The sequence below is a fragment of the Brevibacillus sp. JB24b genome (assembly GCF_051713385.1).
Taxonomy (GTDB): domain Bacteria; phylum Bacillota; class Bacilli; order Brevibacillales; family Brevibacillaceae; genus Brevibacillus_B; species Brevibacillus_B laterosporus.
The window spans coordinates 4,140,515-4,198,185 of the sequence record NZ_JBNVQV010000001.1 but is presented as its reverse complement, the minus strand read 5'-3'; the positions used below and the strand labels follow the sequence as shown (position 1 = coordinate 4,198,185).

20 protein-coding genes and 1 pseudogene (1 of these 21 cut by a window edge) are annotated in these 57,671 nt (G+C 44.6%); 19 read left to right on the top strand and 2 right to left on the bottom strand.

Annotated features, from left to right (window positions below; genetic code table 11):
• Nucleotides 1-24: 24 nt before the first annotated feature.
• From ACQV1I_RS19490 to ACQV1I_RS19425, 14 genes are all read left to right on the top strand, one after another.
• Nucleotides 25-9,117: a non-ribosomal peptide synthetase gene (locus ACQV1I_RS19490; RefSeq protein WP_116334172.1), complete on the top strand. Its 9,093-nt coding sequence runs from the start codon at nucleotides 25-27 to the stop codon at nucleotides 9,115-9,117.
• A 129-nt stretch (nucleotides 9,118-9,246) separates the two neighbouring features.
• Complete coding sequence (locus tag ACQV1I_RS19485; RefSeq protein ID WP_116334171.1) at nucleotides 9,247-10,362, top strand: saccharopine dehydrogenase family protein; 1,116 nt, start codon at nucleotides 9,247-9,249, stop codon at nucleotides 10,360-10,362.
• 9 nt (nucleotides 10,363-10,371) lie between these two features.
• Nucleotides 10,372-12,687, top strand: coding sequence for a bifunctional Gfo/Idh/MocA family oxidoreductase/class I SAM-dependent methyltransferase (locus tag ACQV1I_RS19480; protein WP_116334170.1), 2,316 nt, complete (start codon nucleotides 10,372-10,374; stop codon nucleotides 12,685-12,687).
• Nucleotides 12,688-12,753: 66 nt separating this feature from the next.
• The gene (locus tag ACQV1I_RS19475) at nucleotides 12,754-18,267 is read left to right on the top strand and encodes a non-ribosomal peptide synthetase (protein ID WP_116334169.1); all 5,514 of its coding nucleotides are present in this window, start codon (nucleotides 12,754-12,756) and stop codon (nucleotides 18,265-18,267) included.
• Between the two features lie 387 nt (nucleotides 18,268-18,654).
• Nucleotides 18,655-19,257, top strand: coding sequence for a TetR/AcrR family transcriptional regulator (locus ACQV1I_RS19470; protein WP_116334168.1), 603 nt, complete (start codon nucleotides 18,655-18,657; stop codon nucleotides 19,255-19,257).
• Nucleotides 19,257-19,676, top strand: coding sequence for a DUF3995 domain-containing protein (locus tag ACQV1I_RS19465; protein WP_116334167.1), 420 nt, complete (start codon nucleotides 19,257-19,259; stop codon nucleotides 19,674-19,676). The genes ACQV1I_RS19470 and ACQV1I_RS19465 overlap by 1 nt, the downstream gene beginning before the upstream one ends.
• An 11-nt stretch (nucleotides 19,677-19,687) precedes the next feature.
• Nucleotides 19,688-20,830 carry an FAD-dependent monooxygenase gene (locus ACQV1I_RS19460; protein ID WP_116334166.1) on the top strand — a complete coding sequence of 381 codons (1,143 nt, stop codon included), beginning with the start codon at nucleotides 19,688-19,690 and terminating at the stop codon, nucleotides 20,828-20,830.
• Between the two features lie 205 nt (nucleotides 20,831-21,035).
• The gene (locus ACQV1I_RS19455) at nucleotides 21,036-21,332 is read left to right on the top strand and encodes a hypothetical protein (protein WP_018671906.1); all 297 of its coding nucleotides are present in this window, start codon (nucleotides 21,036-21,038) and stop codon (nucleotides 21,330-21,332) included.
• Between the two features lie 347 nt (nucleotides 21,333-21,679).
• Complete coding sequence (locus tag ACQV1I_RS19450) at nucleotides 21,680-22,780, top strand: ATP-binding protein (protein WP_176452428.1); 1,101 nt, start codon at nucleotides 21,680-21,682, stop codon at nucleotides 22,778-22,780.
• Nucleotides 22,741-25,122, top strand: coding sequence for a DUF5682 family protein (locus ACQV1I_RS19445; RefSeq protein WP_116334165.1), 2,382 nt, complete (start codon nucleotides 22,741-22,743; stop codon nucleotides 25,120-25,122). The genes ACQV1I_RS19450 and ACQV1I_RS19445 overlap by 40 nt, the downstream gene beginning before the upstream one ends.
• The gene (locus ACQV1I_RS19440; RefSeq protein ID WP_094701036.1) at nucleotides 25,107-26,249 is read left to right on the top strand and encodes a VWA domain-containing protein; all 1,143 of its coding nucleotides are present in this window, start codon (nucleotides 25,107-25,109) and stop codon (nucleotides 26,247-26,249) included. The genes ACQV1I_RS19445 and ACQV1I_RS19440 overlap by 16 nt, the downstream gene beginning before the upstream one ends.
• A gap of 33 nt (nucleotides 26,250-26,282) precedes the next feature.
• Nucleotides 26,283-29,834 (top strand): DUF4132 domain-containing protein, encoded by a 3,552-nt coding sequence (locus tag ACQV1I_RS19435; RefSeq protein WP_116334164.1) that lies wholly within the window; start codon nucleotides 26,283-26,285, stop codon nucleotides 29,832-29,834.
• Nucleotides 29,835-29,903: 69 nt separating this feature from the next.
• Complete coding sequence (locus ACQV1I_RS19430; protein ID WP_116334274.1) at nucleotides 29,904-31,541, top strand: hypothetical protein; 1,638 nt, start codon at nucleotides 29,904-29,906, stop codon at nucleotides 31,539-31,541.
• Nucleotides 31,542-31,552: 11 nt separating this feature from the next.
• A complete protein-coding gene (locus tag ACQV1I_RS19425) occupies nucleotides 31,553-31,849 on the top strand; it encodes a hypothetical protein (protein ID WP_094701034.1) in 297 nt (98 codons plus the stop codon).
• A 308-nt stretch (nucleotides 31,850-32,157) separates the two neighbouring features.
• Here the strand turns inward: ACQV1I_RS19425 and ACQV1I_RS19420 are convergent, their stop codons facing one another.
• The gene (locus ACQV1I_RS19420; protein ID WP_116334163.1) at nucleotides 32,158-32,661 is read right to left on the bottom strand and encodes a DinB family protein; all 504 of its coding nucleotides are present in this window, start codon (nucleotides 32,659-32,661) and stop codon (nucleotides 32,158-32,160) included.
• A 668-nt stretch (nucleotides 32,662-33,329) separates the two neighbouring features.
• Here ACQV1I_RS19420 and ACQV1I_RS19415 point away from each other — a divergent pair.
• The 3 genes from ACQV1I_RS19415 (at nucleotide 33,330) to ACQV1I_RS19405 (ending at nucleotide 36,854) form a co-directional block, all read left to right on the top strand.
• Nucleotides 33,330-33,800, top strand: coding sequence for a hypothetical protein (locus ACQV1I_RS19415; RefSeq protein WP_094701032.1), 471 nt, complete (start codon nucleotides 33,330-33,332; stop codon nucleotides 33,798-33,800).
• A 362-nt stretch (nucleotides 33,801-34,162) separates the two neighbouring features.
• A complete protein-coding gene (locus ACQV1I_RS19410; protein WP_236645796.1) occupies nucleotides 34,163-35,803 on the top strand; it encodes an ABC transporter substrate-binding protein in 1,641 nt (546 codons plus the stop codon).
• Between the two features lie 229 nt (nucleotides 35,804-36,032).
• Nucleotides 36,033-36,854 (top strand): alpha/beta hydrolase, encoded by an 822-nt coding sequence (locus tag ACQV1I_RS19405; RefSeq protein WP_116334272.1) that lies wholly within the window; start codon nucleotides 36,033-36,035, stop codon nucleotides 36,852-36,854.
• Nucleotides 36,855-36,933: 79 nt separating this feature from the next.
• On the opposite strand, the pseudogene ACQV1I_RS19400 reads toward ACQV1I_RS19405, so the two are convergent.
• Nucleotides 36,934-37,299, bottom strand: a pseudogene (locus ACQV1I_RS19400) (hypothetical protein); the annotation flags it as partial.
• 261 nt (nucleotides 37,300-37,560) lie between these two features.
• Here ACQV1I_RS19400 and ACQV1I_RS19395 point away from each other — a divergent pair.
• Both ACQV1I_RS19395 and ACQV1I_RS19390 read left to right on the top strand, forming a co-directional pair.
• Nucleotides 37,561-49,932: a non-ribosomal peptide synthetase gene (locus tag ACQV1I_RS19395; protein WP_116334161.1), complete on the top strand. Its 12,372-nt coding sequence runs from the start codon at nucleotides 37,561-37,563 to the stop codon at nucleotides 49,930-49,932.
• A 33-nt stretch (nucleotides 49,933-49,965) separates the two neighbouring features.
• On the top strand, nucleotides 49,966-57,671 hold the 5' portion of the coding sequence (locus ACQV1I_RS19390) for a non-ribosomal peptide synthetase (RefSeq protein ID WP_116334160.1). Its footprint extends 6,931 nt past the window's final position; the window shows 7,706 of its 14,637 coding nt (coding positions 1-7,706); its start codon is at nucleotides 49,966-49,968; its stop codon lies beyond the right edge, outside the window.

Sequence of the window (57,671 nt, the reverse complement as noted above, 5' to 3'; positions counted from 1 at the left end):
ATTGCCTGGGAAGGTGGTATTTTGATGAAACATCTGATTATTGACAGCCAATCCGCAAGCCCTGCCTCCTCATTGAGCTATGAGGAGGTGCGGAGGCAGATTCAGGCTGTGTTGCCTGCACCTGTCGAGTTTGCTGATGATCAGAATCTGATCGAGTTGGGATTGGATTCGTTGCAAATGATGAGGATGGTCAACAAATGGCGAAAGGAAGGCGTGAAGGTTACGTTTGCCGAGCTGATTGCTGCCCCTCGCTTGAGTGATTGGTGGGCGTTCTTGCAAAAAAACAGTCCGGCGCCCTCGTTAGTGGAGGAAAATAATATAGCAAGCCAAGCACAAGAGGACACAAATAGTCCCTTTCCGCTTACGGATGTGCAATATGCCTATTGGATTGGACGTCGAGATGATCAACCGCTGGGCGGAGTTGGATGCCATGCCTATCTGGAGATTGATGGCGAGGGAGTAGAGCATGGGCGTCTAGAAACCGCGTGGGGACAGTTACTAATGCATCATCCGATGCTTCGGGCAAGATTTCTAACTGATGGACAGCAAGAGGTGCTGAGCGTTCCTTTTACAAAAACGGTGCCCGTTCATGACTTGCGTTTCTATTCTGAGGACGAGCTGACCCAAAAGCTGGAGAGCATACGCACCCGGCTGTCACATCGTCGTCTAAAGGTGGAAGAGGGAGAGGTATCTGGTTTGGAGCTGAGCTTGTTGCCAGCTGGCCGTACCAGACTCCATTTTGATATTGATTTGCTTGTCGCTGACGTGCAAAGCTTGCACATTCTTTTACGAGATCTGGCAGCAGCTTATGCACGTGGTTGCCAGCCAACAGCACCTGTTCACTGGAGCTTTGCCAACTATCTCAAACATGAGACACAACATCGGGTCTCAGACAGACAAAAAGCCGCTCATTATTGGCAGGAAAAGTTGTCAACGCTACCAGGTGCTCCTGGCTTGCCGCTGAAGGAAAAGCCGGAAATGATTAAGGCGCCTGTTTTTACAAGAAGGAATTATTTCGTGAAAGAAGCGGATTGGATGCTTTTGCAAAAACGATCCGCAGCTCAAAGGGTCACGCCAGCGATGGTACTGTTAACGGCATATGCGGAAATTCTTGACCGATGGAGCACCCATTCGCAGTTCCTCATCAATATCCCATTGTTTGATCGCCAAACTGGGGACGCTGGCATTGAAGATGTTGTTGCTGATTTTACCAACCTGCTCTTGCTTGCCGTTGACTTGCGTAACCCTCAAACTTTTCTGGATCGTGTGCGAACGGTACAAGGACAGTTTCATCAGGATGTCGCACATGCAGCTTATTCCGGCGTACAGCTTCAACGTGATCTGGCGCGTGTCCGCCAGGGAGAGCGGGATTTTGCCCCTGTTGTTTTCGCGTGCAATTTAGGTACTCCGCTGATCAATGAGGAATGCCGTCAGACTTTAGGACAGCTCTCCTATATGATCTCGCAAACGCCTCAGGTATGGCTTGATTTTCAGTCCTATGAAATGGATGGTGGCCTGTTGCTGGCGTGGGATTCCGTCGATCAGATGTTCCCGGACGGTATGATCGACCAAATGTTTGCCGCCTTTGGCCAACTCATGGACTGGCTAGTGGCTCAGGACAATGACTGGCAAGCTACACCGGAGCTTCTTCCTACTCTGGAGCAGCAAAGACAGAACAAGGATGACGAATCGTCACTTCCACAACCGAGTCAATGCCTGCATAGCGCATTCTTTGCTTATGCTGCTACAAATCCGCAAGAAACGGCGCTGATTGATAGTCGTACACATACTTATATTTCGTATGGCGAACTATCTAGGTACGCGTTGCAGGTGGCGGCATTCCTTAAGGAACAGGGAATAAAAGAGGGTGATCCTGTGGCCGTCAGCATGCCGCGGGGGATCGAACAAATCGCCGCGGTGCTTGGCATAGTTGCACTTGGGGGCTGCTATGTCCCGATCGGCACCGGACAGCCGGGTACCCGGCGCGAGCGAATCCATAAAAAAGCGGGCATTCGTTACGTGCTTACCGATGACGAATGTGCTCAAACCTTGGATTGGCCAGACGACGCCGTTGTCTTGTCGATCGCAGATGTACAGAACATAGTTCCCTTGACTGAACCTGTATCCATTTCTTGGTATAGTCTCGCTTATATCATCTTTACTTCGGGTTCCACGGGTGAACCAAAAGGGGTTGAAATCAGCCATTCTGGAGCATGGAATACCATCGCTGACATCAACAGGCGCTATCAGGTTGGTCCAGCTGATCGGATCTTTTCGGTTTCCTCTCTCGATTTTGATCTTTCTGTTTATGACATATTCGGATTGCTGAGCGTTGGCGGCTCTCTTGTGCTGATTACGGAAGAGACACGTCGTGATGCTGTACATTGGGTAAAGCTGGTTGACCAGTATCAGGTCACACTATGGAACTCCGTGCCAGTACTGCTCGATATGCTGTTGATTGCTGCGGAAAGCGGACAGTACGACAGTTTACCGATTCGCCAGGCGATGCTTTCTGGGGATTGGATTGGCCTTGATTTGCCGTCACGTCTGAAACGTGTAGCCGCACACAGCCAGCTGGTTGCGATGGGGGGAGCCACAGAGGCTTCCATCTGGTCTAATTTCTTTGATGTTACATTACCTCTACCTTCACATTGGACATCGATTCCTTATGGACGCCCGCTAACCAATCAGGCTTATCGGGTTGTGGATGGAAAAGGAAAGGATTGCCCCGACTGGGTAGCGGGTGAACTATGGATTGGAGGAGCTGGTGTCGCACTAGGCTATCGGGGTGATCCGGCGCTTACCGCAGAACGTTTTGTCAATTGGAATGGTTCCCGTTGGTATCGAACTGGTGATTTGGGACGATATTGGCCTGATGGCACAATTGAATTTCTCGGGCGTCAGGATTTTCAGGTTAAAATCAGAGGCCACCGCATTGAGCTAGGCGAGATCGAAACGGCAATGAAGCAGCATCCGGGTGTACGTGATGCAGTCGTCACCGCTGTAGGCGATTCGCGGGAAAACAAGCATCTGATCGGCTATGTGGTTCCTGAACGTGAAAACGAATCATCCCTGTATGACAGCGTAAGCGCTGATCTGAAACATAGCGAAGTGCTCTGGGATGCCCTGATGAAGGCGGGAAGCGGACAGGAGCGACCTGATGAGATCAGTCCGGAAGATTTTCCTGTGTTTTGGGCATATATAGAGCGTCTTGGCGTTCGTTATATTTGCCGTGCGCTGAAACAAGCAGGGGTAGATTTGCAGCAAAACCAAAGCTACACGCTCGATGCCCTGATGCAGTGTTGCAGTATTCAGCCTCGTTACCGCGAGTTGATCCGACAGTGGCTTCAGATATTAGCTGACGAAGGATTTGCCAGAATAGACGCATCGGGTACATTCGTCGTCGTTCGCCCGATACCGGAAGAATTGCTTGATAAGCCGCTGGAGGGCAAGGTGCCTCCTGCATGGGAGCAACATGCACAAGCACTTTTGCGCTATTTGCAGCAAATGGACAACGTCAATGTCGCACTTTTGACAGGAGAGCTTGACCCGCTGGCCTATTTCTTTTCAGATGAGCTATGTTTGACTCCGAATGATCTGATGCAAGCACTCCCTGGCACCAAGCACAGAAACAGCATTGCACGGTCGATCATCGAAGGTCTTCAACATGGCCTGCAAGCCAAATCGGAACCGTTGCGTATTCTGGAAATCGGGTCGAGGAGCGGATCGCTAACCGAGTCGTTGCTACCTTTACTGCGCTCTGATGAGACTCTTTATACGTGCACGGACAACTCGACCTTCTTTATGAATGCGGCTAAAACCAGATTCAAAGAGTATCCGTTTGTGCACTATCAGTTGTTGGATATTGACCAGAATCCACTGGCTCAAGGCTATGATGCACACCACTATGACATTATTATCGCTTCGGATTCCCTGCATCGTGCGCGGAATGTCGGAACGGCTCTTTTACATATGCAATCCCTTCTCGCCCCTGGAGGCTTGCTGATTTTGCTGGAAATGACTCGTAATAGCCGTTTGCAGCAAGTAAGTACAGGGTTCCTTGAAGATGGATTTATCTATTTTGAAGACGAAAGACATGCAGAACAACGTCCGCTTCTATCGGTTGAAAAATGGCAACAATTATTGCAGTCGCAAACCTTCGCGCAAGTTGCTTCCTTCCCGGAGCAGGATGATCCGGCCAGTGTTTTTGGTCAGCATGTAATCGTTGCGCAGGCACCGCATCATGTTACACAATTCAATCCGGTCAAGCTATCTGGTTTTTTGAACCAAAAGTTGCCTGATTACATGGTTCCGTCTGCTTTCATCCTACTGAGCGAAATGCCACTCACTTCCAATGGCAAGGTGGATCGGCAAGCACTGCCGAATCCTGACAAGCTGATCAAGGCAAAAACGGAAAAAGCCTATACAGCTCCTAGGACGCCGATCGAAACAGCTCTTGTGGCGATCTGGTGCCAGCTTTTTGGAATGGAACGCGTAGGTATTGCTGATAACTATTTTGAATTGGGCGGAGATTCGCTCTTGGCTACCAGACTAAGTGCTTTGGTACGTAGCAAGTTCGAGGTGGAGCTGTCATTGGGCCGGATTTTTGAAAAGCCTACCATTGCAGGGATGGCTGAGCAAGTCCAGACACTTATGGATCAGAAAGGACAGCATGACGAGTCTACGGAAAGTTTGCCTCAAATCGTCCTGGTTCCACAGGAGCGAAACCAGCCTTTCCCAATGACCGATATCCAGCAAGCGTACTGGGTCGGTCGAAGCGGTCTTTATGCATTGGGCAATGTCTCCACCCATTGCTATTTTGAGATTGAAGGACAGAATTTGGATATTGAGCGGATCAACCGTGCCTGGCAGCGACTGATTGATCACCACGAAATGATGCGGGCGGTTATTATGCCGGATGGCTGGCATCAACGAATTTTGGAGAATGTTCCTGATTATCTGATCAATGTCAATGATTTGCGAGGCAAGGCTCCTGAAGAGGTCGAGTCCGAATTGAAACAGATTCGGGAAGAAATGTCACATCAGGTGCTATCTACAGACGTGTGGCCTCTGTTTGACGTACGGGCATCCCGCTTTGGAGAAGAGCGCGTTCGCCTTCATATCAGCTTTGATAACCTGATTTTTGATGGGTGGAGCATGTTCCATCTCCTGAGCGAATGGACTAGGCTCTATCATGAGCCAGATGCACCATTGGCTACACTCGACCTGTCATTCCGCGATTATGTCCTTGCCTTGGAAGAGCTTAAAGCATCTGAGCTGTATCATCGTGATCTCGACTATTGGATTGCCCGTTTGCCAGAATTGCCCCCTGCTCCACAGCTACCTTTGGCTCAAAATCCAGAGTCTCTTTCCGAACAACGATTTAGTCGTCTGGAAGCAAAGTTGTCTAAACAAACATGGCAGAAGCTTAAAAAACGGACGGCGGAGGTTGGGCTTACGCCATCGGGAATTCTGCTGACAGCTTATGCTGAAACGCTTGGTGCTTGGAGTAAGAGCACCCGCTTTACCATTAACCTGACACAATTTAACCGATTACCGCTGCACGCACAAGTCAATGATATCGTAGGGGATTTCACTACGTTGACCTTGCTGGCTGTGGAGCTTTCGGAAGGAAAGACAATGTTGGAACGGGGCCGGAATTTGCAGCAACAGCTTTGGAGCGATTTGGATCACCCTTATGTTGGGGGGGTTCAGGTGCAACGCGAACTGGCGAAACAAACTGGGGAGCACCATGGCGTGACGATGCCGGTTGTCTTTACGAGCGCACTGGGGGTCGACCAGTGGAGCGGAACCGAATCCGACGGAAAGTGGCTGGGTAAGCTCGTGTATAACATTACACAAACACCGCAAGTATGGCTGGACCATCAAGTGGTGGAGCAAGACGAGGAACTGCTCCTGATTTGGGATGCGGTCGAAGGGCTTTTCCCTGAGGGAATGCTTGCCGACATGTTTAGTTCGTATTGCCAATTGCTACAGCGACTGACCGATGATGATGCGGTATGGAAGAAAGAGATGTCTAGCCTTATAGCTGTCCCACGTCTAGAAGCAAGGGCTGAGGCCAACGCGACAGATGCACCTGTATCTTCAGAAACGCTTACCGGATTATTTGCAAAACAAGCTGTTTCGCAATCGAATCATCCAGCCATCATTTCTACTAATCGAATCTTGACCTATGAGGAGCTGTCTATCTCCGCAGATGAAATAGGCAATTTGTTGCGGGAAAAGGGAGTCAAGCCCAATACACTGGTTGCAGTCGTGATGGAGAAAGGCTGGGAACAGGTTGTGGCAACGCTTGGGATTCTGAAGTCTGGAGCGGCTTATCTGCCGATCGATCCAGCGCACCCTGAAGAGCGCCGTTCACAGCTTCTCTTTGACGGGCAAATCCGCATCGTACTTACTCAGTCTTGGCTGGAGGAGCAATTGAGCTGGCCTGAGAATGTTGAACGACTGATAGTGGATCAGATGATAGCAAGGAATGAGGCTATGAGTCTACTGCCGCTTGCAGAGCAGCAGGATGATTTGGCCTACGTCATTTACACCTCAGGGTCAACAGGTTTGCCAAAAGGGGTTATGATCGACCATCGAGGAGCTGTTAACACCATTGAAGATGTGAACCAACGTTTTTCTGTAGGACCAAAGGATCGGGTACTGGCCCTCTCCAATCTGAATTTTGATCTATCGGTGTATGACATTTTTGGCATGCTTGCAGCAGGTGGAACGATCATCATGCCGGAGGCGGATAAAGCCAAAGATCCTGCTCACTGGATTGAATGGATGAAGCAGGAGCAAGTGACGGTTTGGAACACGGTTCCGGCACTGATGCAGATGCTGATCGAGTACGCTTCTGGACGAAACCTAGAACTACCACAATCTCTGCGTTTGGTCCTGTTGAGCGGTGACTGGATTCCATTGGATTTGCCGGACAAGATCAAGGCTTATTTTCCAAATGTACAGGTGATCGGTTTGGGAGGAGCCACGGAGGCGTCGATCTGGTCGAACCTGTATCCGATCGAAGACATTGACCCAAGTTGGAAGAGCATTCCGTATGGTCGCCCGATGGTCAATCAGCGCTTCTACGTGCTTAACGAATGGATGGAAGATTGTCCCGTATGGGTGCCGGGGCAGCTTTATATCGGTGGAATTGGCCTTGCTAAAGGCTACTGGCAAGATGAAAGCAAGACCAATGACAAGTTTATCCTGCATCCTCGAACAGGTGAACGTCTCTATCATACAGGCGATTTGGGTCGTTACTTGCCGGACGGCAATCTGGAATTTCTCGGTCGAGAAGACTTTCAGGTAAAAATTCGTGGTCATCGGATTGAACTAGGAGAAGTTGAAATGGCACTGAAGCGTCATGACGGGATAAAGAACGCTGTCGTTGCAGTACCGGACGAAGTAAGCGAGGAGAAGCGCTTGGTAGGGTATGTGGTGCTTGATCAGGAAATGGGAGCTGAGCTGTTGGAAACCGAGCAGGTCGATCCGACTGTTTGCGCATCACGCTGGCAGGCAATTACTAGTGCTGGTCAGCTACAGGCCTCCCAACTTCCGGCTTCCGTCGATGCTGACGCAATCGCGAAGTTCCTCCATGAAGCAGACCGTGTAAGCTCTGCCTACATATGCCGCACGCTGAATGACATGGGGATGTTCTCAAGTGAAGGAGAGCGTTATTCCATTGAGGAATTGATCCGACGTTTTCAGATTCATCCTCGTTACAAGACCCTGCTACTTCATTGGCTAAATGTGCTTGTGGAAGAAGGGCTACTCGAAAAAACGGAGGATGGTACCTACCAAAATCTTCGTTCATTACGCGAAGAACTGCCTACATTCACACAGGATGGTAAGCTATCGGTCTCATCTGGGGGTTCGGAAGCGGTACAGGCTCTTGAAGACGGTTTTTTACGAGACTATCCACTGTTTATCAAGTTATTAACAGGCAAGCTTGATCCGCTTGAGCTTTTCTTTGCGGAAGATGCTTCTTTGACACCGGCAGGACTGAGCAGGTTTGACTTTACACGGGAGTATTACAGCAATCTTGCTAAAGAGATGTTCGGCACTTTAGTGAACAGCTATCCACCTGATAAAGAGTTGCGGGTGCTAGAGATCGGCACACGGGCCGGTAGTTTGACACAAACGCTTGTGTCCGCTTTGCCTGCGGATCGTGCCCGATACATATATGCCGACGAGTCCTCCTTTTTTACAGACAAGGCAAAGCAGACATGGGGAGAGAAGGCCCCACTTGAATACGGTCTGTTTGACATGAGCACAGCGCCGCTTTGGCAAGGCTATGAGCCGCATTATTTTGATGTGATTGTTGCGGATAATACTCTGCACCGCACCCGAAATCTGAACATGACACTTGAATACCTGAAAGGAATGCTGGCACCCGGTGGAGTTCTGTTTCTGGTAGAGTCAACTCGTAACAGCCGCCTTATGCTGACCACTGTCGGGTTTTTCGAAGATGGATTCAGTCATCTAGAGGATGAGCGGAAGGTGAATTATCTTCCTTTACTAGCGGCAGATCAATGGTGCGAGGTATTGGAAAAACAGGGCTTTTCAAACGTGCTGGCATTCCCGCAAAACGGTCAGGTCGCAGAAAAATTCGACCGGCACCTAATCGTGGCACAAGCACCTGAAACGGTTAGGGTGTTTAGACCGGAAAAATTGTCCGATGCCATGCAGAAAATGCTACCTGATTACATGGTGCCAACCGAGTATGTGCTGCTTGATAAGCTACCTCTTTCGGCCAATGGGAAAGTAGACCGTAAGGCACTTGCGAAGCTCGGAGGGAAGAGAGAGAGCTTGCCGAAAAAAGCGCATGTCGCACCTTCCACCGAGACAGAAATCAAAATAGCGAGTGTTTGGGAAGAGGTACTTCATTGTAACTCTATCGGAATACATGACGGTTTCTTTGCACGGGGCGGGGATTCGTTACGTGCCATTCAATGCATCAATCTCCTGAAAGAGCGATATCAGATTGAATTGTCTATGCAAAGTCTTTTTGAGTATTCCACGATTTGCATGCTTGCCGGGTTCGTCGACACGAGTGCTTCAGCAACAGAACAGCTTGAAGCAAATTATGACGAGGGAACCATTTGATTAACTAGAACGGAACTGCGTTGTCTTCAAGGAGAATGAACAAGGGAATCGCGACTTTATGGCAAACGTCAGCCTTGTCTTCTCTTTGGAGGCTGGCGCAGGAAACAGGCTTAGAAGGGGGAGAGAACATTGGATAAAAAAACGATTGGTATCCTGGGAGCTAGTGGAATCGTAGGCAGAGAAGCTGTTCAGACCATTCTTGCTTTTACGAACCATCATGTTGTGCTAGGGGGCAGAAATCCAGATAATCTTTGCGAATCTTTTAAAGAGATGGAAGCGAGGATCGAATGCCTCCAAGTGGATGTTTATAACGAGGAGCAGCTTCATCGCTTTTGTAGCCCATGCGACATTGTCATCAATTGTGCTGGGCCTTCCAAACAAATTGTCGATACCGTAGCTTCTGCATGCATCGAACATGCAGTCCATTATGTAGATGTTTCTGGAGATGAGCATCTTTACCGCCAATTGCTAAAGAGACAGCACGAGATCAAAGAGAAAGGACTGCTGTTTCTTATCTCTGCAGGGGTTTACCCCGGGTTATCGGAAATCTTCCCGGCTTACATCGCTGAAAACGAGTTGGAAGAGATCGATTTTCTTGAATTGTTTTTCGCAGGTCAGGGCGATTTTTCCTTAAATGCAGCCTACGATATTGTGTGTAGCATTGAGGAAGATACCGGTTTGGGAATGACCTATTGCAAGCAAGGTGAAGCAAAAAAAATAGACGGTTCGTTTCATCGGAATTATGAACTGCCACTCCCGGCAGGCAAACGTGACACTTATCCGGTCTTAACCCAGGAATTCAGCCAAATGGCAAAACAAAAGAAAATAGCATCTGCTTACTTTTACAACAGTTATCAAAACAATTCTGTTTTGAATCAATTTGTGATGATCAAGGCTTTGCAGCAATACAAAACCGAAGAAGAGAAAAAGGCGTCAGCTAAACTGCTGGTTGAGCAGTTCAGTGCAAAGAAGCAGGGTGTGGAGGATTTCACCATGTTCCATCTGATTGCCACCGGAAACCGAAACGGCAAAAAAATGCGGTTGGTATCAACTCTCCTGTATCGGGGGGACTGGAATCGGTTATCGGGCATCATTGCCGGAACGGTAGCTCGCTTGATCGCGGAGGACAGAAGTAAGGAATCAGGTTGCTTCTTTGTGTCAGAAGGCGTATCGGCGACTAGATTGATCGGTGCTTTACGTGAGCAGACGATTGACCTTACGCATTCATTAATCGAAATAAAATAGAGGTGGCATATGACAGAGAATCGTAGGTTGCGTACCGTGGTATGTGGTTCCCGATTTGGACAGTTCTACCTTGAGGCTGTAAAGGCATTGCCGGAACAGTTTGAATTGGTAGGTTTATTGGCAAAGGGCAGTGAGCGCTCCCAAAATTGCGCAGAACGTTACGGAATTCCGTTGTACACAGATGTTGAGCAACTTCCTGCCGACATTGACCTTGCTTGCGTCGTATTACGCTCTACAGTCATGGGCGGTAATGGCACCGAGATGTCGCTTAAACTGCTTGCCCGCAACATTCATGTCATTTCTGAGCAGCCGATTCATCACAAAGATCTGGCTCTTTGCCTGAAGCTGGCACGGCAACAGGGGGTACATTTCAAGACAGGTGATCTCTACGTGCATCTGCCTGCTGTGCGTCGTTTTGTTGCGTGCGCCCGCACAATGCTGGAACAACAACCAGCGCTCTACATTGATGCTGTGTGTGCCACTCAGGTTTCTTTCCCGCTCATGCATATATTGCAAGAAGCATTGCCGAGTATTCGTCCATGGAAAATCAGTCATGTCCTCAAGGATGAGGGGCCGTTTCAAGTAATAACCGGCCTACTTGGAAAAATTCCGATTACGTTGCGGGCCCATAATGAGGTCGACCCGAACGATCCAGACAACCATCTTCATTTACTGCACCGAGTGACGATTGGTGTGGCAGGCGGTAGCTTGTCACTCACAGATACGCATGGTCCTGTTGTGTGGCAGTCACGTTTGCATGTTCCAGATCTTTCGAATATTCATGGTGAGCTGGCAGAGGCACCGCCAGCACACATGCTTGAGAATAGCACGCAAATACTGGGGCCAGCAGAGCCTACCAGCTATAAGGATATTCTCATGACACAATGGCCGCGGGCAATCGGTAAGGATTTGGTAGCAATGCGAGACATGATTTTGGGACAAGTCAACAAAGCCGCTATGGATACGCAAGCGCAGCAGGAGCTTTTGTGCTCTCGTCAGTGGCAAGATTGGACCCAGGCATTGGGATATCCGGTGTTGCGCTCCAACAGCAGTCATCAACCGTTATCAATAGAGTCTTTACAAAAAGCGGCCCTGAGCATAACGGAAGATTTATGCGATCATACTGATTTGGCAACCGATCCTGAGGTGAAAAACAATGTATTTGCTTGCACAGCATATGCCGAGGGAGAACTGAGAGGGATTGATGCGGGGCTGGTGAGAATGTGCGTCGAGCGATTGGATGAAGCAGCTTTGTCTTCCATGCTGTTTGCTTTGCAATCACTAGGAGCGCTGACAACAACGGGACATGGATACAGTGAGGACGATATTTTCTCTGCTGTGAAGGTAGCGCCACGTCATCAGCCTGTCATTGGGCGCTGGCTACAGATATTGACGGAGCGAGGTTATCTAGCACAGTCCGGTAGGGAGTATCAATGTGCGATTCGGATGACAGCAGACGAGGTACAGCGTCGTTGGGATTCAGTTAAGAAAGCATGGAACGGGAAACTAGGCTCTCCGATTGTCATCGATTATCTCATGGCTAATGCAGACAAGCTTCCAGAACTGATAAATGATAGCCAGCAGGCCGCACTGCTATTATTTCCCGAGGGCCGCATGAATGTTGCTAATGCTCTGTATCGGGATACGCTTATGGCGCGGTATTTGAACAAGTCGGTAGCGGAAGCGGTGATGCGGATCGCTGCTATAAAACAAGCTACCTCCTCTTCTTTGTCAGCTACCTCGAAAGCGTCCCTCCGCATTCTGGAGGTAGGCGCAGGGACAGGAGCAACTACTGATGTGGTTGTGGAGAGACTGAAAGCATCTGTTTCCAAGCAGTTGAACCTGGAGTATCTGTATACAGATGTGTCTCACTTTTTCCTATCAACAGCTCGCGAACGCTTCAAAGATTACCCTTGGATGCGTTTCCAGACTGTCGATATTGACAAAGATCTGTTTGCGCAGGGATTGACACCCGGAAGCGTCGATATCGTGATTGCGGCAGGCATGCTTAACAATGCTCGCGACACGGATCAGGTTATGCACAATCTCATGCAAAGCCTTGCTCCGGGGGGATGGTTGGTCATCACGGAGCCTACTAGGGAATTTGTGGAAATGCTCATTTCACAGGCCTTCATGATGACTCCTCCCGAGGACGATCGAAAAAATACGCAATCCACCTTTATGTCTGTCCATCAGTGGACTGATGTAATACAGCGTGCAGGCGCCAAGGAGTTTGTAGTACTACCAAATGAAGAGCACCCGCTCGCTCCTCTTGGACAAAAACTGTTTGTTGTAAGGAAGGAAGCGGATGCTGACGTGCAGTAGCATGTGCAGTAGCGAAATCAATCCGTAACGAAATGGCCAAGCTCAAAAAAATAGGAGTGTGTACATATGCCCCAAAACATCAAGACGAATTGTGCCCGGTTGCTGACGCGTCTTCGAAATGAAGGAATTTTTCTATGGGAAGAAAATGGGAGCCTGCGCTACAGGGCACCCAAAGGAACGCTTGCAGCTGGTGATTTACAAGCGCTAAAAGAGCATAAAGTGGAAATTTTGGCTCTATTGAGTGCCGAAACCCGATCGGTGACGGTCATACCTGATCCAAAAGCCCGGTTTGAACCTTTTCCGCTGACAGATGTGCAGTCAGCTTACTTGCTGGGGCGGCATGATTTGTTTGGCTATGGAGGTGTGGCGTGCCACATCTACCTGGAATTAGACTATCCCAAGCTCGATCATAAGCGAACACAAGAGGCTTGGAACCTGCTCATAGCTCGCCATGATATGCTACGGTCTACGATTGATCAGAATGGAGAGCAGTGCGTGATGGCGAACGTGCCGCACTTGGAAGTGACTTATACAGACACAAGCGGCTTACATAAGCAGGAGGCAGAAGCCAGACTTGGGGAAATTCGTGAAAAAATGGGGCATCGTATTTACGATACAGCTCGTTGGCCCTTGTTTGATATTGGCTTGACTAAAATGAATGACCGTGCTGTGCTCCATGTATCCATGGAATTTCTTATCGCGGATTGGGCGAGTATCTGGCTACTCTTGTCTGAATTTGAGACGCTCTACAAGGAGTCAGGACAGACGTTGCCCGAACTGTCCCTTACGTTCCGCGATTATCTGCTCGCCGAACGCAGCTTAAAGGAAACTACGACGTATTTCAGAGATAAAGAGTATTGGCAACAACGAATGGATATTTTGCCTGCGGCTCCAGATCTGCCTTTAGCCAGACAGCAAGCCAAATCAGGTGAGGCACGCTTCCGTCGTCGCTTTATCCGGCTAGATAAAACCGCATGGGATTCGTTCAAGCAACGTGCCCAAAAACGGGGATTGACGCCAACAACTGCTGTAATGACTGCCTATGCCGCTGTGATTGAGCGATGGAGTCGAAGCAGGGCGTTTTGTCTAAATCTGACGTTATTGAACCGGCAGCCATTACATGAACAGGTCCATGACATTGTCGGCGATTTTACATCGGTCAATTTGCTTGCGGTAGACTGGGATGCGGAGCGTTCCTTCCAAGAACGGGCACGTACCATTCAAAAACAGTTATTTGAAGATTTGGATCATCGCTTGTTTTCTGGAGTAGAGGTTATGCGGGAGGTGGCCCGCAGACGAGGGCGTGAAGCCGCTTTGATGCCTGTAGTGTTTACCAGTGCGATCGGACTAGTTGAACCGGCGGAGGGTAGTCAGTTGACAGGTGAAATCGCCGGGTACGGCATCAGCCAGACACCACAGGTTTTCATTGATTGTCAGGCCATGGACAGTTCAGCCGGGCTACAGGTTAACTGGGATGTGCGAGAGGGCGTTTTCCCTGATCAAATGATTGACGACATGTTTGATGCCTTTGCAGAATTGCTCCATGCATTGGCTAGAACCGAGCAAGTCTGGGAGGCAGGGGATGTGATTGCTTTGCCTGCCTGGCAGATTGCAGAGCGGCACGGTATCAACGAGACAGCGGCTACCTTGCCGGATCATTGCTTGCACCAACAGGTACTGAAGCAAGCAATGGCGGCTCCAGACCGCCCTGCCGTGTTTGACAGCGAAGGGCAGGTTTCATACGGGGAGCTGGTGAAACGTGCTGTAGCTGTGGCTAACAAACTAAAAGATCTCGGCTGCGAGGATCAAGACCGCGTTGCTATCGTGATGGACAAATGCGCACATCAAGTTACAGCGGTGTTGGGTGCTTTGTTTGCTGGAGCCGTTTACGTCCCGCTTGACAAGAAGCAACCGGAATTGCGTCGTCAGGCTATGCTGGAGCAAGCGAACGTCCGCTTTGTCTTGACGGTGTCGACCATACAACTCAAATGGGCAAACAACGTAGAAATAATTGAAGTGGATAAAGTAGAGCCACATCAGGATAAGTTGATCCTGTCTGCGGGCAATCCGGACTTACCTGCTTATATCATTTACACCTCTGGTTCCACAGGGCAGCCGAAGGGGGTTGTCATCAGCCACCGCGCAGCAGCCAACACCATTGTGGACATGAATCGCCGCTTTATCGTCAACAGAGAAGACCGGGTGCTGGGGCTTGCCCAACTGAGTTTTGATCTGTCCGTCTATGATATCTTTGGTCCGCTGTTCGTTGGTGGCGCATTGGTTTATCCGAGTGCCGATCGACAAACCGACCCATCTCATTGGGCTCAGCTAATGGTTGAGCATGGGATTACCGTGTGGAATTCGGTACCGGCCTTGATGCAAATGCTGGTCACTTATTTAGATTCCGAGCCGAGTATAAATGTACCAAAATTACGTCTGTCCTTGCTTTCCGGAGATTGGATTCCTCTGACACTGCCAGACATGATGCAAAAGCGCCTGCCTTCTGTACAGGTTGTCAGTCTGGGCGGTGCCACTGAAGCCTCCATCTGGTCGATTTATCATATATACAAAGGTCTTGAGGCAGACTGGCACAGTATTCCTTACGGTCTGCCGCTCGCAAATCAGGGATTCCGTGTTCTGGATTCGCAGATGCGCGATTGCCCTGTGTGGGTAACGGGAGAGCTGTATATTACTGGACATGGCTTGGCCGAGGGCTATGTGGGGGATCAGGCACTCACTCAGGAGCGATTTTTGCTGCACCAAGCGGATGGAGAGCGGCTTTATCGCACAGGAGATTTAGGCCGTTACACCCCTGGTGGTGAAATCGAGTTTCTTGGTCGTGAAGATAACCAAGTCAAAATCAGAGGACATCGAATCGAACTAGGTGAAATCGAGTCGGCCTTGCTTAAGCATCCCGCCGTCGCCGCAGCTGGTGTTGTGCTGGATGGTACGAGCGATGAACACATCCTGTTGGGTGTTGTGGAAACCGACCGCCAAAAAGATCGGAACCCTGAAGGAGAAAAAGCGGAATTTACGATGCTGGTAAATGGGATCGGCGAGCAAGCCAGCGCTGTAGCAGATCGACTGAGTAGAGCGGAAATCGAGTCAGCAATGGCAGACCTTGATCAAGCAGTACTCCACTCCATGTTATACGCACTACAAAAGCTAGACTTCTTTACCAATAGTGAAAAATATACTATGGAAGACATACTGCAATCCGATAAAATTCTTTCCAACTATCACTGGCTGGTTCGACGTTGGGTCGCAAAGCTGACGGAAGCTGGCATGCTACATGAGCACCCTGCAAAACAGTTCAGTTGCTCGATACTACAAGACGATAAGACGGTAGACGAATATTGGGCACAGGCAGAGGCAGCGTGGACGAACATGCTTCAAACAGCGGGCTTCACCGCCTATGTGCGAAAAAATGCGGAAAAGCTACCGGAACTACTAAGTGGTCAGCAGGATGCTGTTTCCCTGTTATTCCCTGAGGGCAAGCTCGACCATGTTCGCTCCTTGTATGTTGATCATGTCATGGCCAACTATCTCAATCAGTGCATGTGCACACTTTTGCAACGCATTGCCCAGCAGCAGTCGGGCAAGACTTTGCGGATTTTGGAAGTCGGTGCGGGTACTGGTGCCACGACAGAGAACGTGTTAAAAGCGTTGGAAGGCTTTGATATTGAGTATGTATTTACAGATGTTGCAGCCTTTTTCATTCCGGGAGCTAAATCCCGTTTTGGACAATATCCGAATATCCGCTTCGGTGTTTTTGATGTAGACAAGGATTATCGGGCACAGGGATTGGCTCCTAACAGCTTTGATGTCGTACTAGCTGCCGGAGTATTGGAAAACGCACATGACATTCCGGCAAGTATGAGCAGGCTGAAAGAACTCATTTGCCCCGGCGGATGGCTTGTATTTACGGAACCGACTGTGGAGCACTTATGGATACTGGCTTCGCAGGCGTTTATGATGATGGAGCCGGGGGATCTTTTGCGAGCCGAGACTTCCTACCTGGACCGCGGGGGATGGATGCAACTGTTACAGGAAGAGGGAGAGGAACACGTTTTATCGTTACCAGAAGAAAATGACAAACTCACCTCCCTGGGCTTTCATCTATTTGCTAAGCGCTTTAAGCAGGACAGGGTGCCGATAAGAGCAGAGGAGCTGGAAACCTTCCTTTCCTTGCATCTGCCTGCCTATATGCTTCCTTCCCATCTGCAAATAGTAGATGCTCTACCGCTGACCGGAAATGGCAAGGTTGACCGGCGCGAGTTGGCAAAATGGCGCCCGGTATCGCCCGTACAGAATACCGCAGCAGAAACGGACGAGGATGGGCAGGACATGCTGGAAGAGCAGCTTGCCCAAATTTGGGCGGAAGCATTAGGAATCCCTGGAATTGGTAGATCTCAAAGCTTTTACAAACACGGGGCTGACTCACTCATTATGGCGCAAGTAGCCGGAAAGCTACGTGACAAACTGGCTGAGGACCCAACACAGGAAGGAATCCCTTTTGATGCTTTGCTTAGACAAATGCTGAACTATCCGACCGTGGCTGCACTGGCAGAATTCATACGTTCGCGCAGTCCAGAAGCCAAACACGATCAGGAAGTCTCTTGGCCCAAAATTCAAGGGGAATCAAGCAATGCTGTCATTATTCCATTTGGAGGAGAGGAGACAGGACCACTCAGAGTTGTGTTCCACGCTGTCTTAGGTACAATGGATAGTTTCCGCCCGCTTCTGGAACAACTGAAAGCACAGAATTTGGGGAGCGTAGTGGGAATTTCCATCGCGGATATGGAGCGATATTGCGCGCTTGAACCGTCCGAACTCATTGAAGCGGTTGCGGATGATTATACGGAATGCCTGCTACAAAGCGGTCACACGCAGATGCAGCTTATCGGATATTCCTTAGGTGGTTTGATTGCAATCGAAGTAGCCAGACGGCTTGTTGAACGAGGAATCCATCTTGCGGACGTAGTTTTAATTGACATTCCTCCGATTGTTACGGAATTCGATGATGATCTGCTGATTGAAACACTCTTTGTCCCCAATTTGAATATCACGCTAGAACAGGCTGGTTTTGGTGGAGTTGATCAAAATGATTTGGCCCGGGGTGTCATGCAGCTTATTGAAAGGCATGGCAATCATATTCCACAAGGCTCGGCATGCACCATTGGCGGCGATGAGGGGCTTGATAAGGTGGGTGACCTATTTAAACGACTGTCCGCACTTGACAGGAGAGAACGCTTCACGGCTTATGTTGAAGCGAGTGCCCGATCTACTGGGGAGCAAATGCCGGTTGAGATGGCGGAAGGTTTGTGCAAGGTCTTTCGTCAAAGCTTTAAGGCAGCTCGCTTTACGCCCCCACCGTACATGGGTGACATCCGTTTCTTGATGGCAAATGAGCCGTTTCTATTTTTGCCACGCACCAATGAAACGACCCTTGATTTCTGGAGAGACGTTTGTCTGGGCGAATTAGAAGTAACAGAAATCGCCGGGAACCATTTCAGTTGTATAGTAGAACCGAATGTAGGTAATCTGGCACGGTTGCTAGCAACACCACTTGACCAATAATAAACAAGCCTCGAAAACTGACTCGGGGATAAGATAGCAAAAGAGGGATGACTCAGGTGTGCCTACTAAAAAAGTGGGTTCACGAAGGGAGGAGGCATCCCTCTTCTTATGGCTTGATTCATGCGAAAAGGTGAAGGCTTAGGTACTGAAGCACGCTGATCCAAATCACCCTTGAGTATCTTATCTTCTTGATTCAGATATAACCCAACTCTGACACCTTCACTTTGTGAGGGTGTTTTTTGAACTTTTACCGAATTAGTAGCTTTTAGCTGAAAGTGCAGGTATCAATAAAATGAATATTGTAAAAAATTCCTTTTTTAGATATAATAATGACTGTAGTCAAATAATGACTGTAGTCATAATTAGGGGTGGATGGTGGTGTTTACAATGTTAAGGGATGTAAGGAAACAAGAGCTGAAGGAGCACATTTTCATGCAGGCCTTGAAATTGTTTAAAGAAAAAGGCTTCGAGAATGTGACGGTTGAGGAAATTACAAAGGCATGCGGCATCGCTAAAGGTACGTTTTATAATTATTTTCCCAAAAAAGAAGCCATTCTACTTCATCTAGGAAAAACACAACTGGAGTCGTTTTATCAAAGTACAATCCACTACGCAGACGAGCCGAATGTAAAGAGGAAGCTTACACTACTCTTTCACAATTTGTTTGCACGTTATACGGAGCATCCCGATCTAATTCGACTAATCATTTTGGAATTGATGCGCTCTACTTTACATATTCAAGAAGAAATCAGTGTCGTACAAAGATTTAGAGAAGCGATTACTTCCATGCTTGATGATGCCCAAAAAAGCGGTCAGCTTTCCGAGCAAATGATCTCTGAGGATGTTGCCTCTGTGCTTGTAGGCGTTTATTTCAATACGCTCATGGTATGGTTATCCTCTGATGAGGACGTTACGGGGATAGAAACGATTTTTCAGCGCCAATTTGAGGTTGTCTGGCAAGGAGTTCATCCTCAGGGGGATGAAAAATAATGGATATTCTCGTCGGGATATCTATTCTACTCTTGGTGAGTATTGGCTGTATTCACGTATATTGGGCGTTTGGTGGCAAATGGGGGAAAAGTGTCGCTATACCTACAGATGAATCCCAACAACCTACATTTGCCCCAGGCACAGTAGGGACGCTTCTTGTTGCTTTGCTGCTGTTTGGAGCGTCGCTGCTGTTGATGGCTCAGGGAGAAGTTTTCCTATCAATTCCCTCATATCCAATTGTGAAGTGGGGGTGTTGGGGTTGTATGGCTGTGTTCGGACTACGGAGTATAGGCGATTGTAAATATGTGGGATTGTTTAAGAAAATGAAGAATACACGTTTTGCTACGTACGATACCTATCTGTTTACACCGCTTTGTTTATGGCTATGTATCAGCTTTTTATATGCAATCAGTCGATAGGAGGAGAAGGTATGAAAAATAAATCCTTTCTGATTATAGGTGGAGGAATTGCAGGTCTGACAGCTGCTATTGCGTTACAGCAATTGGGGCTTGATGTAAAAGTGTATGAGCGTTTTCCAGAAATTCGTCCTGCTGGAGCTGGAATTATGATTGCTCCTAATGCTTTGAAAGCTCTGGCACGCGTAGGATTAGACAAAGCGGTGCAGAAGCAAGGCTATGTAAGCCCGAGAGGCATTGCTATTCTAAACAAACAAGGTAACGTATTGTCTGAGATATCTACAAGTACGCAGCAGTATACCACGGTATCCATTCATCGGGCAGAATTGCATCAGATACTACTCTCTGCACTTCGACCAGGCACTGTCATTTTTGGAAAGGCTTGCGCAGATTGTAGGCAAGATAATGAGGGTGTAACTGTTACCTTTGCAGATCAGAGTGAAGCCTCAGGAGAGTATTTACTAGCGGCCGACGGTATTCATTCGGCTGTAAGGAAGAAGCTGTTTCCTTCCATTAAGTTACGATATTCGGGCTATACATGCTGGCGTGGTATTGCTCCATGCTGGCTGGATTCGGGTGAAAATTCGGAATTTACAGAAACGTGGGCTGCGCAGGGACGTTTTGGCGTCATACCATTAGCAAATGAACGGACCTATTGGTATGCTTTGGTGAATGGACCATCTGGGGATAGGCGGTATGCAGAGTATCGGATTAAGGACATAAGCCAAATCTTCGAGGGTTATCATTCTCCAGTTGCGCAGGTCTTGTCAAAAACTCCTGATGATAAGGTGATTCATAACGATATATATGATTTAGAGGCACCTGAACAATTTGTGTCCGGACGTACGCTACTCCTCGGTGATGCTGGACATGCAATAACGCCGAACCTTGGACAAGGGGCATGCCAGGCAATAGAGGATGCTCTAGAGCTTGCACGTTGTTTCATACAGCATTCGTCTGTCGAGTTAGCTTATCAAGCATTTGAGATGAGACGAATAAAAAGGACACGAGCAATCTCTCAGATATCTCTCCAAGTAGGTAAAATTGCTCAATTAGAGAATCCATTTCTTTGCGGTTTGCGAAATAGTGTCATGAGACTTACCCCTTCCTCTCTTCAAAATAAGCAAATGAAGGATCTATTCAACGTAGAATTTTAGGCTACATGATCACTATAAGCCTTTCTCTGGTTACATAAATAGAGAGAGGCTTGTTTTCTATCATTTTTTCTTTTTGGCTATCATTACATTAGAAATATTCATATAATTATTATTTTATTTTATTCCAAGTTTATCCATTTTTATTGATTTAATGGTAAATTATATACAAGTAATACAAATATATTTATTTTGGGAGGAAACAATTGTGTTTAAAAACCAAATGAAAAGAGTTATGGCTGTTGGAATGTTGAGTTTTGCTGTTCTGTCAGTAGGGTCCGTAGTTAGTGCTGCACCTATCTCAATAGATCACAGTAAGTACTCTATTGCTCCCGCAAATGAATATTTACAAGGGTTACTATCAAAAGAAGATTATCCTACAATTGAAAGCATTCCGTCCGAAAAAATGGGTGGAGGTTGTTATGCCATTACAAAATATGTTCTGGAGAAAGTCGAAGAAGAGGGTGATAGTTGGCTCGTTACTTATAAAAAGGTTGATGAATAATCTAAAAGACAAAGTTCTTTTCTATATATCGTTCGTTTATGAAAAGGCGCCCTCCAGCGTCTTTTTATGTTGTTTTAGCATAAAGAGCCACAGAATCCGTGGCAAGTCACTCTAGTGTGGTACATAAAAAAATATAAAAACAGGAAGATATGTCAACTTTTCATCTGACACTACCCTTTTTTACCCAATAATTTTGCTGTTCATGCTCCTAGTTCCTACATTGTGACTTTCTACCCTTGTGGTAGTAAATCATATTTTGTTATACCATGTATAGTTCTTGCTTAACAAAAGGAATACCTTTCCAATCAGGAACAGAATGCTAGAAGAAAGGACGTGCTATGGAGCCGATGATGACCATGAAGCCCCCCATGGAAACGTTATATGAAACCGAGCTAAAAGCCCTAGTAGCAAATGACAAAGGGTCTAAGCCACCGAATTGGCTATTGTCTCCAAAGTCTGTCAGAGATTTTATCCTGGGGTCAGAGGCTCCGCTAAAGCTAGAGGAAGAAGAAATCACCATCACAAAGAAATTCTATGGTGATGATGTGCTGATTGAAAGAGCTATTGTCTCATTGGCTGGAAATCGAGGGCTTATGCTAGTAGGTGAGCCAGGGACGGCAAAGACGATGCTAAGCGAACTATTATCAGCGGCGATATCTGGGACAAGTACCAATACGATTCAAGGTACTGCTGGAACGACGGAGGACATGATTAAGTACTCCTGGAATTATGCCATGTTACTGGATAAAGGTCCTAGTCTTGATGCTTTAGTCCCTTCTCCTTTATATACCGGGATGAAGAAAGGTATCATTACACGCTTTGAAGAGATTACACGATGCCCCTTCGAAGTCCAAGATGTATTAATTAGCATTTTAAGCGACAAGGTGATGAATATTCCCGAAATTGAGGATGGTATTTTATTTGCAAAACCAGGTTTTAATATCATTGCGACGGCAAACATTCGGGATAAAGGTGTAAATGAAATGAGCAGCGCCTTAAAGCGGAGATTTAATTTTGAAACAATATTTCCTATCAATCATGTAAAAATGGAGGCTCAGATCATTGAATCCCAAGCTAGGAACATGTTGCAACAAAGTGGGGTTGATATTGCTGTTGACTCTTCTATTATCGAAGTCCTAGCTACTACGTTTTTAGAATTGCGGACAGGGGAGACGAGAGAGGGCTATAAAATTGATAGTCCACAAGCTGTAATGAGTACTGCTGAAGCGGTTTCTGTCTATGTACAGAGTGCTATGACCTCTTATTTTTATGACAATAAGCCCATTACCTTGGAACGATTGGTTCAAAATATGCTGGGTGCTGTAGCCAAAGAAAATCATAAGGATATTCATATTCTGCAAACCTATTTTTCAAAAGTAGTGAAACAAAGGGCAAAGGAAGAGGACTTATGGGGAGATTATTACAATCAGAAGAAATGGATCAGATAACCGAGCTATGTGAGAATAAAATATATAATCTTGCCAGTCAGGTTGTCTATTTCCCAATTCGTCACCACAGCCCTGCTTGTTCTTTTCACCTCCAAAAAACAATTGCGGCGTATAAGCCCGAAATCATTCTGTTGGAAGGGCCAGATAATAGCAATCATATTATAGAAATACTGACTCATGAGGATACCACGCCACCCGTCAGTATCTATTATGCATATAGTAAAGAAGAGCATAACTATACCTGCTATTTCCCCTTGCTAGATTATTCACCTGAGTATGTGGCTTTAAAGGAAGCGAAGCGAAGGGGGATTCCTGCTCAATTCATTGATATAAGCTACGGGAGTCGTCAGGAGAGTATGAGACACGGGCCTTACGATAAACAAGAGTCCAAAAAAATCTCCTATCATGATGAAACCTTGCTTACCAGTTCAATTTTTATTAAACAACTTTGTCAAAAGATGAACTGTCGGCATTTTGATGAACTTTGGGAAAAGGTCTTTGAAGTGGAAGGGATCAAGAAATCTACCGAAGATTTTGTGAAAGAAGTGTATACATACTGCTATTTCTCCAGAATGTGTTACGAGGAAGGGATGCTAGAGGGAGAGGGGCATCTGATCCGTGAAGCACACATGAAGAAAAAAATTTTAGAAGCACAAAAAAATTTTGATCGAATCCTCGTGGTTACAGGAGGATTCCATACCTATGGATTACTAGAAGATAGAGTCTCAAACGTTAAAATAAAACAGGTAAAAAATGAAAAAGTCTATCCAATGGTGTACACCTTCCGCGAGGCGGATCATTTGAATGGATATGCAAGTGGAATGCCCTTTGTTAATTACTATGACACTGTCTGGAGGGCAATTCAGAAGAAGCAAGCCCATCCTTATAACAAGAATGCGGTTCTCTTCTTAGCCCAATTAACAAAGAGCTTGCGAGAAAAAGGAGAAACGGCGTCGGTTTCAGACGCTATTGAAGCCTATCATTTAGTTCAGGGGCTTGCTACCTTTCGTTCCAAATCAGAGGGAGGGGCCTATGAATTACTTGATGCTGTTACTTCAGCATTTACAAAAGGAGAGCGGTCACTTGCCACATCACAACCGTTAGATACATTACAAGAGTTAATGATGGGCAATAAAATTGGTAAAATTGCCAAAAATGATCTAGATGTGCCGATTGTACGCGATTTTAAAGAAAGAGGTAAAAAATATAAGTTACATCTACATACGACCAGTAAAAGTAAGAAAATAGTAGACCTGTATGCTAAACCGCTACATCGAGAGATTAGTTACTTTTTTCACTGTCTACAGTTTTTAGTACCAGAGTTCTGTCAAAAAATTACGGGACCTGATTGGGTGGGCAATCAGCATATTCATGTAGTGAGAGAAAGCTGGGATTATAGCTACTCCTCCTATGTAGAAGCGAGGCTTATCGAAAATTCAATTTATGGAGGAAGCGTTAAAGAAGCGGCGATTCATAAAATTGAGGAGTGTATGAAGGAGCTTCCTGATCATCATAGTAGAGCGGCGGCTAAGTGGCTTTTGAAGTCAATGCTAATGGGGCTAGAGGAATTGAGCGACAAGCTTTTTGATCTGGTGGAGGATTTTGTAAAGAAAGATGGAAGCTTTGTCTCCCTCTGTCAAACTCTTCAAACACTTACAGTTCTTTCTGAACAAAAACGTTTGTTTGCTCTGAAAGAAACGGATCGATTGCAAAAGCTTATAGAGGAAACCTATTACCATGCAGTAACAAAAATCTATGAAATAACAAAGCCTAGTCAAGAAGAAATAAATGACATCGTTGAATACCTGAAATTTCTCTATATGCTTTCCTCCAAGGAGAGCTGGGGTCTATCTATTGATATTTTTAAAGATCAACTAGTTAGTTTACTTACCGTCAGTGATATTTTGCCTCGTTTTGAAGGCGTTATCATTGCTATTTTATGTAATCTGGACGTATTGGATCGTGAGGAAATAGCGTTAAAAGCAAGGTCATATATGTTTGGTACGCCTGAAAACATGTTACATACTGCTGCGTATTTACAAGGAATATTTACAATAGCCCGTGATGTGTTCCTACACGATAAACAGTTACTGGAGGATTTGAACAAGCTTATTGGCAGGCTGTCTTATGAGGATTTTTTGCAGATCGTACCGGAGCTACGTCTAGCCTTTACTTATTTTACGCCGATGGAAATCATGCTTATTTCAGAGAAAGTAGCTTCTATATTCCAAACTACCGCGGAGGATTTACAAAGTCCTGTCATTGAAGAGCGACTACTACAGCAGGTAAGGAAGATGGATCAGGCTATTGAGAAGGAGTTTGCAAAATGGAACCTCATCTAAACAAAGAGAATCTCAATCGCTGGAGGTTATTATTGGGCGAGAATTCCAAGGAATCGTTAACCAGTATCGATGGGTATAAAGAGGCTGATTTCACCTACTCGGAAATAGATGACATCCTGGGCTATCTCTACAATCGAGAATACAAGGAAGAACAAGGTTATCGAGCTAAAGGTGGCCGGGGAGACTCGCAACTAACCGTCCCTACGTGGATACGTAAAATCCGCAAAATTTTTCCTAAGAAAACGGTAGAGACTCTTGAAAAACAAGCGATTGAAAAATATAACATGACGGAGCTACTCACTGACAAAAAAGTACTCGAAAAGCTTGAGCCTAACATGACATTACTAAAAAATATTCTTCAATTTAAAGGATATATGAAAGGCGAAGTGGTCAAAAGCGCCAAGGAAATGGTGCGCAGGGTGGTAGAGGAGCTGAAAAGAACGCTTGAATTTCAAATTAAAACGAGTGTTGTGGGTAAGCGTAATTACCATCGCAGAGGATACATAAAGTCAATAAAAAACTTGGATTATAAAAGAACAATCAGGAAAAATCTGAAGAATTATGATAAACAAAGGAAACGCCTGTTTATAGATGAATTATATTTTCACAGCAATACCCAGCAACAAAATAAATGGAACATTATTATAGCCGTAGATGAGAGCGGGAGCATGCTGGATTCAGTGATATACAGCTCTGTCATGGCAAGCATTTTTCATCAGCTTTCTTCTCTCAAAACTCATCTCATTATCTTTGATACAAAGGTAGTAGATTTGACCGATCAACTAGAAGACCCTGTCGATCTATTGATGAGTGTTCAATTAGGAGGAGGGACACATATTGCAAAGGCTTTGAAATACGGGAAGACTTTGCTCGAAAATCCCAACAAAACAATATTTATCTTAGTGAGCGATTTGGAGGAAGGCTACCCCATTTCGGAGATGTATCGTACAAGTAAAGAGATTATTGATACGGGATGTAGGTTCCTAGTTCTGACTGCTTTGGATTTTGAAGGAAACGGGGTATATAACCAGCACGCGGCACGTACCTTGGCAGATATGGGAGCGCATGTTGCAGCTATTACGCCAGATGAGCTAGCGCGTTGGATTGGTAAGATTATCACTTCATAACCTAGATAAAGCGCATATTAAGGAGGATTTCCAATGGTTTTAAAAAAAATGGCAAGCAATCCGTTAATCTCTCAATTTGCTGATAAATTTGTTAAAGACTACCCTGGACACTACTCCAGACAAAATCCTCAAAACTATTCCATTGACTCCAATCAATATAATCAGATTATTGCTTATGTTTCTGGAGAGTCAGACATCTTTCCCAGCATTCTTGTCCATCCAAAGGTGTATGCCTATGATTGTATGTCTCAGCTAGAAAAGATGGGGAAAAAAGGGACAGACGAAACCTTCTTTAGAGCGGCAGCTGTCCTTTTTAAAACGAGCTCAAATGAAAACCATAGAAGTAACGTACTTCAGATTTGTATTGGTCATTTCGTGAAAACGATCAAGCTGTCGCAAGTAATAAAAGATGTAGAGGAACAAAAACAAATCGCCATTCGCCAACTGTGTGATACGAAGAAATACATAGGAGATGCGGCTATTTCCTTTTATGTTGACACTCTCATTAAAAATTATGTATCGAGTTTAAAGAACTCATATTCCGTCACAGATTCTGCTGTTCCATTGCTACTAACTCTCAACTACCTGTCTCTTGTTGATAGCGGTTACCTTGAACAGATTAAGAATCAGATTCCTCCATTTATGTATTACCTGCTTACTGATAATGTAGAGGGATTACAGCAAGAGATTTCGACCGCAATTGAAACACTAGCTTCTGTTACCTTGGCAAAAAGAGATTGTACATCTGCAATTTATTTGGATAAACAAATCCGCAAGCCGAAGATAGAGGCTATCCAAAATCAGTTTAAACAGACTCCTGAGTCACAAACCGAGAAAACACTCAGCCGCTCTGAGTTTCATTCATATGCTACGTTGGTTCCATCAGCTCTTCTCTACAGAGTAAATGTAAGAGGCAGTAAAGCGAATTTCTTAGAACAACAGGCTGAACTAGATCGGGAGCTATTACGTGCAATGAGCTTGCTCTATGAAATTATCCCGCTTGATTTAATCCATTCCTTATCTTACGAACATCGAGAGCTCGAAGCAGATTTGAACCAAATGCTGGAAGGAATCATGCCTATTACAGAGCCGTATGATTTAATTACCTACGCAATTAGGGAAATGCGCGGCTATCGAGTTGAGTGGCAGTCAGTGGAAGAGAGAATACTTGTGAATACCGAGAGATCGAAAAGAGCGATGGTGCTTGTTTCGGATTGGTTAATGAAGGGCTACATGCTCAAGACGCTCCAGGATCACGGGGTTGATATGTCTGATCAGGATATAACGATAGAAGATATTGTACTTGCTTCTTTAAAGGAAAATAACAGAACTCATAAGCTCTATCGATACCTTACCGGAAAGCTGTCCCTGCAAGAAATATTGGACGAATGTACTCAATCAGCTTCATCTGCTAACAAATTTAATTCCTATGATATAAAGGATCAATTATTTTTGTTCACGTTTCTACAGATTGAGAATACCATCATTCAGCGATTTGTCGCCTTTTTGAGCCATTATGGGACCCAACAAGAAAATATGTCCCTTATTCATATGCTGTTCTCCTCGTCTGCATTTGACCCGGAGAAATGGATCGCCGCGTATGCAGATGACCCGCAAGTGAATATCGACCGTTTTTTACTTCATATTCTTAATTATAAAGGATCTGTTGATTACTACAGTGAACTGTCAGAGGATTCCTATCAAAAAATTGTGTTAGGTAATATCGAAAAAAGTCTACAGTTGTATAGTCAATTAGGTGCAGAAGCAAGAATGTCCATTTTAGAAAATATTTTTGCGAAAAAGAATGAGCTAAACCAAGAGTACTACTATCAAGCCATTCAGTTGGGATTACAAGATACCTCCAAAAAAGCAAGCAGTATAGCGCAAGCAGAGTTTATGAATATAAAAAATAAAGACCTTTATATTCGAATCTATCAGACTGAAAAGAAAGCTAAGCTAAAAGAGTTGGCATTGGACGCCTTACGTGGGATGGAAAACTATCAAAGCATTTATCAGGAGCTATTATCAAATGAGACGAGTAGTAAGTTCAAAACGTTACTTCAAAATTTGATCGATGCTGCTACACAGAGTCCAGATAAAACACTTGAAACATTTGGAAACGTAGTAGACAAAAGAAAGCTAGCACGGTTGAAATGGCTGATGATTGAACAACTGCCCGCACTCCTAGATAAAGAAGGAGGGGAACTGGATGCAGAAGTAAAAGAATACATCTTAACGCAATCTGTTGATTTTACGACGGCACCTAACCCTCATGTCTTGAAGGTGAAAGACTATGCTAATTCAGGTTCATTAGCTGATTTTGCGATGGAATTATATACGATGTGGTTGGCTAATCAGGCGCCTGCTAAGGAAAAATGGATCTTGTTTGTATGCACCTCTCTTGGAGATCGAAGAATCATAGATGAGTTAAGCCGACAGATCAAGGAGTGGGCTGAAGCAGGACGAGGTGCACTTGCATCTGATGCGGTTAAAGCCCTTTCCTTTATGCAAGAGCTATCAGCCTTTGTGACAATTGATCAAATGAAACGGACTGTAAAAAATAGACAGGTGAAGGCAGCGGCAACCGAAGCCCTAGCCATGGCAGCACAGAACTTAAAAATAACGCCTGAGGAACTAGAGGATCGGTTAGTTACGACACTGGGCTTTGATCATAGGGGAAAGCGTATTTTTAGCTACGGTCAGAGAACGTTTACCGTAAAAGTAAATAATGACCGCCAATTACATGTAACGAATGATGAAACGGGAAAAGTAGTGAAAAATTTACCTGCACCTGCCCAAAAGGATGATGCCACTTTAGCTGAGCAAGCCAAATTGGAGTTCGCCCAGTTGAAGAAGGATGTAAAAAATCTTGTTACGATCCAATCCTTACGACTTGAAGAATCGCTTTCTAAACAAAGGCTGTGGAGTACAACAGCTTGGAAGAATCTCTTTGTAGAAAATGTGATGATGCAGAAGTTTGCGATTGGCCTAATCTGGGGTGTGTATGAGGAAGGCAAACTAAAAGATACCTTCCGTTACATGGATGATGGTACTTTCAATACGGTTGATGAAGAAGAGTTTGAATGCAAGGAAGAAGCACTGATTGGATTGGTGCATCCGATCGAACTCAATAAAGAAGACCTGCAAGCCTGGAAAACACAGTTGGAGGATTATGAAATGAAGCAGCCGTTTCCTCAATTGAATCGTCAGCTTTACTTTCCAACAGAAGAACACCTGAAAAATAATAGAGTTTCCGATCTACCGGAAGAGGAATATTCACCAACTGCCTTTCCAAAAAACCTGGAAAAGTATGGATGGTATAAAGGGATGGCACAGGATGCAGGCTTCTTCTATGAATTTTATAAAGAGTATGGAGATATGATTGTGGAGTTAAAATTCAGTGGTACTAGTATCTCCTATTATGAAGGCATGGAAGACATCTCCTTAGAAAGCCTGGCTTTTTATTCCAATAAGCACGATCGATATTATTACTATGAAAAGAGTCAGCCCTTACCAATTTCCAATATTTCACCTCGTTTATTTAGTGAAACAATTTACGATATCATGCGAGCTACAGGAAAATAATAAGATAACTGCTGAGGTGGGAGAAATCTCACCTCAGTGCTGAAGCTATTTTTCAATGAAGAGGTGCGTATGACGGATTTTTCAATTCAATTTGAGCAATTTATAGCGCTTTGTACAGAAGAATATCTGATCAAACATGCCAACAAAGGCTTATATAATCGTGCCGTGAAGGATATGGAAAAAGGCTTACAAGTGACATTCACGTTTGAATCTGATCATGTGATCTGTAAGCTAGAAGATGAGATCATATGTCATGTAAAAGCTGATATGGATAGTCATGCTTGCAACTGTCCCTCAGATAAAATCTGTAAACATATCATAATCGCTATCTTATCCTATAGGCAAAATTATCAGCCAGAGATAGAAGCGAAGCCTGCCGATTTTTCGTGGCTACTTACACAGCCCTTGGGTGAAATTTATCACCAGTTTACAGAAGCACAGGTGGAAGAAGTTCTGTTTCGGCTTTCCTATGCAGAGCAGCTAGAGATAGGAGAGGGTTCTTTTCTTACGGTTAAAATGAGCTGGCAGGACGTGGAGGTTTCTTTTACGGAAGAGGCGGATATACGGAAAAGTATTTGTAGCTGTAAGCAAAAAGAGCGCTGTATTCATCGAATAGAAGCTATTCTTAGGTATCGAGCAATGCATCAGGCGATCGACGATTCGTGGTATCAGACACATAAACAAATCGATTATTCGTTGGACGTGGTTCATGATAGCAAACAGATCATAACAGACATCATTAGTCTGGGCCTCGCTAAACTACCTGAAACGATTTGCGCAAGATTAGAAGTAGTAGCGATTGCAGCACATAATGGGAATTTACCTCAATTGGAAAAGGATATTCGTAATATCCATGGGCAATTAACATTGTTTTTTCAGCGTCACATCCGTTTTTCTAAAGAAGCATTTCTCGAAAAGCTAACAAGTACCTATTTGAGTACGGTTGCCTTAGAAAAAGAACAAAGTCAGGAGCAACTAAGACAAGTAATAGGGCGCTTTAAAAGTAGATACTACACGGTTCCTAGATTGCGTCTATATGCGCTTGGAGCTAATCCGTGGACGACCCGATCCTCCTATAAAGGAATTACCTATTACTTTTACTGCATAGATGATAAAAAGATATATAGCTATACAGATTCAAGACCTGTTTACTATGAGGGAATCGAGTTTCGCTTTAAAGAACAGTATGAACAGAGATCTCCTTGGGGAAGAGAATGGACGATGAATGAATTATCCCGATCTCAGCTGGAGCTACGAACATGCAAAGTAAATCAGGAGCAACGTATCTCCTCAAGTGAGGAGACGTTGTTAGAAATGAAGCCAAGAGAAGCAATTGAAAATGTGGATCTCGGGGATTTCCTTGTCCAAAATTGGAATGAAAGGCATGATAAAGATCAGCACGTAGTTTTATTCCAAGGGAGACGGGAGCAACTGGCCATAGTACAAGTAAGAAAGGTAAACGGCTCGACTTATGATCAAGGAACGCAGAATTTTACCTTTACCATCATTGATCAGAAGGGCCATGAGCTAGTAATGACGATTCCCTATAACAAGGAATGGGAAGAGACGATTCCTTTTTTAGAGAAGGATGAGAAGTTTTTGGAGCTCCGCGACTTTTATATATTTGTTCACGTTTATGAAGAGAATATCTATCCAATCAGCTTTTTAAAAGAAGGGGCAGTGACCAATCTGAAGCTGGATTTTTAGGGGCGTGATGCATGATGAATGCACTGGAGCAGCTGGTTGATCAAATAAATCCCTGGAGCGAACGGCTTTTGTTAAAGGGACTAGCAAAAATAAATGAGCAAGACATGCAGGAAGTAAAACAATTTATCATAGCTGCACAACAAATGGACATGAAATTTTTGGTTCAGTTGCTAGAGAGAATGGAGGCGCAGGGGAGGGCTTATGTACGAAATAGTAGGGAAGATATTATAGATGTAACACAAAGCTATTTTTATCTTTGTCAGTATATGGAGTTTATTAGGAAAGAAACCTCTTCTATTGTAGAATAGTTTTTTTGTTCCTTTTCTCTCTAAAAAATCAGAGCCTGTTAAAAAGTAGTTGAAATAACAGGCTCTGAATACGTTTGGATCTCATTTGTAAGATACTCTGATTGTTACTCTACTTCGTTTGTATTGTTGGTTTAGAATAAAGTTTGATTAATTTAATGCTCCTTATTCCACTAACGAGCCCGTTAGTTTAATAAAAGACAGCAAACAAAAAGAATCAATTTCGAAAAAAGATTGAACAAAATTGATTCTACAATATCGGATGGAAATGTAATACAAGCAGTTTGAGCATTAGGATGGGTTTTGTTGAACTACATTTGTGGGGCTTCCATACCAAATTTTGCCCATTCCTCTTTTGAAGGACCATAAATTCCTGGGACAGTTAATCCTGCCTGTCGCATAAGAACCGTCATTTGTCCTCGATGGTGGCTTTGATGTTGAATCAAAAACATTAATAGTGAACCATTTGGCATCTGTTGACCTATAAATTCGAGACGTTCTTGTAGTGTATGGTCAGTCCATTCTTTTTTTAATGCCTCTACAAATGCATTACTAGCTTGATGATAACTGTCTGCTATAAACTGAGCCGTAGTAGGAACGGGATAATCTTCGGCTGGGGCATCAAACGTTAAGTTTGTATTTGAAGTAATAATGCGAATGGCAGCAACGGTATGCCAAGCAATACGTCCTAAAGTCCAATTTTGTGAAGTTATTTCCTGTTTAAGTGATTCATCAGTTAGATTACTCAGTAGTTTCTGTGTAGCAGCAGCTTCGAACTCCCAAGATTTTAAAAAATAGTCTAAGGTTTGGAACATAAAAAAACTCCCCCTAAAAATGTTTGTTTAATTCTTCTGTTTTTAATAACGTTACAAGATAGATTTGAATTATTAACAGATTAATTGAAATGTTCTATAATATCTACACTAAATCCTTCTTACGCTAACCTCTCCTGCCCGTTAGTGAAATAAGAAATTCTAGCTCACAGGATTTCTAATCAAACTTTTTTATCAATGATCAGACTTTGCTTTGAATTATCAAACTTTATTTTGAAACCACATGTATAAATCTTGCTAGAGCCACTATCAATTCTGTAGCCTTCTGTTTCGCTAAAGCCCAAGGGAGTGCGACCATAAACAGGTGCACTTTTTTTGTTGTGCTTTGTAGGTTTCAGCAGTCAACAACTGCCGTTTACCTTCTATAAAAAATCGTTCGTCTACTGTAAGTTACCCATGTTGTCTAAAGTTGTTCCCCATGTATAATGTTGTTGATAAAATATTTACGTCCCAAATTTTGGTTATTTTGCGCATATTTCCTTGTTTTTTTACATACTCTTGTTCAAAAGAGGTAAGGCTTCTTTGAATATCAGTAGCTTTTTTGTTGACATAAAATTTCATAACTATTTTAAAAAAATGGGTATTCGCCTAACACAATTCATTTCCGTTTATCATTCAATATAGAGGGATTGATAGGAGGTGTAAATGTTGTGTCTAGACACATATGTAAGTCAGATGAAAAAATTACTTATGTTACGAATGATTTTCTTCCACAATTCATTAGTCCTACTAACATAGTGCCTGTAGTCATCAATTTGAATAGCGCCTCAAATTCATTTGGCATTATCTTTGATCCAACCACTGACTCAATTACTATTATCAAAAGCACAATATTTCTAACGCAATTTAGTATACAGGTCTCTAATGTTGCTTCACCTCCCCCGGCAAATCCTAACCTGCTTGTAAAATTTGAGTTACTTCAAAATGGGGAAACGATTATCCCGTCTCAAACAAGCTTTCATATCAATCTCGATACTACTTATGTGAATTCCTCTCTGTTACCTCAATTCTTTCATAAGGGGGATAAGATTCAGGTAGTATTGTCCTCCCCAAATCCTATACCTGCTGACACATTACTCCGGATTGATTTTGCTAGTATCACGATTTTTGATATGGATTAAAAGTGTGATGATTGATGGGCTTATAACCAACGGCTAAAATATAAAGAAGTTCATTTTGCTTCAGACACTTTGAAGGGGATTCCTAGGTAACTACCTTGGGAATCCCCTTTAATTGTAAAGGAATTGATTGAATACAATTATTTTAGAATATATATATGAACAGTATATTTTTGTGAAATTAAAAACGGTATCATTTTTAAATTTGACGTTAAGCCCATGCAATGATTTGTACAAATAGAAAATCAGAGCTTAGTTTGGTAAAGTGAATGTTATCGAAATATAAAACCTGCCTTTTTGAAAACGATCAATGATATGCATGGAAAGCTGTAGGTAAATGATTGATATTGGTGGTGTACATTAGTATGGACGACACAACATGCAGTAGTAGCACTGATAGATGTATGCTTGATGAGTTATCCTTCAGGCTTCGATCCATTGAGGTTGTGAAGGGTGGGGCTCTTTGCCAATTGAAGCAGCAACTGGTCTTTTCCTATGCGCTTATTGTCATGACCAGTGGAGAGGTACAGCTTGTACTGGATCATCAGCAATGTGAACTGGACAGAAATTCGGTGTACGTATGTATGCCAGGGCAAACCTTTGGAACAATCGCATTAAGTGAGGAAATGGAGCTATATGTGCTTTATTTCGATGTATTTAGGCATGAGATCAATCATGTAAGCTATATGGCGGTAAGTAAGGATGAGCAATTATTTCCTTATAAAGGGAAAATATCGGTTTACCCTCCTGATAAATTGCCATCTATGTGCGATGAATTGTATCGGCGTTGGCAAAATAGGACTAGTACAGGGAGTTTTCGTTGCCAGATTGATTTTCAGGAAATCCTGTTCTATATCAATAAGAATTGTCGAACGAAGCCAGAAAACGCATATTCGGCACTCGAATATGTAAAGCAATACATGGAAGAACACTATACGGATTCATTAACGATCGATCAATTAGCGCAGGTGGCCGAAATCAGTCCGAAATATTTTGTAGATTTGTTCAAAAAAAAATATGGGATAAGCGCGATGGAGTATGTTGCAGAGCTACGTTTACAGCAAGCTAAGCGACTCATGGCACAATCAGATGCTAGACTGCGCGATATCGCTCATCAGGTGGGCTACGCAGATGAATTCTATTTCAGTCGTAAATTTAAGAAAGAGATAGGCGTTTCACCAAATGTTTATATGAAAAGTCGCCGTCGAAAGCTGGTTGCTTACAGTCCTTCGCATATAGGTTATTTATTACCGTTAAATATTATGCCGTATGCCGCCCCACTTCACCCCAAGTGGACGGAGTATTATTATCGGGAATATCGCAATGATATCCCTGTCCATATTAGCGCATATCGTCAAAATCAGAACTGGCAGGCAAATATAGAGCTGCTTACACAGATACCCGCAGACGTTATTATTGCAAACGATGACCTTCACGAGACAGAAAAGCAGGCTTTGGAGAAGATAGCTCCTGTCTTCTATCTCTCTGTCTCCCAGATGGAATGGCGTCAGCAGTTTCGCCTTCTTGCCGATTTTTTGGGGGAGTCTTGGCAAGCGGAGAAATGGCTTGATGAATATGATCGAAAGCTTCAAACAGTAAGAGAGCAATTACAACCTGGGATGGAGAAGGAAACGGTTGTTATTGTACGATTGTTACAGCAAAATATGTTTGTACACAGTAACCGGGGGATAGCAGGTATACTGTACGATGAATTGCAATTTAGACCGACATGTGTTAGCAAACTGGTAAATAATCATAAGCCCATTTCTATAGAGGAGCTTAAAGCGTTGAATGCTGATCGACTTTTCATGATGATTCGTCAAGAAAGTGAAACTTTGGCCAACTGGGAAAAAATTCAGAATAAACCACAGTGGCAAACCATTTCAGCAGTTCAGCAGAACAAAATCCATATGCTTACTTCTGATCCGTGGCTGGAATACTCCCCACATGCGCACCTTCGAATGCTTGATCATATCACTCAATTAATAGCTGTAAATCGTCCATAAAAGTTCTGGATATTGTCTATGGCACTATGATAGCTAATTCGCTATGATCAATATTGATAATGATTATCATTTGAGTGAACGAAGCCTGGATTAAAGAATATAAAGATCGATTAGCTTGAGAAGATGACAACAGATAGCTCAAGACGAAATGTTTCACCAAGATGCTTTTTCTCCTGCGTGAAGTATATGATCGGCTTGTAGGTAGCTGTGAGGAGAGGTGAATTTGGCGATGAAACATGAAGAAGAACGTTCAGCCTTCGCCATTCCGGGGGCAGAGCAGTGGACGGTAACAAGCAATCGTGGTGCTATATACCGAATTATGGTGTACAAGCCAGATGTACCTGCACCCGAAACGGGTTTTCCGGTTATTTATATGTTGGATGCCAATTCAGCGTTTGGCTCGATGGCGGAGACAGTTCGCTTGCGGACGCGAGGGCCACATATGCTGGAACCAACTGTGGTAGTTGGTATTGGTTATGATACAAACCAACCTTTTGAAACGAATCGACGGTTCTATGATTATACCGTGTTTGCAGATAAAACTGAGCTCCCTGATCGCAAAGATGGCTCTGAATGGCCAACAACTGGTGGGGCAGACTTATTTTTGACATTTATTGAAGAAGAATTGAAGCCGTTGATTGAACAGGAGATTTCAATTGACCGTAATCGCCAAACGTTATTTGGCCATTCATTGGGCGGGCTGTTTACATTATATACGATGTTTACAAAACGTCAGGCTTTTCAGGTTTATGCAGCAGGAAGTCCATCGATTTGGTGGAAAAATCAATTTCTGTTTTCATTAGCAGAACATTTTGCTAAGGAGGCGCAGGATTCAACAGCGGAACCTTTACAAACTAGTCTTCTGATAGGGATAGGTAGTGAGGAAAAGGCAGAAATGATCGTGGATGCTAAAGAAATGCATGATCGTTTATCTTCTAGTAATATTCCTGGCTTACAAGTACAATATCGTTGCTTTGATGAAGAGAATCATCTATCAGTTATTCTACCTTTTATAGGACTTGTCATTGGATCTGCTTTAGCATGGAAATAATATCATAGTGTAAAAGGTACATACGACAAAACGCATGCCCTGTTCCAAAAGACAGTTGCATGCGTTTTCGTTATCGTTTTTACGAAGATACGAAGGCTGATGTTAAGGATTTTGTCATTTCTAAACTAGCATTGTACTCTGAAGCCAATACAATATTAGTATAGGTACCACTGCCGGATAGATATTTATACGTATGCTGCAAGCCTGCTGGTATAAATATAGAAGCTGGACTCATTACTTGTTGAACTTCTCCCTCAATTTCCACTTCACATTGTAAGCCCGATCCATCAGGTTCTGTTCCCCAGAAAATGAAGGCACTATCGCAATGATGGGAATGAGTATCTACATGGGATTTTGAGATATCAACTGATGAATGATGAGAAAATACTCGTTTGATTACATGAAGGGACGCTCGTTCATCTGTACTGTGATCCATTTGTACCCAGGGGTAATCCAGTAAATGTTTCCTAAATTACTAACTAGTGTCAGCTCCATATCTTTTCCTGCTAGCTTACGACGTTTACTTGATTTCGACATGCTACAACATCAAAATATGGATTATTTTAGAATAAAATAGAAAATAATAGAAAATAATAGAAAAATATGCTTATAATATATTTGATTCATTTATTGATTTTTTAATAGTGTTAATCTTTAGAATTGAAAGAGAAATGAAGTGCCAACGTGATATGGGGAGGAACAGTTTATGAACAAAGAGACTGAAAGGGTAATGTCCGAGACGTATTCGCTAACTCATCCGCAGAAAAGAATCTGGTATACCGAACAACTAAATTCCAATTCAAGCCTTTCCAATCTTGCAGGTTTTATCAGAGTGAAGGGGAAAATCGATTATTCCATATTAATCAAGGCTATTCATCTCGTGACGGCAAACAATAGCGATTTTCAAATTCGCCTAATCCAGAATGATGACGAGGAACCGATGCAGTATTTTGCTGAGCCTGAGTCTATTGACATTCCATTTTTTGATATTCAGGATTTTGATGACTTTGGCGGATGGGTGAACCGTGAATCTGAAGCCCCCTTCGAACAATTTAATTCGAGATTATATGCATTTTCAATGATTCGTGTAAGCGATCAGGAGACACTTATTTTCGGTAAGTTTCACCATATCATGATTGATGGTATGTCCTTGGATTTTTTGGCAAGACAAATCTTTGAAGCTTACGAAAACCTCATGGATAATGAGCATCAGCTTCAAAAAAAGGCGACAACATATGCAAGCTTTATTAGAAATGAACAAGAATATCTATCTTCCCCTCGATTCGAGAAAGACCGCACATTTTGGCATCAAAAATTTTCTACCTTACCTGAATTTATAAGCCTCAAAGATTATAATTCATACCAAATAGGTACCCAAGCCAAACGGAAATCGATTCAGATTCCTAAGGAATTTACCAACAAGATCCATGAATTTTGTACGAATTACACGACGAATATATTCTCAATCTTCCTCACGACTCTTTATGTCTATGTGTATAAAATGACCGGCCAACGAGATATTGCGATCGGTACCGTATATGCCAATCGCACCACAAAAGAAGAAAAAGAAATGCTTGGCATGTTTGTCAGCACATTTCCACTTCGCACTTCCCTAGACCCGAATATAGACTTTGTCACTTTTCTCCAGCATGTGAATAAAGAAAAAGCTTCACTCCTACGACACCAAAAATACCCCTATGATTTACTTATTCAGCATTTGAGAAAGAATAACCCGGAAACCAACCGATTATTTGGTATTTGCTTAGAATATCGACCGCTTAAATGGGACGAAATCGGTGGTATTACGTACCAAACGGAAAGTATTTCGCACGGTCACGAAATTAACGATGTGAACATCCATATTGTAGAAGAGATGAATACGGATGAGCTTAAGCTCTATCTGGATTATCGTACTGAATTGTTTACAGAACAAGAGATCGATAGCATGATAAATGGATTATTGAACATTTTACAGAAAGTAATGACGAACCCCTCGCAACCGCTCTCCCAGATCGAACTACTTTCAGAAGAAGAAAAACACCAGATTTTATTTACATTTAATGACACAGATACAGACTATCCTAAGGACAAAACGATTTCATTGCTTTTTGAAGAACAAGTGGAAAAAACGCCAAACCATATTGCAGTCGTGTTTGAAGAGCGTCAGTTCACGTACCGGGAACTTAATGAACGGGCAAATCAATTGGCTAAAAGGCTTCTTGCTAATGGAGTAAAGCGAGAACAGCTAATCGGGATCATGGCAGATCGCTCTTTAGATATGATCGTAGGTATACTTGGCATTTTGAAAGCTGGAGGCGCTTATGTACCCATTGATCCTGATTATCCGATAGAACGTATTCAGTTTTTGGTGGAGGACAGCCAGGTGGATGTACTGCTTCTTCAGCGTCATCATTCGTTCGAGTTGCCTTATGAGGGCGTAATGCTGTATCTGGATGATGAACATTTATACACGGGGGATGCGTCCAATCCGATTAGTATTGCACAACCTCGGGATTTAGCATATGTCATCTACACTTCGGGTACGACTGGGAAACCAAAAGGCGTCTTGATTGAGCATAAAAATGTTGTAAGGCTCTTGTTTACCAGTAAGCCACTGTTTGATTTCAACGAGTCGGATGTATGGACGCTCTTTCATTCGTTCTGCTTTGATTTTTCTGTCTGGGAAATGTATGGGGCTCTTTTATACGGCGGCAAATTGGTTATTATTCCAAAGTCGGTTGCTCAAGATCCCGCTGTATTTTGGGAAGTGATTCAACGTGAACAGGTGACTGTTCTGAATCAGACTCCATCGGCTTTCTATTCGTTGATTCAGGAGGAAGGAGGCAGACCCCAATCCGACATGAAGCTACGGAACATCATTTTCGGTGGAGAAGCTTTACTTCCAACGCGGCTGAAGCCATGGAAAGAAAAATATCCCCAAATAATGTTTATCAACATGTATGGAATTACAGAAACGACTGTACATGTTACGTATAAGGAAATTCATCAAGCTAACATGGATCACCCCGCCAGCAATATAGGAAAGCCAATTCCCACATTGTCATGCTATATCCTTGACGAGCAATGCCGTCCCGTTCCCATTGGGGTTGTTGGGGAATTATACGTGTCAGGAGAAGGAGTGGCTAGAGGATATTTACATCGGCCTGAATTGACAGCGGAACGATTTGTAGAAATTCCATTCTTTCCAGGAAAGCGGATGTATAAGACGGGGGATTTAGCGAAGTGGCTCCCAAACGGCGATATGGAGTACGTAGGCCGGATGGATCAACAGGTTAAAATCAGAGGCCATCGGATCGAGCTGGGCGAGATTGAATCGAAGCTTCTGGAAATGGAAGAGATTCAGGACGCAGCAGTCATTTCTCGACCGGATCGCCACGGCCAATCTTCGCTTTACGCGTATGTTGTGTTGAAGGATGAATTTACAGTCAAACAAATAAGAGATGCTCTGACGCAGGTTTTGCCAAGCTTTATGATACCGGCTTATTTCGTATCCTTGGAATACATTCCGCTTACCTCTAATGGAAAGTTGAACCGTCAAGCCCTTCCTGAGCCAGACGGAGATAATCATAGTGGTGTTGAGTATACAGCTCCACGTAACCCGATTGAAGAAGCATTGTCTGCTGTATGGCAAGAAATTTTAGGCGTGAAACAGATCGGAATTGCAGATAATTTCTTTCAATTAGGAGGGGACTCCATTAAAGCTCTCCAGGTATGCTCCCAAATGCGGAAGCGTGGATTTGAGCTGTCGGTCAAACACTTACTTCAGCACCCTTCTATCGCCGAGGTAGCTTCGTCTGTGCGGAGATTTCGTCAAATGGTCGACCAAGGTCCAGTTGAGGGGGAAGTGGGCTTGACGCCCATTCAAATGGAACTATTCCAGATGCAGGAGGGCGATGGATTACACCATTACAATCAATCTGTTCTTCTGTATCGCCAAAACGGCTTCGATCTTTCATTCGTATGCCGTGCTTTTGAGCGTTTGACGGAGCACCACGATGCATTGCGTATGCAAGTATTCCGGTCGGATGAAGGGAGCTGGGTTCAGCACAACAAGGGTCTTAAAGGACAGCAGGTACATGTGCACGTGGTGGATATGACACAGGAATCCGACATCTCTGCACGCATAGCGGAAGAGGAGCTGAACATTCAGCGTAGCATGAATCTAATGACCTGTCCGACGCTTGTAAAGCTCGGTTTATTCCGCACAGCTACAGGGGATCACTTGCTGATTACCATTCACCATCTAGTGGTGGACGGTGTGTCCTGGCGGATTCTTCTGGAGGATTTCTCTGACCTCTATAGTCAATTGGAAGCGAACACAGAAATGAAGCTTCCATCAAAGACGACGTCTTATCGAGAATATGCTAGTCAGCTTCAGAACTTTGCAGGTAGCAAGAAGCTGATAAAGGAGCTTGATTATTGGAAAGAAATCGAGTCGGTGTCAATTGCTCTTCTACCTAAAGACGGGGAAGCTTTTCAGCACAAACAAGCAGATGAGCGTCTGCTTTCATTGACTTTGTCTAAAGAAGAGACGGGGCTACTATTGAAGGAAACCCATCAAGCGTATCATACCGAAATCAACGATATTCTGTTAACCGCTCTTGGTCTAGCTGTGCAGCAGTGGACTGGACAAGAACAGGTGTTGATTAACCTTGAGGGACATGGCAGAGAAGAGATATTGCCAGGAGTGGACATCACCCGAACGGTTGGTTGGTTCACTTCGATCTATCCTGTCTTACTCGATCTACGTGCCCCTGACCAGATTCACCCGAAATCAAATCCGCTTGGCTACCGGATTAAGCGCGTCAAAGATGGTTTGCGGCGAATTCCTAATAAAGGTATAGGCTACGGGATTGCCAAATATATGATGCCAAAAGAACATAAGCAAACGATTGCTTTTCAAACCAAATCGGATATTCGGTTCAATTACTTAGGACAGTTTGACAATGACCTACAAAGAGACGTCTTTCAACGATCTCATTACCAATGCCAACACATGGTAAGTGGGGAAGCTATTCGTACGGTTGCTTTAGATATCAACGCGATGGTTGTGGGCGCCTCATTAACCTTGACTGTAGGCTATCACCGCGAAGAATACAAAGAAACGACAGTAGCCCAATTCCTTGCGAGCTTTTTGCAGTATATTCGCGACATCATTGCACATTGCATCGGTCGAACCGAAACGGAGAAGACCTCCAGCGATTTCAGTAGCCATACCTTGAGCACAGAAGAGTGGGATGTCCTTTCAGAGAGATTGAAAGCGGATGGAAGTATAGCGGACATCGAGGACATCTATCCTTTGTCATACATGCAGGAGGGTATGCTGTTTCACTATTTGAAGGAAGAAGGGACAACTGCTTATTTTGAACAGGCTACATTTGAGATATCTGGCGACCTTCATATCCCGGCGTTTGAACGAAGCGTGAACGAATTATTGAACCGATACGATGTGCTGAGAACGGTGTTTATCTACGAGGACCTAGCCCGTCCGCAGCAGGTGGTGTGGAAGCAGAGAAGTTTGACTGTGCATACAGAAGACCTATCAGCCATGGGGGAAAATCAGAGAGCAGCCTATATAAAAGCGTTTAAAGTCCATGATCGTAAGCGCGGCTTTGATATTCAACGTGACCTACTTCTTCGCATTTCGATTCTCAAAACCAAAGAGAATAGCTACACATTGATCTGGAGTTTCCACCATTTGATTATGGATGGATGGTGCCTTGGCATTATTTTCACAGATGTTTTTCAAAATTATCATGCCTTACAGCAAGGGAAGACAATCAAGTTGGACAAAGCCCCGTCCTACAGGAAGTATATTGAGTGGCTCTATGGAAATGACCGAGAAGAGGCATTGTCTTATTGGAAGAACTATTTGGACAATTATACGCAACAGACAACGATTCCGAGAGCGGGAGAACGAGGAGATAGCGGAACCTATCATCATGAGGAATTGAGCCTGATTTTAAATGAAACGTTGACACAACGTTTGCATCAGCTGGCTCAAACGAATCAAGTGACCGTAAATACTGTCTTCCAAGCGATTTGGGCCGTATTACTTCGGCAGTATAACCGTACGGATGACGTTGTGTTTGGCTCTGTTGTCTCAGGACGCTCTGCTGAAATTCCTGAAATTGAGCAAATGGTGGGCTTATTCATTAACACAATTCCGGTACGTGTACGATTGGGGCAGATATCATTTCAGGAACTGCTTCAGCAAATACAGCACAGTGCCTTAGAGACTGAGCCCTACACGTATTGCCCTTTATATGAAGTTCAAGCTCAGTCAAAGCTACGACAACATTTATTCGATCACCTGCTTGTATTTGAAAATTATCCGATTGAGCAAGGAATGAAAGCGTTGAGCGGATCGGAAGAGCAGGGGCTACAGATTGAAGGGATCGAGTTTACCGAGCACAATAACTATGACTTTACTGTAACGGTTATTCCGGGCAGGGAGATAAAGCTTAACTACAGCTATAACGCCCATGTTCTTGAACGAGAATGGATCGAGAGCATAGCAGGCCATATGAACCAGGCACTAACAGGCGTAACGATTAATCCTGATTGCCTGCTGGAAGACATCGAGATTTTAACCGAACAAGAAAAGATTCATCTGCTTGTAGAATGTAACGATACGAAGGCGAATTATCCACATGAGAAAACGATTCACCAACTGTTTGAAGAGCAGGCTAGAAGCCACCCGGATAATATTGCAGTGGCTATTGGCGATTCGTGCCTGACATACCGAGAATTACATGAAAAATCCAATCAGCTGGCAAGAGTGCTAAGAGCAAAGGGTGTGCAGGTAGATCAGCTAATCGGAATCATGTGTGAACGTTCCATCGAGATGATCGTGGGTATCTTGGGAGTGTTAAAAGCTGGCGGTGCTTATGTTCCGATTGATCCTGACTATCCACAGGAGCGCATACATTTCATTTTGTCCGATAGTGCTTGTCAAATTTTGCTGACTCAAAGCCATTTAGTAGCAAAGACGGAGTTTGCTGGAGAGCAAATTTTACTTGATTGTCCAGAATACTTACAAGAAGAACGTACTGATCTAGCGCCAATTAATACTTCGAACGATTTGGCTTACGTCATCTATACCTCAGGAACTACAGGGACGCCTAAAGGTGTACTGATCGAGCATCGCAATGTGATAAGGCTACTATTTAATGACAAATCACTCTTTGATTTTGACTCAAACGACGTATGGACATTATTCCATTCCTATTGCTTTGATTTCTCTGTATGGGAAATGTATGGAGCTTTGCTTTATGGTGGCAAGCTTCTAATTGTTCCAAAGGAAGTGACCCAAGACCCGCAGCGATTCATCCATTTATTAATAGAGCAACGCGTTACAGTGCTCAATCAGACACCCACTGCTTTTTATCAAGTCGTTCATGAGGAGATGCAGACAGAAGATCTGGCGATGAGTCTGCGTTTGGTTATTTTTGGAGGAGAGGCTTTGGCACCAGCCAAATTGAGGCCTTTTAAAGAAAAGTATAAGCATATAAAGCTAATCAACATGTATGGAATCACGGAAACCACGGTTCATGTGACGTACAAAGACATTACGGATAAGGATATAAAACAAAATAGTAGCGATATCGGGAAGCCTATACCAACTTTGACGGCCTATGTGCTGGACCCTCGTAATCATTTAGTGCCTGTAGGTGTTCCAGGAGAACTACACGTAGGTGGAGACGGGCTGGCAAGGGGATACCTTAATCGACTTGAATTAACCTCGGAGAAATTTATTCAAAATCCGTATGACTCACAGCAAAGGCTGTATAAAAGCGGAGATCTTGTTCGCCGCTTGCCGAACGGAAACCTAGAATATTTGGGGCGGATAGACCATCAAGTTAAGATCAGAGGTCATCGGATTGAGCTAGGTGAGATTGAACGCAAGCTTTTAGAGCATCCTGCTATCAAAGAAGCTGCGGTATTGGCCAGAGAGGGTGATGGAGGACATAAATGGCTGTGCGCCTATTTTACCGCAGAACCGGAACTACCTGTTTCGGAGGTTAGAGTCTATCTAACGAAACAGTTGCCAGGCTTTATGGTGCCATCCTACTTTATGCTTTTGGAAAATATGCCGCTGACCTCTAACGGAAAAGTAGATCGTAAAGCGTTACCGAAACAAGATGACAGCTTACGTGACAAGCGAAGATATGAGGCGCCGCGCAGTGAACTGGAGTGGCAACTTGCAGAGATTTGGCAAGATATGCTTGGTGTCCAGCAGATTGGTATTCACGACAACTTTTTTGACTTGGGCGGGGATTCCATTAAGGCTATTGGACTCGTGAATAAAATGAATCGTCACTGCCGCATCCATGTACAAATCCGTGAGATGTATTTGTATCCTACGATTTGCATGCTTGTAGGGCACATTCAAAGTCAGAAAGCTGACAATCAGTATGAAGAGCTGTATAAAGCTGCCGTTGATGCAATCGAGTCAGGGAAGTCTCGTTTACAGGAAGACGTTCGATTCAGGGAGCATTTGACTAATGTGGAAGATTTGCATCCTATGAGCGAAATCTCGAAAGGCATGATTTATCACGGTTTACAAACACCAAAAGCGGCTCTATACCACGATCAAATTGTATATCGCTTAAAGGATGACTCCTACGAACACGAATTATTGCAGAAAGCCATGGAGCTATTGGTTGCAAAGCACAGCATGCTCAGATCAAGCTTCCATATTCATAATTTCCCAGAACCGGTTCAGGTGATTCATCAACAGATTCCAATGGAAGTGAATTTCTTCGAGCTTGCTGATCAAACTGCCGAGGAAAGAGAGTATTTCATTGCTGATCATTTGGCAAAGGATCGGCAAAATCCATTTTCGACAGATATCCATAAGCCACTTTGGAGATTACATGTTTACACATTGAATGAACAATACGTTTTATTGGCTTGGGTATTTCATCATGCAATTATGGACGGCTGGAGCGTAGCATCGCTGATGACGGAAATGACTGCTTTCTATCACAGTCTAAAAGAACAAAAGCCGTTGCAAATGCAGCCGCTTAAGAGCAGCTACAAGGATTTTGTAATTGAGCAGCTTGCTATTAAAAATAATCCTAATGTTCAGCAGTTTTGGCAGGAAGAATTAGCTCATTATAAGCGGTGGGAGCTTCCGAGCTCACGACTCTCAGGTGAGGAAACCGAGAACTCGCCGCACACTGTGATCACCAAACCATTAGATTTACACCTCGTTACGCAGTTGAAACAGATAGCCCAACAGCTTGATACAACGTTCAAAACTGTATGTTTTACTGCCTTTCTCTCCATGCTCCGGCTATACGCCTTCGAGGAGGAGGTTGTAGCGGGACTAGTCGAAAATGCTCGGCCGGTTTGTGAAGACGGTGAAAAAATCCTGGGATGTTTCCTTACTACAGTGCCTTTCCGTATCCAGTTTGAACGAGACATCACATGGGCGGATTTGATCCGTAATGTTCACCGTAAGCATGTTGAGCTGAAAGAGTACGGTAGACTTCCACTGCTGGATATTTGTAAAGCCACCGGAGAGAATGCATACGGGAAAAATCCGTTCTTCGATATCATGTTTAACTATGTTGATTTCCATGTGTTTAACAACATTGCCCAAGATGCTATGGAAGTTGACAATGTTTTATTCGAAATTGAAAACAGCTATGAGAGAACGAACATGTTACTTGATTTCTCTGTATCGACCACTCTGGGCCATAATCTGATCAAGATCGGTTCTGTTTTACCACAGGAGATCGTTCAGCAGATGATGCAAAGTTTCCTTCGCATTTTGGAACTGATGATGGCGGATGTGAACGGTAGCGTGGATAAAATGGACATCATTTTGCCTGAGGAAAAGGAGACTTTACTGTCGACATTCAATCAAACCGAGGTGTGCTTACCGACAGGGGAACCTATCCATAGACTGCTGGAAAAAGTGGCCGAACGAACACCTAACCGGATTGCCTTGCAGTATCAGGATCGGCAGATGACGTTCCAGGAAGTGAATCAGCGTGCCAATCAACTGGCTCATCACCTACGTAGAAAAGGGGTCAAGGAAAATCAGTTAGTTGGGATCATCACGGAGCGATCCTTTGAGATGATGATCGGAATTTTAGCGGTCTTAAAAGCCGGGGGTGCTTATGTTCCGATTGATCCTGATTTTCCTGTGGATCGGATCGAATACATCCTAAGAGATAGCCAGGCGAATTTTTTACTTGCACAATCAGGACAGATGACTGGGGTGTCATTTGCAGGAAACGTTATCCTTATCGATCAAGAGGAGAACTACGAGGATAGAACAGATAACCCTGAAATGATCCATCAGATGAACAATCTTGCTTATGTTATATATACGTCTGGTTCGACAGGTCTCCCTAAAGGCGTGACCATTGAACATGCCAATTTAATGCACGTCTTATACGCCCACGAATATATGTATCCGTTAGAAGCGAAGGATGCGTTCCTATTAAAAACAAACTATACGTTTGATGTGTCGATAATAGAAATTTTCGGCTGGATCGTAGGATATGGTCGGTTGGTCATTTTGGAACCGGGAGCGGAGAAGGAACCTCATCTCATTATACAAGCAATCGAGCGACATCAAGTTACCCATATAAACTTTGTTCCGTCCATGCTGAACTGGTTTGTCTATAACGCGGGACACATCCATGCTATTCGCCCACTGAAATATATCTTTGCCGCAGGAGAGGCTCTGGCACCCGAGCTTGCTAACAAGATTCGCGAGGCACTGCCCAGTGTTCGACTGGAAAATCTATATGGACCGACAGAAGCTAGCGTATACGCAACTAGTTATTCTGTACAAGAAGACATGGACAGGTTTGTCCCTATTGGCAAGCCGTTACCAAATGTGCAGATATTGATTTTGAGCAGAATGAATCAGCTTCAGCCAGTGGGTATCGTTGGTGAGCTGTGCATAGCTGGATCAGGTGTTGCGAGAGGGTACTTAAACCGATCGGACTTAACCGCAGAAAAGTTTGTGAGTAACAGAATTACTGGACAAGGAGCTTTGTATAAAACAGGCGATTTGGCACGATGGCTGCCGGACGGGAATATCGAGTATGTGGGGCGTCTCGACCATCAGGTGAAGATTCGCGGATATCGGATTGAATTAGGCGAGATTGAAGCTGGACTTCTCCAAGTGGCTTCTGCACGAGAAGCGGCAGTGATTGCCCGTGAAAATGTGTATGGGCAACAGGAGCTCTGCGCTTATGTGGTAACCGAAGAGGAGTTATCTGTATCGAAGGTTCGAGAAGCGTTGGCTACCTTTATGCCAAGCTATATGATTCCTTCACATTTTGTCTGGCTTGATCGTTTGCCAGTAACCTCAAGTGGCAAGCTGGATCGCAAAGCATTACCAGAGCCGGATGGCTCTCAAAATGCGAGAGGAGAGTATGTCGCTCCTCGTAGCGGGACGGAAGAGTTACTTGTGAACATTTGGCAGGACGTATTGGGTGTACCGCAAATCGGCATTCAAGATCATTTCTTTGAGCTAGGCGGAGATTCGATCAAAGCTTTGCAAATATCATCAAGATTGTATCAGCATGGATTCAGTATTACTGTCAAAGATCTGTTCCAGTATCCAACGATTGACGAGTTGTCTCCTTATGTTGACAGGATCAGACAGTCTATCGATCAAGGACTCGTGGAGGGTGACGTGGTACTAACGCCAATCCAGAGGAATTTTTTGGAGCATCAAGACGACCCCCATCTCTCTAGCCAATCTATCATGCTCTATCGCAGGAACGGATTTGAAGAAGAGGCTGTACGTGAAGTATTTGAACGATTGGTTGCCCATCATGATGCTCTTCGCATGGCGTTTAGCCAACAAGAGGGAGACTGGAAGCAACACAATCGGGGAGCAGACGGGCAGTTATTTAGCTTAGAGATCGTCAATGTAAGTGATGAAGTAGACACTGCGGCTAAAGTCGAAGAACGAGCGATGAACATTCAGCAATGTATGGATGTAGAACAAGGCCCGTTGGTCAAGCTCAATTTGTTCCAGACTACTGGTGGCGATTACTTGCTGGTAGCAATCCATCCTCTGGTCATCGATAGCGATTCGTGGAAAATTGTACTGGAAGATTTTGCGACAGGATACAACCAGTGGGTAGCTGGCGAGGCTATCAGCTTTCCACTCAAAACTACGTCATACCTTGACTATGCGACGAGGCTTTCTGAATATGCAAGCAAACCACGTCTGCTAGAGGAACAGCAGTATTGGCGTAGTATCGAAGAGATTCAGATAGGGGAGCTACCAAAAGACATAGAGGCTATAAATCAGGAGAATCGAGACAAACTTAGATTGAGTGTCATGTTAACGGAGCAGGAAACTAGTCAATTGCTTCATAAGGCGCATGAAGCGTACAGCACGGATACGGAGGACCTGTTACTTACAGCATTAGGATTATCCGTACAGCAATGGACGGGGGAAAAGCGAACGCTGTTGAATATGGTAGGCCAGGGACGTGAGGAAGAGGTGTTGGGAGAAATCCACCTAGCACGTACCGTTGGAGCGTTTACTTCCGTGTATCCGGTGGTACTGGATATGGCTGTGCCAAGCGGATTGGCAACAGAGGATGTGCTTAGTCATCAGATTAAATCGACCAAAGACAGTCTCAGAAGAATTCCTGACAAAGGTATTAGCTACGGAGCTTTACAATACTTGGTGTCACAGGACAAAAAGGAGATCGAGCATTGCTTGAAGCCTGAGATCGCACTTCACTATTTAGGTCAATTTGACTTAGAAGGAGACAGTGAAGTATTCGAGATTAGCTCCGTGCATTCGAAATGGTACACGGAGTCCACGCTTGATATTAAAGTGTTTGTCATAAAAGGGGCTATGACAGTAGAGGTTGGCTATAATGGGCAACAGTTTAACAAAGGTACAATCGAGCAGTTTATAACAGGCTTTCAGCAACATTTACAGCTCATTATCGCTCATTGTGTCATACGAGAAAAGGAGCGAACCTTAACCGATTTTAGCGATGAAGACCTAACACTAGATGAGTTAAAGGATATTTCTGGATTTTTATCAACGATATAGAAAACCTATAACAGAGGGGAGAGTTCCTCCATAATGAATACAGCAGACATTCAAGATATTTTTCCGTTGTCTCCTATGCAGGAAGGGATTTTGTTTCACTCCATCATGAACAACCATTCTAACGCTTATTTTGAACAATTCGATTTTACGGTAGAAGGACATGTTGCTGTGGAATGTCTGCAAGAGAGCATGAATAAAGTAATCGCTCACTACGATATTCTAAGGACGTTTTTTATTTACCAGAATGTTTCCAAGCCCCGTCAGATTGTGTTGAAGAAACGTGATTCTCACATTCATTTCGAGGATATTTCTCATTTGCCAGCGTCAGATATTGAGCCTTTTATAGAACAATTCAAGGCTGATGATCGGGAAAGGGGATTTGATATCTCCAAGGATGTTTTGTTGCGAATGTCTATATTTCGGGTAGCCGAGCAAAGCTTCAGATTCGTCTGGAGCTACCATCATATCATTATGGATGGCTGGTGCCGTGGAATCATTATTACTGCTTTATTCGAATGCTATCAGGCTTTGTTACACAATCGTCCGATCCTACTGGAGAAAACACAGCCTTACAGTACGTATATCAAGTGGTTGGGCAAGCGTGATAAAAAGGAAGCGCTAGAGTATTGGAAAACGTATTTGCATGACTATGAACAGCAAGCAACGCTCCCATTTTTGGGAGGTCAAGCTATCCATGAAGGCTATCGTCCGGAGGAAGTCCGGTTATTGCTGAATCGAGATGTTACCAAAGGGCTTGTTGAACTGGCGAAGAAAAATCATGTCACTTTAAACACTGTGTTTCAAGCCCTTTGGGGTCTATTGCTCCAACGCTATAATGATACGGATGATGTTGTGTTTGGCTCGGTTGTTTCGGGAAGGCCTGCTGAAATAAAAGGAATCGAAAGCATGGTTGGCTTGTTTATCAACACGATACCAGTTCGGATTCAATCAGATCAGCTTCCATTCTCTACATGGATACAACAGCTTCAGAAGAGTAGCGTTGTAGCAGAGGCTTACAGTTACTCTCCGCTATATGAAGTTCAGGCGGAATCAAGACTTAAGCAAGAGCTAATTCATCACATTATGGTATTTGAAAATTTTCCGCTCCAACAAGGGCTGGAACAAGCAAAAAACGTAGGTTTTTCGATTGAACATGTTTCTAATGTCGAAAGAACCAGCTATGATTTAACGATTATCGTAGAACCATCAGAGGAAGTTCTGATTAAGTTCTGCTATAACGCCAACCAATACGACAAGGAAAGCATACAAAGGGTAACGGGTCACCTGCTGCAAGCAGCCCAAGCTGTGATAGAGCAGCCGGATATGAAGGTAGAAGATATCGATTTGCTGACGAAATCCGAAGAACGTCAATTATTATTGGAGTTTAACGACACCATGGCGGACTATCCGAGGAATGCAACTATTCATCAACTGTTTGAAGAACAGGTGAGAAAAACTCCAAATCATATTGCGGTTGTGGCGGAAGAGGGGCAGTTAACGTACCAAGAGCTTAACGAACGGGCCAACCGATTGGCTAGAGTGCTTCGGGCCAAAGGAGTGCAAGCCGACAGTATCGTTGGATTAATGATCGAACGCTCTTTGGAAATGATTATTGGCATCTTTGGCATATTAAAAGCTGGTGGAGCATATCTGCCTATAGATCCGAGTTATCCGCAGGAACGTATTGAGTATCTATTGAAAGATAGCGGCACCTCTATCCTACTGCTGTCACAGTCTGTAAAGGAGCATGTTGAATTTTCAGGTGCTACTCTCAGTTTGGATGAACTGGAGCTGTACGAGGGTGATGGCAGCAATCTGGAATCTGCATGCATTTCCGGACATTTAGCTTATATCATTTATACATCCGGTTCGACAGGGAAGCCAAAGGGAGTCATGGTGGAGCATCATAGCGTTGTGAACCGACTTCTTTGGATGCAAAAACGCTATCCATTGGAGGATAGGGATGTCATTCTGCAAAAAACGCCGATTTCTTTTGATGTTTCTGTGTGGGAGCTATTTTGGTGGTCATGGACAGGAGCTACAGTCTGCCTGTTGCCCCCAGGAGGGGAGAAGGACCCTAGAACCATCGTCCAAGCAATCGAGCAGCACAAAGTAACAACGATGCATTTTGTGCCATCGATGCTACATATTTTTCTCGAATCGGTGGCTCTACGCCAAGATGCCAACCGCTTGCGCTATCTGAGACGCGTGTTTACGAGCGGTGAGGCTTTGCATGTTAAGCATGCAGAGCGTTTCCGAACGCTACTTTATCAAGCGAATGGCACGACGCTTCATAATTTGTACGGTCCGACTGAGGCAACTGTAGATGTAAGCTTCTACGATTGTCCGATGGATGAGACGATTACGCAGATTCCTATCGGTAAGCCGATCGATAACATCCGATTGTATGTTGTGAATCGGCGAGGCAAAATGCAGGGAATTGGTATGCCAGGTGAACTGTGCATTACTGGAGTGGGTGTGGCGAGAGGATATTACCATCGTCTTGACCTGACGGAGGAGAAGTTTATCACCAATCCGTTTCATCCAGGCGAGCGTATGTACCGGACGGGGGACTTGGCGAGATGGCTTCCGGATGGAAACATTGAGTATATGGGGCGGATTGATCATCAGGTGAAAATCCGGGGAAATCGGATTGAGCTGGGAGAAATTGAGGCTAGACTGCTTCAACTTCCTTTTGTAAAGGAAACGGTCGTAATGGCACGTCCCGATCGGGAAGGGAACGATTATCTATCGGCTTATTATGTAGTAGAAGAAAAACTGTCCATTTTAGATATACGAAAGCAGTTGTCCCAAACATTGCCGAGCTATATGATTCCTTCATATTTCGTGCAGGTGGAAAGTATGCCCTTGACGTCTAATGGGAAGGTCGATCGCAAGGCACTGCCAGAGCCGGAAGGAAACGTAGAGAAAGGACGAGAATATCTCGCGCCGCGCAACCAGCTAGAAGAACAACTTGCCCTCATCTGGAAAGCTGTTCTTGGGATAGAGAGCATTGGCGTACGAGATAATTTCTTCGAGCTGGGAGGACACTCGCTGAAAGCGACTGCGCTTGTCGCCCGCATCCATCAACAGCTTCAGATTGAGGTGCCGCTTAGAGAAGTATTTCAGTCTCCGACAATCGATGGCTTGGCTCGGATCATGTCGAGAATGGATACGAACGTACACGCCTCCATCCAACCTGTGGGAGAGCAGGATATGTATCCTGTCTCTTCCGCGCAAAAGCGACTGTATATCCTTCAACAATTGGAAGGAGCCGAGCAAGGGTACAACATGCCAGCAGTACTGCTGGTCGAAGGGCCGCTGGATCGAGAGCGCTTTGAATGGACAGTAACGCAGCTTGTCAGTCGTCATGAAGCGTTTCGCACCTCTTTTGAGCTCGTGAATGGCGAGCCCATACAGCGAATTCAACAGCATGCAGAGGCAAAGGTAAGCTTTCGGGAGATGGAAGAGAGTGAGGTAGAAGAGCATATACGTGCGTTTGTCTGCTCATTCGATTTATCTCGGGTTCCACTGTTGCGGGTAGCATTACTGCGGATTAAGTCAGATCGGCACATGATCCTGTTTGATATGCACCACATCATTTCCGACGGGGTATCAATGAACGTGCTAGTGGAAGAATTTGCGAAGCTCTATGAGGGAGAGCAGCTACCTTCGTTGCGAATCCAGTATAAGGATTATGCAGTGTGGCAACAGACTTGGCTACAGAGTGAACAATACGAAGCTCAAGAGCGTTTCTGGTTGGAGAAGCTGTCAGGAGAGTTACCGGTGCTGGAGCTACCCACGGATTATCCACGTCCTGCGGTGAAGAGCTTCAAAGGAGATCAAATCGCCTTTACCTTGGATGCAGAGACGACTCAGGGGTTGCATCGAATTGCTAGGGAGCATGGATCAACGCTGTACATGGTGCTACTGGCTGCTTATAGTGCCCTCCTCAGCAGATACAGTGGGCAAAACGAGATCATTGTTGGTTCTCCGGTAGCGGGTCGTCCGCACGCTGATTTGGAACGAGTAATGGGGATGTTCGTAAATACTGTGGCGCTGCGTTGTTTCCCAGATGGGAAGAAAACGTTCAGGGCGTATTTGCAAGAGGTGAAACAAACGGCGTTACAGGCATATGAGCATGCGGACTACCCATTTGAAGAGTTGGTGGAAAAACTGAATGTGCCACGCGATCTGAGTCGCAATCCGGTATTCGACGCCATGTTTGTATTGCAAAATACGGACCGAAAACCGTTGCAAACAAAGGATTTGTGGGTTGTTCCGCATTCATTTGCCCAAGCTGCGGCTAAATTCGATCTTACGTTGCAGGCGGCGGAAGAGAAAGACGTAATCGAGTGTAGCCTAGAGTACAGTACAGCACTGTTCAGTAAGGAAACCATGCAACGCTGGGTACAGCATTTCATCCGGATACTCAAGGCGATTGCCAAAGCCCCAGAAATGGAGATAAGCAAGCTGGAAATACTGAGCGAGTCCGAGAAAAGGCAGCTATTGGTGCAGTTCAACGATACCGTAGCAGAGTATCCAAGAGATACAACAATTTATCAGTTATTTGAGGAACAGGCTGAAAAAAAACCAGATCATATTGCTGTTGTGTTTGAAGGTCAACGACTTACGTATCGGGAACTGAACGAACGGGCAAACCAATTAGCAAGAACGCTACGTGCTAAAGGAGTACAGTCTGAGAGCGTCGTCGGGCTGATGGTCGAGCGCTCCTTGGAGATGATTGTCGGGATTCTTGGTATTTTGAAGGCAGGTGGCGCATATCTGCCGATAGACCCAGAATATCCACAGGAACGCATTCACTATATGCTGTCCAACAGCGGTGCCGATCTAGTGGTTACCCGCCAGCAACTGCGGCGAAATATTGATGTGCCCAGTCTGTATTTTGAAGATTCGATCATTGTGCAGGAAAGCACTGAGAATGTGAATGTTCAGTCTGATACTCATAATCTGGCCTATATCATTTACACATCGGGGACGACGGGCAAACCTAAGGGGGTCATGATTGAGCATCAAAATATTCTCAACACGATCCAGTGGAAAGTAACGGCATATAATTATCAGGACGCTCGGGTTCTGATGTTGAATCCATTCGTTTTCGATTCTTTCGTCACACATTTTTTTGCCCCTATAGTCTCTGGAGCCACGGTGTACTTTTTAAAAGAGCACGAAACGAAAGATCCGCTTAGGATCAAGCGAGTCATTCGGGAGCAAGGCATCACGCATTTACAAAGTCCTCCAAGCCTTTACTCAGCTTTGCTCGAAGGCATGTCAGCGGAAGACTTGCAATCGGTGCGCAATATGGTCGTCGCTGGTGAAAAAGTCAGTAAAGGATTAGTGGAAACAATTCGCTCGCTCAATCCTGATATTGAAATTGTAAACGAGTACGGCCCTACGGAAAATAGTGTTATCACAAGCGCACTCCATATAAAGGGTACGCCTGAGTTGATCACGATCGGAAGACCCATAGCGAATACTAGTGTATATATTTTAGGTAAACATCATGAGTTACAGCCACCGGGGATTGCGGGAGAAATTTATATTTCAGGTCGGGGTTTGGCGCGAGGATACTTGAATGACGAAGAATTGACAGCACAAAAATTTGTTGTTAATCCATTCAGCCCAACAGAGAGCATGTATAAAACGGGCGATCAAGCTAGATGGCTTCCTAACGGAGAGATTGAGTACTTGGGACGGATCGACTATCAAGTCAAAATACGTGGTTTTCGTATTGAACTGTGGGAAATTGAAGACAGGCTCTTAGCTTATCACGGAATCAAGGAGGCTGTCGTTGTCGATCGAGAGGATAGTCATGGAACCAGATCGTTATGTGCTTATTATGTGACTTCAGGGCAAGCGCTGGAAGTAGCCAATTTGCGAAAACATGTATTAGCGGGGTTGCCAGAGTACATGGTTCCTTCGTATTTTGTGCGGCTCGAAAGCATGCCATTAACATCAAATGGGAAAGTGAATCGCAAGGCGCTACCAGAACCGAAAGGAACAATGGAGACGGGACGGGAATACATTGCGCCGCGTAGCCAGCTAGAAGAACAACTTATCCTCATCTGGCAAGCAGTTCTTGGCATAGAGCGCATTGGTGTCCGCGATAACTTCTTTGAGCTGGGAGGCCACTCGTTGAAAGCGACCGCGCTTGTCGCCCGAATTCATCAGCAACTTCAGGTTGAGTTGCCGCTTAGAGAGGTATTTCAAACCCCGACGATCGAAGGCATGGCCGAGCTTATGTCGGGAATGGAAAAGAACACCTATGCATCTATCCAGCCTGTCAGGGAGCGGGATTATTATCCAGTCTCATCGGCGCAAAAACGGCTGTACATCCTTCAGCAGCTGGAAGGAGCCGAGCAAGGCTACAACATGCCGGTCGCCTTACTGGTGGAAGGTTTGCTAGATCAAGAGCGCTTTGAACGGACGATAGCGCAGCTTGTCAGTCGTCATGAAGCACTTCGCACCTCCTTTGAGCTCGTGAATGGCGAACCTGTACAACGGATTCATCAACATGCGGAGGCAGAGATAAGCCTTTTGGAAGTGGAAGAGAGTGAAGTGGAGGTGCAAATACGTACGTTTGTTCGCTCGTTCAATCTATCCCTGGCTCCACTGCTACGAGCCGCAGTGTTACGGATTAATCCAGATCGGCACATTCTCTTGCTCGATATGCACCATATCATTTCCGACGGTGTATCGATGAACGTAGTAGTGGAAGAATTCGTGAGGCTTTATGAAGGAGAGGAGCTACCGCCACTTCGCATACAATATAAGGATTATGCGGTATGGCAACAGGATTGGTTACAGAGTAAGCGATATGAAGCACAGGAACGGTACTGGCTGGAGCAATTGTCGGGAGAGCTACCAGTGCTGGAGTTACCAGCGGATCACCCTCGCCCTGCAGTGAAGAGCTTCAAAGGAGATCAGGTTGCCTTTACATTGAATGCAGAGATAACTCTGGGGCTATATCAGGTGGCCAGAGATAACGAATCGACGCTGTACATGGTACTATTGGCTGCCTACAGTGCCTTCTTACACAAATACAGTGGACAACGCGACATCGTGATTGGTACTCCGGTAGCGGGCCGACCGCATGCTGATTTGGAACGAGTAATGGGGATGTTCGTAAACACTGTGGCATTGCGTTGTTTCCCGGATGAGGAAAAAACGTTCGAAACGTATTTGCAAGAAGTGAAACAAACGGCGCTTCAGGCGTATGAACATGCGGACTATCCTTTTGAGGAGTTAGTGGAAAAACTGGATGTACCACGCGATCTGAGTCGCAATCCGGTGTTTGATGCCATGTTTGTACTACAAAATGTGAAGCAAGCGAAATTAAACATCGAAGGGTTACAGCTTAAACCGTATCAGAACGAATTCTCCGTGGCTAAATTTGACCTGACTTTAAGCGGAGTAGAGGTTGGGGAAACCATTGAGTGTAGCATGGAATATGCCACAACGCTGTACAAGCGGGAGACAGCCGAACGAATGGTCAAGCATTTCGAGCAGTTTATCGGTGTCATTGTGAAGAATCCGCAATCCAAACTCTCGTCTGTTGAAGTCATTACACGGGAAGAGAAAACGCAGATTTTAGAGGTATGGGGAGCTACGGTGGCCGAATATCCGCGGGAGAAGACGATCCACGAGCTATTTGAAGAACAGGTAGAGCGTACGCCAGAGCGGGTGGCGGTTGTAGGTGAAGGTGAAGGTGGGCAGTT

What these genes read in the sequence shown, in the direction of transcription:
- ACQV1I_RS19490 (WP_116334172.1), top strand. Translation starts at nt 25, where the DNA reads ATGAAACATCTGATTATTGACAGCCAATCCGCAAGCCCTGCCTCCTCA.
- ACQV1I_RS19480 (WP_116334170.1), top strand. Translation starts at nt 10,372, where the DNA reads ATGACAGAGAATCGTAGGTTGCGTACCGTGGTATGTGGTTCCCGATTT.
- ACQV1I_RS19475 (WP_116334169.1), top strand. Translation starts at nt 12,754, where the DNA reads ATGCCCCAAAACATCAAGACGAATTGTGCCCGGTTGCTGACGCGTCTT.
- ACQV1I_RS19470 (WP_116334168.1), top strand. Translation starts at nt 18,655, where the DNA reads ATGTTAAGGGATGTAAGGAAACAAGAGCTGAAGGAGCACATTTTCATG.
- ACQV1I_RS19465 (WP_116334167.1), top strand. Translation starts at nt 19,257, where the DNA reads ATGGATATTCTCGTCGGGATATCTATTCTACTCTTGGTGAGTATTGGC.
- ACQV1I_RS19460 (WP_116334166.1), top strand. Translation starts at nt 19,688, where the DNA reads ATGAAAAATAAATCCTTTCTGATTATAGGTGGAGGAATTGCAGGTCTG.
- ACQV1I_RS19450 (WP_176452428.1), top strand. Translation starts at nt 21,680, where the DNA reads ATGATGACCATGAAGCCCCCCATGGAAACGTTATATGAAACCGAGCTA.
- ACQV1I_RS19445 (WP_116334165.1), top strand. Translation starts at nt 22,741, where the DNA reads ATGGGGAGATTATTACAATCAGAAGAAATGGATCAGATAACCGAGCTA.
- ACQV1I_RS19440 (WP_094701036.1), top strand. Translation starts at nt 25,107, where the DNA reads ATGGAACCTCATCTAAACAAAGAGAATCTCAATCGCTGGAGGTTATTA.
- ACQV1I_RS19435 (WP_116334164.1), top strand. Translation starts at nt 26,283, where the DNA reads ATGGTTTTAAAAAAAATGGCAAGCAATCCGTTAATCTCTCAATTTGCT.
- ACQV1I_RS19430 (WP_116334274.1), top strand. Translation starts at nt 29,904, where the DNA reads ATGACGGATTTTTCAATTCAATTTGAGCAATTTATAGCGCTTTGTACA.
- ACQV1I_RS19425 (WP_094701034.1), top strand. Translation starts at nt 31,553, where the DNA reads ATGATGAATGCACTGGAGCAGCTGGTTGATCAAATAAATCCCTGGAGC.
- ACQV1I_RS19420 (WP_116334163.1), bottom strand. Translation starts at nt 32,661, where the DNA reads ATGTTCCAAACCTTAGACTATTTTTTAAAATCTTGGGAGTTCGAAGCT.
- ACQV1I_RS19410 (WP_236645796.1), top strand. Translation starts at nt 34,163, where the DNA reads ATGGACGACACAACATGCAGTAGTAGCACTGATAGATGTATGCTTGAT.
- ACQV1I_RS19405 (WP_116334272.1), top strand. Translation starts at nt 36,033, where the DNA reads ATGAAACATGAAGAAGAACGTTCAGCCTTCGCCATTCCGGGGGCAGAG.
- ACQV1I_RS19395 (WP_116334161.1), top strand. Translation starts at nt 37,561, where the DNA reads ATGAACAAAGAGACTGAAAGGGTAATGTCCGAGACGTATTCGCTAACT.